The organism is Agrobacterium sp. SORGH_AS 787 (assembly GCF_030819035.1).
Lineage (GTDB): Bacteria > Pseudomonadota > Alphaproteobacteria > Rhizobiales > Rhizobiaceae > Agrobacterium > Agrobacterium larrymoorei_B.
Genome location: NZ_JAUTBG010000001.1, coordinates 403,700 through 461,370, shown reverse-complemented (window position 1 = coordinate 461,370; position 57,671 = coordinate 403,700). Strand labels below are relative to the sequence as shown.

Genomic DNA, 57,671 nt, shown 5'->3' with positions numbered 1-57,671 from the left:
GGCAGGTGATGGCCACCGATGAACGCTTACCAAAGCTGGTTATCGTCTTTGGAGCGTCAGCGGTCATCGATGAGGAAGATGTGATCCCTGCAGCGATCCGCCAGGCGGGTGGTGAGGTTTTGAGCGTGGGTATGCCCGTCGATCCCGGCAATCTCATTGTTCTTGGACGGATCGGCGAGACCTATGTCGTCGGGGCGCCTGGGTGCGCGCGGAGCCCCAAGGAGAATGGCTTCGATTGGGTTTTGGATCGCATTCTGGCTGGTGAGAGGCCGGATGCCCGCGATCTGACAGGCATGGGTGTCGGCGGACTGCTAACGGAAATCGAGACACGGCCACGACCGAGGGAGGGCCTCGAGGAACATGGTCGAGTGGCGACCGTTGCAGCGGCCATCCTGGCTACTGAAACATCCGGTCGAATGGGCACGGGCCGTTGGCCCGAATGATAAGCCTCATTCGACGGCGAGCCGCTGGCCCGCCGTGCGACCTTTGCCAAAAGCAGACTTGATTCAGCAGCCTCCGCTCTCGCCGCGGGGCATCCTGTCAGACAAAAAGCGGGACGCTGGAACGTCCCGCTTATCCGCTATGTGTTGCTTCTGCAAGGCCGTTTCAAAACTCGGACCAGTTTTCCTGCTTAACGGCAACTGCGCCGCCACCGAAAGCGGAAGCAACTTTACCCATCATGCGTCGGGCCGGTGAGGATACTGGCCGTGTATCTTTGGTGGGGATTGCCGGAGCGCTCACGCGGGCGAACTGCTCGGTCTCTGTGCCGCCCAACCGAAAACGGCTGATGATCTGCCGGAGGCGATCGGACTCACTGGCAAGCGAAGCGCTGGCTGCATTCGCTTCTTCCACCATGGCCGCATTCTGCTGAGTGACCTGATCCATCTGGTTGATCGCGATGTTCACCTGAGACAGTCCAGCAGACTGTTCCTGCGCAGAGGTCGCGATGGCGTCGAGCTGGGCGTTAATCGCCACAATATGGTGCTGGATGCCCTTCAGGGCCTCACCTGTGGCGCTCACAAGCTTCACGCCGTTATCGACCTCGTCAGCGGAGCTGCGAATGAGTTCTTTGATCTCCTTCGCGGCCTGTGCTGAACGTTGGGCCAGTTCGCGGACCTCCTGGGCAACAACTGCAAAGCCTTTACCCGCTTCTCCGGCACGGGCCGCTTCCACACCGGCGTTCAGAGCAAGAAGATTCGTTTGGAAGGCGATTTCGTCGATCACTCCGATGATGTTCGATATCTGGTTTGACGATGCCTCGATCCGCTGCATTGCATTGACTGCATTCGAAACAACCTCGGCGGATGCTGCAGCCGATCTGTTCGCCTCGATCGCCACGCCGCGAGCTTCTTCAGTCCGTGTGGTGGAATTCGAAACATTGCTTGTGATCTGGTCCAGCGCAGCAGCAGTCTCTTCGAGCGAAGCCGCCTGCTGTTCAGTCCGGCGAGAAAGATCGTCGGCGCTGCCGCTCATTTCACGTGAGCCGTTATCGATGGCGTGGGTTGCCTGCGAAACGGCATTGAGCGAATTGCGAAGGTTACTGACGGTGTCGTTGAAGTCGGCGCGCAATCCTTCGAAATCGGAAGCAAACTGTTTATCGAGGCGAACGGTCAAGTCACCGGAAGAGAGCTGGCGAAGGCCGGCGGCCAAGCTTTCGGTGGCCTCAGCCATTTCGTCAGCCCGACGGCGATCCGTAGCCGCTACGCGCTCGCGCTCGGCTTCGGTTGCCCTCCGTGTCTCGGCAGCTTCTGCCTCCAGTCCGCGGCTCTTCAGACCATTGTCCTTGAAAACCTGCACTGCTCTCGCCATGCTGCCCACTTCGTCACGACGGTCGATTCCGTGAACGTCAACACTAAGATTTCCTTCCGCCAGCGTGGACATGGTGCGGGAGAGGACGCCAACCGGGAGGACGATCCACTTCCTGACCAAAAAGAACCCAAGACCGGCGATGATCAAGAACCCGATAATGACACCCGCGACAGTTGTCGTTGCGCTCCGACCGCTAAGGGTCGTCAGCGAGTCACTTTCCTTGTCGTTTTTATCGGCGATCTCATTTGCGATCGCCTTCAATTGGCTGCCGATCTGAGCGAAGATCGGCTGGCACTCTGTTCCAAAAGCCCTCTGAGATGCAAGCGCCTCATCGACATTCGATGATGTGCGACCTAAATGCCATGCATTCTGGCAGGTCTTATCATAAAGCGCCAGCCCTTCCTGCTTTAACGAAGTCAGACGTTTGTCTTCCGGCATCAATTGAATGGCTTCATCCATGAGCTTGGAAAATTCTTCGCGCGTCGCCTTGGTTTCGACCTCGGCCGCCGAGTTTCCTTCTTCCGTGAAGGCAATCATCATGTCAGCCAACGCGGCACGCCCGTTCATAAGCGCACTGCTGGCGCGGGCGAGATTTAGACTGGCTTGGCTATCGCTTGAGATAAGGTCGCTGTAGCGCGTGTCTATCTTCATAATCTGCGTCGCAGAGTAGGCAGCGATACCAAGCGCAAAGATGCCAAATAAGGCGAAGACGACCAGGAATTTTCCGGCAATAGGTATATTTTTCATGGAAGCTCTCAATATCTAGAAGCCAAATGTTCAAAGATCCTTGCTTCATAGATAACCAGAGAATTTTATTTTTGATTAAAAATTTTCTTTTTATAATAGTTTCGTCAACCAATGATTTAATTTAAATTACTCTAATGAAGTCTAGCAGTCGAACCTTTGGTTGATCAAAGACACGAGAATCGTCGTCATCTGCGCGGCGTTCGCGGCTGTGAATATGGTGGGAGCGGACACTTAGGCAGGAGCATCGCCAAGATGATCGCTCTATGGTCAATGTGTTCGAGTTCGCTCGGCCCTACCAGCCTTCTGCCGGCTTGTTCGGCCCTTCCTGCATACTATCTCTGTTGTAGGCTTGGAGCTGGAGCGTCACCACGGATCGAGGCGCGGCCGCCATACTGCCGCAGGTCTATATTGAAATTTCCGACCGACCGTGGAGAGATGTTGGCTTCGGATGCAAGGATCTCCATTTGTTTCTAGAACTGGGATCGGCATCGAGCCTCAATGAGGGTGGCTGTGGTATCTGCTGTACAGAATGTCTGGAACCATGAACGGCGTCGGTGAACCAATGTCCACCGTTTCGGCGACGTTCGAAGACGCGCTTGGCAGATTGCCGGACGGGTATGTTGACGGAAGTTTTCGCGGTCGACCATGGGGCGTGACAGTCAAGCGATCGGAGGATGGCAAAAGAGTCTGGCTTTACGGCGAGGCGCTTTGTGGAACGGAGATCGTCAGCTTCAATCTCTATCGTTTGACCGGGTCGGGTGCGATCCTGAAGCCATGCGAAATGTCCTCCACAAAGGTTGTTCAATTCGTCCTTGGTTTCGAACCATTTTTCCGCGCGCGTGTCGATTTCCAGGCGTTGATAAAAGAGTGAGCACTTAGCTCATATTGCATTGCAATAAATGCATGGCTGCGCTGCAATCTGTACGCTGGCGATCAAGCCAGCTTCTGCTATTTTCAGATCATCGAAGCGATGCACCTCCTCCCGCAAAGCTTCGTGTTATCAGGCGACCCACTCCTCCTCCCAAGGGAAGCCTGAGAGAACAGCGGCACTCCTCCTCCCAGCCGTTGTTCATCGTTTCGAAAAGCCTGCCGCACCTCCTCCCGCGGCAGGCTTTTTCGTTTTTAGGTCGTTTGTACCCTGGTACCGAGCTGTTCCGCGGTATCACGCGGCTCTTATGCCGAGGATGCGTCACGCAGGCAGCTGAAGGGGTTGTGCGAAGTCGGAATTTCCAGGGATCTGCGGCTTTAAAGCATGTCGCGCAAAATTGTGCAGCGGTTTTGCGATAACGACATGCGATAAAACAAGGATCTGAAGCGTGGTGAGCTAGTCTGAAAGATTGCGAGACGCTTTGGGCCGTGGTCAAAGGTTCAAATGGGTTCAGAAGCCGACGCGCCGACTACACCAGATGAACGTCTGAAATTTTCACTATATCGCGATTGGCTCCACGGCGGTTGCACGTCAATTCTTTCGTGAAATGAACTCATGATCAGCTTCCCTGAGCAGTTTTGAGCAAACCACCCTCGACATTACTCGCGGATCGCGATGCCGTGCTCGTCGAATAGATGAACGGCCTCAAGCCTGGGGACGACCCGTATGATAGATCCGGCAAGTGCCGAAACACGCTCGCGAAACACACACGTGATATTCTGCTTTCCGAGCTTCGCCAGAACCATGGTCTCCGATCCAGTCGGTTCGATCACGACGACTTCGAGCGGTATTCCGTCTTCGGCTAGCTGAAGGTCTTCGGGCCTTATACCGTAGACCGTTGCGGACGTCGGCCGTCGGTCCGGCGATGGAAGGGCGATGCCATCATCTGTCGTGAAACCGGCGGCGTCCATTTTGCCCTTTATGAAGTTCATTGAAGGCGAACCAATGAAACCTGCGACAAACATGTTTTTAGGGTGATCGTACAGCTCGAGTGGCGTGCCGACTTGTTCGATCGATCCGTCGCGCATGACAACGATCTTGTCAGCCATCGTCATCGCTTCGACCTGATCGTGTGTGACGTAGATCGTCGTGGTCTTCAAGCGCTGATGGAGTTCCTTGATCTCGGCGCGCATCTGAACGCGGAGTTTAGCGTCGAGGTTCGACAGTGGCTCGTCAAACAGAAAGACTTGAGGATCGCGCACGATGGCGCGTCCCATGGCAACACGCTGGCGCTGACCGCCCGATAGCTGTTTCGGGTATCGGTCTAGAAGATTGGTCAGGCTCAGGATTTCGGCCGCACGTGTCACCTTGGCGTTGATTTCCGCCACGGGCACCTTCTTCAGACGGAGCGCGAACCCCATATTTTCGGCGACCGTCTTATGCGGATAAAGCGCATAGCTTTGGAACACCATGGCAATGTCCCGATCTTTCGGAGGAAGGTTGTTGACGACACGGCCGCCAATATCGATTTCTCCAGATGAGATTTCCTCGAGGCCTGCGATCATGCGCAGCAACGTCGACTTTCCACAGCCGGATGGTCCAACAAGCACCACGAACTGGCCGTCCTCGATATCGACCGAGACACCCTTAAGGACCTCGAGCGCTGCATAACGCTTGCCGGCCTGTCTGATCTGTACGCGCGACATGCGCTTCTCCTGTGAATGGTTCGGTAATTCAGTTGCGGGCGAGACACGTAAACGTCGTTTGATCCTGCCCAAGGGAAACCCGATCGTCTCAAAAAAAGGGTGCGGTATTTTTAGCCTTTGACAGCGCCCATGGTCATGACATTGGTGATCTGTTTGTGCAGCATGAGGACGAGAAGAAGGGGCGGCGCAAGATAGGCAGTCGCCATGGCCATAATGCCGCCCCAGGCGACACCATCCTCGTTGCTCATCGCAATCGCGATGATCACCGGTGCAGTTCTGGCATCATTCGATGTGAACACCAGCGGGAACAGATATTCGTTCCACGAACCGATGGCGACGACCAGCGACACCGCAGCGATTGCAGGCGTCAGCAGAGGCAAGGTGATGCGGGTGAAGGCGCCGACGCGAGAACACCCGTCAATCATTGCGGCCTCCTCGAGATCGACCGGGATGTCATCGACGAATGTTTTGATGAGCAGGGTTGCCATGCTGACCGCAAAGGCGGCGCCGCATAACACCAGGGGTGTGACAGTATCGAGCCAGCCTAGTTCGTTGAACACGGGATAGAGTGGAATGACAACCACGATACCCGGAAACATTCTGACGAAAACCATCAAAAATGCCGGGACTTTCAACCAGGGTTGACGAAGCCGCGAGAAAACGAAGGCGGATGATATTGCCATGGTGAGCGTCAAGGCAGTGGTGAGAACCGTGACGATGACGCTGTTGAAAAAACTCTTCCAGAAACGTGGAAACAGCGTGGCGATATTCTCATAATTCGCGATCGTCGGATCTGCGATCAATCTCGGTGGATAGGACCATATGAGGTTGCCCGGTTTAAACGAGCTGCTGATCATGAACAGGATCGGGAAAAATGCCCACACGACTGCGATGCAAAGCAGTGCGAAGACCAGAATGCGTCCAGTTGGATTTCCGCTCATTGTTCAAGCCTTGTTTTTGGGAAACATGTCGCGATAGGCGCGCCAGATGATCAGTGCCGCCATCAGCATCGTAAGGGCGAGCATCACCCAGCCGACCGCTGCGCCCATACCGAACCGGAATGTGCCGAAGGCCGTCCGATAGAGGTAGTGCGACAGGAGCGAGGTGGAGGTGCCGGGCCCACCCCCTGTCATGGTTTGGATCGTATCAAACTCACGGACGGCAAAAATTGTCTCGAACAATGCCATGATGGACAGTGCCGGCATGATGAATGGCAGCTTCACATGCCAGAAGATCTGGAACGAGGTTGCGCCGTCTATTCTGGCCGCTTCCTTGACTTCCGTCGGAATGCCACGCAGCGCCGCGAATAAAATGATCGCGATGAAAGGAAATCCGCGCCAGACTGCAACGATCACGACGGCGATCATCGAGGTTAGAGGCGTCGACATCCATGGCACCGTCGGCAAGCCCAATGACGAAATGACATAGTTGACGAGGCCGTAGGATGGATCGAGAAGGTTCTTCCATATGACCACGCCGACCACGGGGCTGATCGCGAAGGGTGCGATCAGCAAAGCCATCCAGATTCTGCGATACGGAAGCTCGTTATCGAGGATGAGAGCGATGCCAAGCGCTACGAGCAGTTGGAGGCTTACGACCCCAATGACGTAGGCAATGTTCCGTAGAAGGATGGAATAGAAGACCGAACTGTTGAACAGGGTGGTGAAGTTCTTCAAACCCACAAATTCGGGTTCGATGCCCGGCGAGTAATCGGTAAAGGCAGTTGCCAGCAGCGCGATAGCCGGAATGCCGATGAACAAGAGCAACAGCAGGATCGGTGGCGCTACGGCTGTCGCGGCCAGAATGTTTTCCGAGTGCCTGTTTCTTTTGTTCTGACGCGGAATAGGGGCAGCAGGAGAGCCGTTCGTAGCCATGCTGGTCTTCCAGTTTAAGGGATTGACGATGGAGGGCGTGCGCCCTCAACCGGTTTGTCATTTGGGATTGAGAACGGCTTCGGCGAGAAGACTACGAAACCCAAGCGGCTTAGCGGGCACCTAGGGACGCTGATCCCTAGGCTGGCTTTCGTTGAGCGGTGTCCGAGTTTTTCGACCCAAGCCTTTGTCTTGCAGAGACTTACTCGTAGATACCCTTGAGATCATCGGACAAAGTGTCGAGGGTCTGCTTGGCGTCGGCGCCGTTGACGACGATGTTCTGGACAGCCACCGCAATCGCGTCGCTTGCTTCGCCAATCCGCGGATTGCCGGGCAGAGGGGGGCGTGAGATAGCCAGAGTATCGATGCCGACCTTGTTTGCAGCTACCGTTTCACCAAGCTTGGCGAGGGGGGCTGCGCGGCAGGGCTGGTTACCATTGGACATCATCATGGCCTCCGGCTGAGGACCAGCGAGATATTTGAGCAGAGCGTAGGCTTGCTCTTTGTTCTGGGATCCCTTCAGGATGCCGGCACCCCAATAGAAAGACTGGCTCCCGGCATAGTTGATGCCATTCTTGCGCAGAGATTCCTCCAGCGGGACATGGAAGGCAACGGTTCCGCCCTTGCCCAGCGCTTCCTGAGACTCGAAACGGGAGGTGAAGTTGTCATTGCTGACGACCATTGAAAGCCGGCCCTGGGTGAACATCTGGTCGGCGTCGATACTTGTCCAGTTGGGCGGCATGATGCCTTCCGCGAAAAGCTTGCGCATATATTCCGCGGCTTTGATCATGGCGGGGCTGTTGACGACCACTTCGCCATTTTCATTGATAATCGAGCCGCCAAACATCGCGCCGATCGTGGCGAACCCGGATGGAACCTGGTCGCTGATACCGCGAACGGCGAAACCATAGACCTTCTCGCCGTTTGGCTTGGTGAAGGTTGCCTTCTTTGCCGCGTCGTAAAGCTGCTCAGGTGTCGTGGGAGTATCTGCGACACCCTGATCTGCGAGGTATTTTTTGTTGCCCCAGAAGATCCAGACACCGCAGCGCAGCGGAACAAGATAATGCCTGTCCTTGATTGTTCCAGATGCAACCGGAGCCTTGACCCAGTCCTGCGGGAAGCCTGAAATCGGATCGGAGTCCATATATTTGTCGAGAGGCTCCAGGAACGCCGCGATACGCGGATTGGCCATAAGCTGTGACACCATGATGATGTCTTCGGCGGATTTGTTCAGGGTTCCAAGGCGAGGAAGCGCTTCGAGGATACCGGGGCCGGTCTCAACATTCACCGCGACTTTGGTGCCGGTCTGCTTTTCAAATTCGGCAATGGCGTCGACGCCCGTCTTAAGGCCAGTGCCGCGCATGGAAGAATCATGAATATTGACTCCCACCAGCGTAAGCTTCTTTTCCTGAGCGAGTGCTGTTGATGACAGCGCCGTCAGCATGGCGACGGCAAGTATTTGGAACTTACGCTTCATTGTATCCTCCCAAAGTCCAGACCTGGATCCGCTAAAAAATCCGGCAGCCAGAGCTCCTCACCCTTAGACGGCCAGAAGTGGCGATCAAATGAATTTCGACCGATCCAACTGATCGAGAACCTCTTAGATCGGTCTAATTTTGTCAACTTATTTATTTATGCGCCTGGTAATTGACAGTTGGAACGGTCTAAAATACGTCGAAAGGAATATCGGAGGAGGCCCGAAAAATGGAATCTAGTACAGCTGGCTTAACGCTGGGAGCGGGTCGTCAACTTCTATTCGACGATTACCTCATCGAGTCTTCGCAACTCGTGCGCAGTTTCCATAAGCCGAAGGTCCATCCTGCGACACCCGTCCTGAAGCCGGAGACGCCGCTAGAGATGAACGCCGGCTATTGTCCGGTTGCCTGCACCTTTCAGGATGGTGTTTTCTTTGATCCTGCAGATAAGCTTTTCAAGATGGTCTATCACGCAGGGTGGTTTGCCGCGACCGCGCTTGCAACAAGCCGGGATGGGATCCACTGGGATCGCCCGGTGCTTCCTGTTGATGGTGTCACGAACAGGATCCTGCCGATCGGCTACCCGCGCATGCGCGATGGTGCCGGTTTCTGGCTCGACACATTCGCCAAGGATCCCGCAGAACGCTTCAAGATGATGGTCTATTACCGGCGTGGCTCGCATCCGAGCATGCCCTATGTGGATTACGATTTCGAGGGTGTGAAAGAGCAGTATGCAGAGGTCTACACCTCGCCCGACGCGATCAACTGGACAGCGCGTGGACGGACCGGTTTGTGCGGGGATAATAGCAACTTCTATTATAATCCATTCGATAAAAAATGGTACTACTCGCTTCGCGTCCACGCGGAGATGGGCCGTCAGCGCAGCTATATCGCCCATGATGATTTTGTCGAAGGTCGCAACTGGACTGAAGAAGAGCGGAAACCGCTCGTTGTTCCCGATGCGATAGACCATGCAAGCCCGCTGGGCGTCGTTCCATCGGAAATCTATAATTTTGACGCCGTAGCCTATGAGAGCGTGATGCTCGGGGTCTATGGCATGTTCCGCGGTCCGCAGAACCCCGAGAGCTTCTATGAAGGCCTGCCGAAAATCACGGATCTGGAGATTGGCTTCAGCCGCGACGGTCTGGATTGGATCCGTCCCAATCGCACAGAGCCGTTCCTTGCCCCGTCACAGATCCCAGGGCAGTGGGACAGGGGCTACCTCCATGCGACCGGTGGCGTCTGCCTGGTGGTAGGCGACGAACTTTATTTCTACGTATCCGGGTTCTCTGGTATTTCTCCAAATCTGGGCACGCATTGTTATGCTGGTGGATCGGTCGCACTGGTGACGTTGCGACGTGATGGGTTCGTTTCGCTGCATGCGAACGAAACGGCTGAGATGGTGACAAAACCTTTGATCTTCTCGGGCCGCCACTTCTTCATCAACGCCGATTGCAGCGCTGGCCGCATGAGGGTCGCTGTCCTTGACGAGGAAGGGCGGGCTCTTCCGGGTTATGACCTCGATGATTGTAAAGCGATCACAATCGACAAGGTGACATGTCCGGTCGAGTGGAAGGGGGGCGACATTGGCGCCTTCGCAGGTAAAGCCGTCCGCTTCCGCTTCGTGCTCGAGAATTCCCATCTGTATTCGTTCTGGGTGAGCCAATCCGAGGATGGTCGAAGCGGAGGCTATCTTGCAGCAGGCGGGCCGGGTTATTCAGGCGTTATCGATGAATAAATCCCATGATCGGACCAAGGAGTTGCGCAAGTGATTGACGACACCGAACGCCGAATGACCATTGATGACGTTGCGAAAGTTGCGGGGGTCTCGCGTTCCACGGTATCTTTGGTGCTCAGAAATAGCGACCTCGTGGCAGAGCGTACAAATATCATCGTGCGGGAAGCTGCAGACCGGATCGGCTATGTCTACAACCGCACTGCGGCAATTCGTGCAAAGCTCAGTAATCTTGTCGGCATCATCATTCCGGATTTGACCAACCCGTTCTTCGCCGACCTGACCGCTGGTGTCGATCAGGTCCTCAATGAAGCTGGCTGGATTTCGCTCCTCGGAAACTCCTGGGAATCTGCCGCCAGCCAGGAAAAGATATTGCGGAGAATGCACGAACACAATGTGGATGCGGTGATCGTTTGTCCGACCAATGACTCCGATAACGCCACCACTGAAAGCCTTTCGCGGTCTGGCTTGCGTGTTCTTCAGGTGCTCAGGCGCATGGACGATGAAACAAGCTATCTGGGGATTGATTATGCCGACGGCGTTTCTCTGGCCGTAAGCCATCTCCATGAGCTCGGTCATAAGGACATCGTCTTTCTCGGAGGCGAGCTCATCCATTCCGCGGCCAAGGAGCGTTTTCGCGGCTATCGGTCCTCCATGCTGGAGCGGGGGCTTGAACCAAAGCATGTGCCGTGTGTTTTGCGTCGCGCAGGTGCTGCGGAGGCAGTAGCCGAGTTGCACCGAAGCGCTGCACTGCCGACCGCCTTTATATGCTTCAACGATGTCGTCGCCATGGGGGCGATGAACGGATTGGAGCGTCTTGGCCTCAAGGTCGGCCATGACGTTTCGGTTGTCGGCTTCGACAATGTCGCCGATGCCGCCTTTTCGATGCCGCCCTTGACGACGGTTGATACGCAAGCCCGTCAATTGGGTGAGAAAGCGGCAAGGCTCGTGCTCGGAAGTATTCAAGAGGGCCACGCCATCAGCCAGACGACGATCACCAAGACATCCCTGATCGTGCGTGGTTCGACCGGACGTGTTGCAGAACCCAAGAAGCCCGAGAGCCTGAGATGAATGTTCCATCGGCCGGAAGACGAATGAGCCAGTGGTGGCTCGACAATTGTACTCATATGGAATTGGTCAGGATATGAAACCGCATATACTGCTCATCGAGCCTCTGATGACCTCAATCGAAGAAGAGCTGGAAGCAAAATATACAGTCGATCGCGCATATCTGCCCGCTGAGATCGATACCGTCGAACGGGCTTTGCCAGATGTTCGTGCGGTGGTGACGGGAGGTGGCAGTGGCCTGTCGCCGGAATGGATGCAGAAGCTCCCGGCTCTTGAAGTTATCGCCATAAACGGTGTTGGCACCGATAAGGTGGATTTGAAATTCACGCGTGATCGGGGAATTCACGTCACCACGACGCCAGGTGTCCTGACAGACGATGTCGCGGATCTCGGCATTGCGCTGACACTTGCGGTACTGCGCCGCGTGCCGGAGGGGGATCGCTTCGTCAGAGAGGGACATTGGTCTAACCAAGGATTTCCTCTTGGTCGCAGTCCGAAGGGAAAACGGCTCGGTATCCTTGGTCTGGGACAGATTGGAAAGGCCCTCGGTGAGCGTGCCGAGGCATTTGGCATGGTGGTTCAGTACTGGAACCGTTCAGATGTCGCTGGCACCCATTGGAGAAACTTTGCATCTCCAACCGAACTCGCTGGAGAAAGCGATATCCTGGCCGTCTGCGTTGCGGCCACGCCTTCCACCCAGAACATCGTTAACGCCGAGGTGTTAAAAGCTCTTGGCGAGAAGGGGGTGCTCATTAATGTCGCCCGAGGAAATGTCGTTGATGAAGATGCACTATTGGCGGCGCTCAACAGTGGGACTATTGCGGCAGCCGGTCTCGATGTGTTCGTGAACGAGCCCAACATTCGAAGAGAATTCTTCACCGCGCCGAACACAGTTCTTATGCCGCATCAAGGCAGCGCTACATACGAGACCCGGATTTCTATGGGCAATCTCGTACTCAAAAACCTTGCTGCGCATTTCGACGGTCTTCTCCCCCCGAACGTCGTGAACCTTTAGTTCGGGAGGCGTTAGGTTCCCGTTCGCGCGAGCGGGTCATTCGACAGGCAAGTTCATTGAGAGTTTCACCTCTACCGCCGTATGATAATGGCATTCGGTAAAACAAGGACCTAAAGCGTATGAGCGAATCTGAAAGATCGCGACACTCTTCAAGTGTGGAATAGCAAAAGAAAGGCGTGAGCCTGAGTGCGAGATTATCTCATGGGCATGATTTGTCCGGGCACCCGCCCGACGACCTATCTTTGATCTCGTTTCCCCAGGGACACTGACATCGTTCCGTCAAAGCTGGAAGAAAACCTGACACCTTCCGCTTCCAAGCAGGACCGAATCCGGCAAAGCGATACGGATCGGATGTTTTCAGTCGAAACTTCCATCCTCCGTACCGTCGAGAAAGACACGCCTGAGTTGCGACTTAGCTGCGAGGCCGACCAACCGAGCATGGCGCGCGCCGCACGTATTTGTTCGGCTTGGATATCCAGTGTACCGCTTCTGGTTTCGACATTCTCCGCAAAGGAGGCGCACCCAATCCATTCAACGAGAGAACCTTCCTCTGACATCAGTGGAACCGCGACATTCTTCAGTCTTACATAATTCCCTTCGACCGTTTTAACGCGAATGCAAGCCTCGAACTTCATCCGTGTTTCAATCGCAAGAGACCAAGCCTCGCGGAAGAGATTTCTATCGTCAGGATGGATTGAAGACAGGTTATCCCAGTTTCTGGCTTGGCTGGGGCTTTCACCCGTGAGCTTTGACCACCCTGTCGTTTCGATCAACCTCCCATCCGAGGGGAGACATCACTCGATGTTCTGTGAAGACGATTATTCCAGCAGCTAACCACTAAGGTTGCACGCGTGTTCAATGGAAATGCCGCCATAGAGCGCTCGATTTCCGCCGGAGGGATCAGCTATTAAGACAGTGCTTGACTGACGTTCTCCCAAGCGATGCCGTGCCAAGTGGCGCTGATCAGCCCTAAGCATATGCCACCCGGGCGGCATACGTATTACCTACGATCTTTGGGTGTGAACCGCGCCGGTCTGCCGGAGGGGTCGGATTGTGAGTCACGCTGTCACATCGATGTTATATGCGGCAGCATAATATTTCTCTTCGGCCCTGGCAGACTGCGGTATCTCTATGAAGTGTGGCATTGATCCCAACAGGTGAGACAGGACGTTACCCTAATGATGAGCACCTGTGGGTGGTCTCATTTTCGAAACACTCGCGCAAAATCAGTTTAGTTAAGTTTGTAGTGACGAGACGCGATGATTGTTAATTCGACCATCGTAAGGATACCATCAATATGCCTAACGTCGATACGACACTTTAAAGTTGATAGCCCTTTGCAGTGACTGAGAGCAGAAATGGTCTGTTGTCTGAACCAAACGTCATTTGTTCATCCTCATCGCGACTTACGCGGCGTTCCTATCAGGCAGCGAAAAAATTGAGTTTCTGTACGTCTTAACGCTTCCGGGCGGTCCGATTGAAGCCTCGACGCGCAGGCGAATAATCCGTCTCTCGGCAGGAGGCGTCGTATATGCGGGACAATTGTCTAGAGGTGAGGAGGCTATTAATTTCAGCAGGTACTTGAATGACTGAGCTTGCTTTGCGCGACGCGACCCTGACGGATCAACTATTCGCCGTTAGAAAAACCGTCGCAATATCTATTCCGGTTAATATGTTGCTCGGATTGGCGTCTTTGCTGGTCGCGATCCACTCTGACAAGACGATCACAGCGCTCGTCTGGTTTGCTATCTCATCGATTATCAATCTCTCGCGCCTGCTCCTCTGCCGGCTTCCAGTCCGACAGCGCAGCGCGCACGCGAATTCGGCCGTCCTAGGATTGTCATACCCTGGCGTCTCCAGCCATCTTCAGATCCACACCTTCCTCGCTCTTTCATCTGGTTTGGTATGGGGCTTCGTGCCCATCTTGTGTGACTGGTATACGTCATCCGATACACTTTTTTACCTGACCGTGGTCTGTGGCATCACCGCGGGCGCTGTCACGCACGGTTTCGCTTACGCTCCCATTCCAATGTGCTTCATCACTCCAGCTTTGCTGTCTGTCATCGTGTGCCTCGTCATAGCCGGTGGGTTTGATCGATACGTGCTAGCGGCAACCGTACTTCTCTATTTAGCGGCGCAGATTCGTAGCACTCGAGTGGGTGAGGCGCTTATCATCAACGACAGTAAGCTAAAAAACCAAGCGACTGCGTTGTCACGATCCCTTGAGATCGCCAATCAGCAGAAAACTCTGTTTGCTGAGGACATGCAACGAATGGCGGCTCAGGATCCGCTAACGGGTCTGTTCAATCGCCGAGGATTGCGGGATGCTTTCAGGCAATCGAGCGGTACGGATCAACTCGGTTGCCTGATGCTTGTCGACTTGGATGGTTTTAAATCAGTCAATGACGCGTATGGGCACGAATCCGGCGATCAGATTTTGCTCGAGGTGGCCCGACGGCTTAAGGATGTTGTAACACCGGGAGCGATACTGGCGCGAATAGGTGGCGACGAATTTGCAATCCTGTTCAGGCATCAAACCTCAAAGGAAGATGCTGAGATCATTGCCAATCAACTCGTCACGGTTATTTCAGCCCCGTTCCCGAAGATGGATCCGGGACGTGTGGGTGCAAGCTTAGGCGCTTACATCGGCCCCTTGAACCGGATCGACGAAGCTATGTCCTACGCGGACGCCGCTCTCTACGCCGCCAAGAAGCAAGGCCGTAATCGCTGGCGTTTATTTGATGATGAACTTCAGAAGCAGGCGGAACTTTACCGCGACATTGAAAGGGACCTCGCCAAGGCGCTGGCCCACAAAACACTCGAAATCCACTATCAACCCATCGTTGCAGATGGCGGCGAACGGGCGGATACATTCGAAGCACTTTTGCGCTGGCATCACGCGCAACATGGCTGGGTGGCTCCGCCCATTATCGTCGACATAGCTTCAAGGACAGGGCTTTCTGAGCCGCTGCTTCGCTTCATCATCCATGAAGCGTGCCAAATGGCGCTGCTGGTGAAAGAGGTCAATGCCGGTGCCGTGCGGATTGCTGTCAACGTTTCTCCCCGCGAGCTTGCGCAACTCGCCGTAGATGAATTGATCCTCTCGGCGTTCAAGGAAATGGCTTTAGATCCTGCGGTACTTGAATTAGAGATTACCGAGGACGTTGCTATTGATCTGAAAATTGTTCAGCGAAAACTCGAGCGCCTTTCGAAGGCTGGTGTCCGTATCGCGATCGATGACTTCGGTACGGGTTACTCATCGCTAGGGTCTTTGCATCAAATCCGTGCTGATCGCGTAAAGATCGATAAGATGTTGGTCACAGGGACGACGCTTGCGTCGGCCCACCGATCTCTTATCGATGCGGTCTTGCGGGTTTCCGAAGCTTACGGTTTCGATGTTGTCGCTGAGGGTGTGGAAACGGAAGACGATCTCCAGACAATGCGGGCTCTGGGGTGCCCCCTCATGCAGGGTCACCTTTTTGCACCTGCTATGGCCAAGGATGACGCTATCCAATGGCTCTGCCAAATGAGGAGCTAGTACTTGTTTAAGTGGAGCTCATCGCCAGGGAGGCAGTTTGCCTACGCGGCCAAACCGCCAGCTGCCGCAGCCAAACCGGCTTGCAAATCCAAATGCTTATCCCCAGCACATCGGTCGTTTACCGCTTGCGCCGCAATTCTTCCGGCTGAACACCAAAATGATCGAGTATGATCTGAACATTGCGGCGATGTGATTTGAAATAGACGTCGAAAAGGTCGCCGAAAAGCGGCACGCTACCGACGACTGAATCCATGGCTACATTGCCAATCATCTTCGCAATTTTTTCCCGGGGAAGGCCAAGGCGACGCGCCTCGTTAACGATGTAAAGACCGACGAGCGCGCCGGCCCCATCACCAAGGATTGGAACAAGGCCAAGCACAGAATCTGCACCGAAGCGGAGGCGCGTACCCGGAATGCCGATAGCCGTATCCATGAGGCGGGATATACTCGACAGGCTGCGCATTTTCTGAAGACGCCGTTCCAAGTCAGATGCATCGTTCGAGGCGTCCGCACCAAAACCACCTGCATTCCAAGTTCTTGCTGCCATCGTAACCTCCACACCGGTAAAGCCGGCACCCAAGAAATGGGGAAGTGCGACTGGATTTCAAGTCGGAGCAAGTCTCTGCCTGACACGGGGGCACGCGCCTACCGCTGGATGACGAGAAGCAAGGAACCAGTCTGCCTTAGGCCTGTTCGGCTACATTATCCGCAAACGACCTCATATGGTCCGTTGGCGAACCGAAGAGGACGCCATGCAGATTAACGATTTTTTCTACCTGCTAGAAAAGAAAATCCTGATTATAGCCGGTCATGAAGGGGTCTGTGATGCCTCGAAGAGGCAGTTCACCCTATCAGGGGTCAGTATAATAGGGCCGGTTGCGAGTGTTAAAGATGTGTCTCGCGCCGTTTCGATCCATGAACCTGACGCTGTTATCATCGACATCAGAGCCGACGATTGTGACATCGTTGAAATCGCTGACAGGCTGGATAACCTGAAAATCCCGTTTGTTTTCGCAGCGATCTCCACGAACAAAAGGGATTTCGTTCGAGAGGGTTTCAATCTCAATGGAGACGTGGCCGAACTTCGCAAGATCACGCGGGCTTTGTTTTTAAACGCAGTCAGCGATGTGATTCCCTGACCTGGTTTCGGTCTTTAACCTGGAAGTGATCAAGAGCGACCTGGCGAATAACGGGAAGAAGCTCTCTCACAGGATCGCCGAGGTCGAGTTCGGGCCGGTCCATAATGATCAGCAACGTGCGCTCGATGATAAGTTTCCTCGCCGCATCGACCGGAGTAAACCGTTGAGCAATGTTGGTTACAACTTCGCGGATGGAATCGGCGCGGAAATAATTTTGGTCGACGTTTGTCACGTGTCACCTCCTGTTTGGCAGGCAAGAGCACGTATGAACCCCTAGCCATCGCCGCCTACGTCATAATCACAGTCTGGCGATGGTGGCTTGGATTGTACGCTGCTTGAGGCGAAACGCAAATTTTTGACCTGGACTGTACGCTGGCGGACAAGGGAAGTGTTGAGGGCAGGCTGTCCGAACAGCCCGTCAAGACCGACTGTGTTTACAAAAAATCCAGCCTGTTCGGTTCGTCATGGTCAACGGTATCCCTCTTCCCGTCTACTGAACTCCTTTCGAAATGGACGCTCGATTTCAGATCAAGCGACGGGCGGCCGTCGTTTCTCGAGGATCATAAGCCCGCAGATGCCGGCAAATGCCATGGCAACACCGAGCCAAGCCGTGCCCGAATAACCGAAGAGATGCGCTCCCAAAGCGAAGACGACCGCGGTTAATCCGTTTCCGAGGAAGGAATTGATGGGGTTGAACGAGGTCCCGAGACCTGGTCTTCCCGGGAAGAGATCCTGAAAATAGGTGAGCGGCATGGAGAGCAGGGCGGCGGCGCCTGCTGCTGCGGGGACGGTCAGGGCGTAGAGCTGCCACGGAGACGTAGCGAAAGTGAGCGCAGCCATGAAGGCGGCATAGAGCAACCCGCCGATCGCCAGAATGGCGAGAATGTCCAATCGTTTCAGCAGACCGGCCCAGATGAGCATGAAGGGTATCTCGAATAATGCGATCAGGCCTGCGACGATACCGACATCACCGGTTTTACCGCCAAGGTCGGCAATGAGGATCAATGGCCAGACGGTGCTCGCGAGCCTAATGGTGCCGGTTAGCAAGGCCATGGAAACGACGCGCGCCAGCATAAGCGGCGTTGCAAGCTCGCGAAGCGCAGAGAAAAACCCTGTCCGCGATGTTCCAGCAACGCGATCACGCGCGGGTCTCGCTGGCAGAAAAGCAGCGGAGACAGATATCAGAAGGGCACAAAGAGCCGCGATGCCCCAGGCGCCCATCATGCTTGCGGAACTGGCAAACGCAAAACCTACGGCTGCCGGCATCACGACCCAGGCGGCGGATACGAAAGCGCGGACAGTGGCGTTGATCGCAGCACTGTCCCGGCTTGGCAGGCCAGCCGTTTCAGCGCGAACACTCACAAAAATCAGCGAGCTCACCGACTGGAAAAACGGAATGACGACCGCAGTTGCCACAATGAATACAGGGATCGATGGAAAAAGAAAAATTGCGCCGTAGCCAATGACGCCCATCAACGCCATCGCCATGATGATCCTGCGCCTGTCGCCTATCAGATCGGAGAGAATCCAAAGCGAGACGCTGATGGTCACTGCAGCCAGCGATGTCACGAAGACCAGCACAGAATAGGCCTGGTCGCTCATCCCTAATTCTCGAATTGCGGTAATCGAGAGATAGGGCAATGTCGAGCCATAGGCGGACCCTTGAAGGAAAATCATCAGGGTGAGAAGCAGCAATTGCGGATGGGCGCGGATGTGGCGCAAGGAGTGGAGCACAGGATAATTCTCAAAGACCGCGCACTCGCCAATCAACGAAATCCACGGTGGGGAAGGACGTGTACGACGTTATCGACATTCCGGCGGCGATAACAAGCCAATTGAATTGATGGTCGAAATTCTGAAAATTAGTTGAGCGTCCGCATTTGGGTCAGAGGGTAGTGTCTTCGCCTCTATCGCTGCGATTTTTGTGCGGGATTTAGTCGCAGCAGTCGGTCCAGCATCGGGCCAGAGTGTCCGATCGGTGAATTGCGCGCGTCAGAAGATGCTCCCGTGTAACTCAACTCCCGATTAGCACCGCATCGATATCATTGTCCGGCCATCATCGCGGGCTCAGGGGTCTGCCAATGCTGGGACAGCGTGAGCATCACCCAGTCGATCTTGGCATCCCGAAGCGGCTTTGTTCCTTCTTCGGTGAAAGATATATTTAGGAACAGGCTCACCGCCATGTTGTTGGACCTTTGCAATAACAACGATGCTTGGAGGAAAGCAGGTGAAAAAGGTTCTGATTGGAACGGTCTTCGCCCTGAGTTTTGCTTCTTTAGCTATGGCGCAGGGTGCCGGTGGCGGATCTGGTGGAAATGGCGGCGCAGGGTCTGGGGGGGGGCTGGCGCTGGCTCGAGTTCTGACGGGGGTACAGGCATAGGTGCGGGAACTGGCGGCCCCACAGGTTCTAGTACGTCTGGCTCGGGAAGCACCGCAGCGCCCGGCACAACGACACCCGGTTCAGGTGGCACGGGCGGCACGAACTCTCAGAAGCCGAATGGTGATACCAACAACACCAACTGCCCGCCTGGCACCACTGGCGGCCAGGGTTCGATGAGCGGCAACACAAGTAGCACGAACTGCCCGGCCAACTAAAACCTCGATTGGCCAAGACGACCAGGGCGCGCGGGCTATGCCTGCGTTCCCATTTCCACGGCCTTATCTCGCATAGAGATACCGTGATTGTCGCCCCTGATGGCGCAGGACGGCCCAACATTGTGAACACACCTTGGTTAGCCGGCGTCTATGGGAGGCAGTTCGTCGATCCGTGAACTATGAACGTGCCTCTCGCAGGAAGATTTTCCAGCCATCGCTCAGCCGCGTTCCGCCTGTCTCATCGGCATTCGGTCTATGAGGTCGAACAGATCGACGTCCGGGACAACGGTTTCGCTACGCAACTTGATACCGCCGTCCTTTCCGACCAAGACGACCCGAAAGCTTCCTTGTTTGACGTCGGCCTCATTGCGCAGCGCTACCGCATCGGGCTCGGCTGCGTTTCCAAAAGCCGTGGTGGCTTCATCATCGACGACACGGATTACGACAAGGTCCCGCTCTTCCAGTTCCAAGCGTTGATAGGTAAGGGTCTCTATCTGTCGCTCTACTCTTGCGTCGCCTGCATCTCCGAAGACGATGACGACTCGCTTCTTCCAGGTCAATTCGGAGAGGCTGTTCATGGCGGATACCTGCGATGATATGAGGACGACTATGAGGGCAGCGAGCAATCTTGTCATTGCTGGGGCTCCATTGCTGTCTGCATAAACGTTACTGTTGTCAGATGGTTCGACAAGCCAGGTGATGTTCTGGCAGATGCGTGTCACCAATCGTAATTCCTGACTCTTGCTTCCAAGCAGCAAGATCAGATCGGTTTCGCATGGGAGAGCCTGGTCAACCCTCGTCGGCGGACGAGAAAGGTGGCATCATAAAGATGAAGCGCGTCTCTTCGCCGTTGGATGTCGCTGACAGTGTCCCTCCATGGGCCTTTGCAATTTGAGAAGCTATATGCAATCCCAGTCCCAATCCCTTGTCATTTCGAGTGTCTCCACGAACGAAGGGCTCGAACAATCGCTCCATCCGGTCCGGCGGGATTTCTTTTCCTCGATTTGTCACTGACAATGTGAAGGTTCCGTCATCGGCAAGGACCGCATCGACGAAGATCGGGTGCTGCGCATCACCGTGGCTGATGGCATTCCCGACGAGATTTGACACGAGTTGGCCAAGTCGCGCATGGTCGGCATTGACCGGACGCGGTATCGATAACGTCGAAAGGATTTCCCGTCCGGGAGCGCTTGATCGCAGCTCCTCAACCACGTGTTCTATGACGGGACCCAGGGGAGCGTTCGCGTCTCTCGTCAGGTGAATGCCGCCGCCGAGCCGGCCACGAGCAAAATCCAGCACGTTGTCGATCAGGCCTGACATGCGTGACACGCTGCCGGCCATCAGCTGAAGAACCTGTTTGCCGCGATCGCTCGTCACTTCTGCGGCCAGAACTCGTCCTGCCGCTGAGATGGAAGCCAGCGGGTTGCGAAGGTCGTGGCCGAGGACTGCGACGAATTGCTCGCGCAATTCTCCGGTCTCCTGTTCAGCAAGAAGAACGCGTTGCGCTTCGCGCTTTTTACCAACCGCTCGGCGGATGTTGGTGCGTAGCGACGCATTTATGTTGGCCAGCTCTTCCTTCGCGTTTTCAGCTGCCTGCCTGGCTTGCAGCAGGTCTCGTTCCAACTGGCGACGCTTCACTGAGCGAAAGACGGTCACGAGCGTAACGCCTGAATCATCGCCGCCGAGTCTGCCTCTGGCGCTCACCGTGACTGGAAGCCGCTTGCCACTCTTCGTCTTCAGATCGAATGCGATTTCCTCGCAAAACCCCTGTAGCCGAAGGGTTGGCTCAAAATTCGTCTCGTAAAAGACGTTGCCCGCAACGGTCAGCAAGACCGTCATTCGCTTGCCAAGTAGCTCTTCTTTCTCTTGGCCGATCCACTCCGCGAGCGTCTGGTTTATTCTCGCGATCACGCCTTTGGAGTTCAGCACGACATAGCCGCAGGGCGCTCTTTCGAACAGAGCGTCGGGAGAATCCATGGCTGGGGCGGGAGGCAGCGATGCGTCGATTACACAAAACCCTTTATAGCGGATATCACGGTCTGAGGCGCACTCAAGTTTGGACAATGCCCGGTCGCGTCAAGCATGACGAATTGCGCATGCGGGATCGCATCGGCAACATATCGCCCCACATTTTCCGAGGCGATGATGTCGTCACGGCATTGCAAGACAAGCACTCGCGCCGTCACCTTGGGTAAATCTGCCCGATTGTCGGACGTAAACGTCACGCGGGCAAAGGTTCGCGCAATTTCAGGGTCCATCCGGCAGAAGCTGTCGGCGAGTTCGCTGGCAAGCTCCGGACGGCCGCTGTTACCCATGATCGCCGGAGCCATGGCATTGGACCAGGCGATATGATTTTCGGCAAGCGATGCCAGGAGTTCGTCGATGTCTTCCTGCTCGAAACCACCAATGTAGGGGCCATCGTTGATATAGCGCGGCGAGGGGCCAACCATCACGACGTCCGAGAACATCTCCGGGGCTTTGATGGATGCCAGTGCTCCCATCATGGCGCTTACGGAATGGCCAACGATGATGGCGTCCGTGAGACCGAGTTCATGACCAATATCGACAATGTCGTCTGCATAGGCATCAAGGCTTGAATATCTCTGGCGATCATAGGACGACACGTCGGAGTTTCCTGCGCCGACGTGGTCGAACGTGACCACATTGAAATGATCCTCAAAAGCAGGCGCCACCATTCGCCACATATGCTGGTCGCACCCGTACCCGTGCGCAAAAACCATCGTGCGCTTGCCGCTGCCCGACTGCTTTACGTTATTCTTCAAAATAGCTGACAAACGCGGTCCTCGATTGCTGACCGCGGTCAGTCTGCAAGAGGCGACGATCCGTTGGGTGCACAGCACCATACGACGCCGGAAGAAGATTGTCGCTTAAATTCTCGACAACGGCGATAACTGCGTGTTTGCAGTAATGCAATATAGCCGATCCATAAGCTGCAGGATGGCGGGGGATGCATCTCGGGATTTAGTAGAAAATGAATTCAATCAAAAGCGCGACGTTTCTTGATCTCTTACTCACGAGCGCGCTTTAGATGTTTTAGAAGTTATTAAAATACGATGCCATTATGCTTGAATTTTACACGCTGCTTCTCGTCATCGCCATGCGCAACGACGAACAGAATGGTGATGGCGCGACGCTGGACACTTCTTGGGCGGAAGATCACTGCCGGGCGAGGTCTCACTCTCCGCGTGGATAGCGCTGGTTCTCCTCTAGCACGTTCAGGTCCATGTGGTTGCGCATGTAGCGCTCCGACGCCTTTTGCAGCGGCTGATAATCCCATGGATAATAGGCGCCATTGCGCAGCGCTTTGTAGACAACCCAGCGTCGCGCCTGGCTTTCGCGGACCGCCGCGTCGAAAGCGTCGAGGTCCCAGCGTTTTTCAACCTCTGCGGAAAGCGCTGACAGGACGTCGCTGAAGGCTGGATCGTCGGCAAGATTGGTGCGCTCTTCGGGATCTGCCTCAAGATCATAAAGCAGCGGGGGGTCGGCTTCGCAGACCGACAGCTTGTAGCGCCCGTCACGAAGAGCGACGAGCGGAGCGATCGAGCCCTCGGCCGCATATTCCATTGGCACCGGACCACGCGTGCCTGTTCCCGCGGCCAATGGGGAAAGGTCCTCGCCATCCGTCCAACGCTTCAAAGATGTAATGTCGAGCCCGGCCAATCCACAGAGCGTCGGCGTCACATCGAGCGTCGACACAGGTGCGTCGATAAGCGTCGGCGTCCAACCGGGCGCTGCGATCATCAGCGGAACACGCGCGGATCCCTCGAAGAAACACATCTTGAACCACAGTCCGCGCTCGCCCAACATATCGCCATGGTCGGACAAAAAGAGGATGATGGTGTCCTCCTCCATCCGGGTTGCCTTGAGGACTTCCAGGATCTCGCCAACCTTCTCGTCAATGTAGGAGATATTGGCGAAATAGCCGCGTCGCGCGCGCCGGATTTGCTCGGGGGTGATGTCGAAAGCCTTGTGATCACAGGCTTCCAAAAGCCGTTTCGAATGCGGGTCCTGATGCTCAAAGGCGAGCGGTTCAGACTGCGGATCGAGTGCTGGGCAGTCCTCATAGAGGTCCCAGAACTTCCTTCGCGCCACATAGGGATCATGCGGATGTGTGAAACTGACAGTCAGGCACCAGGGGCGTTCATCGAGGCGGCGTGACAGATCGTAGAGTTTGCGCGTGGCGTTGTAGGCGACCTCGTCGTCATATTCCATCTGGTTGGTGATCTCGGCGATACCCGCGCCTGTGACCGAACCGAGATTGTGATACCACCAGTCGATACGCTCGCCGGGCTTGGTATAATCTGGCGTCCAGCCGAAATCCGCCGGATAGATATCCGTCGTCAGGCGTTCCTCAAAGCCGTGCAGCTGGTCGGGACCGACGAAGTGCATTTTTCCTGAAAGACCCGTGTAGTAGCCCGCCGCCCGCAGATGATGCGCGTAGGTCGGGATGTCGGACGCAAACTCGGCGGCATTGTCATAGACCCTCGTTCGGCTGGGCAACTGGCCAGACATGAAGGAGGCACGGGCCGGTGCGCAAAGCGGACTTGCGGTGTAGGTGTTGGCAAAGCGAACGGACCGCTCTGCCAATGCTTTGAGATGGGGCGCGTGAAGAAAATCCGCAGGTCCATCGGGAAAAAACGTCCCGTTGAACTGGTCGGCCATCAGGATGAGAATATTGGGACGCGGCATTGACTATGTTCCGGGTTCACAGCCCAAGCTTGGTCTTGACGGCGTCTTCGCCGGGTTTGCCGTCCAAAGTCGTCACCCCTTGCAGCCATCCATCCAGTGATTTCGGGTTTGTCTTCAGCCAAGCCGTGGCAGCCGCTTTGGCGTCTTCCCCAGCAAGGATCGAGCCCATGAGACTGTTTTCCATGTCGATGTGAAATGTCAGGTTTCTGAACAGCTTCGCGGCATTCGGGCACTGTTGAGGCCAGCCGGTGCGCGCGAGTGTGTAGACTTCCGCACCACCGAAATTCGGACCGAAATAGGCGTCACCACCGGAAAGATAGGTGATGTCGATCTTCTTATTCATCGGATGTGGAGCCCATGCGAGGAAGACGACAGCCTTCTTGTCACGACCTGCCCGCTCTACCTGCGCCAGCATGGCCTGCTCACCGGATTCCACAAGCTGCCAGCCTTTGAGACCGAAATCGTTGGCATCGATGATCTTCTGGATATTCTGGTTCGCAGGCGCGCCCGGCTCGATGCCGTAAATCTTGCTGTCGAATTCGCTCGCATGCTTGGCGAGATCGGCGAAGTCTTTTACGCCTTTTTCCGCCATATAGGCTGGTACGGCCAGCGTGAACTTGGCGCCCTCAAGATTCTTCGTCATCACCTCGGCTGCCTTGGCGGTGTTCAGGTCATCGACGAAGGATTTCTGCGCTGGCATCCAGTTGCCGAGGAAGACGTCGATCTCGCCATTCTTCATCGCCTGGTAGCCGATGGGAACCGACAGGGTCTTCACGTCTGCCTCATAGCCAAGCGCATTAAGCAGAACGGAAGCGACGCCATTCGTCGCGGTAATGTCGGTCCAGCCCGGATCACTCAGCCGAACCGTCTTGCACGCCGCATCATCGGCCGCTTGCAGTGGAGTGGAGAAGGCTGCCACCGAGAAAAGCAAACCAGCGGCGATGCGACGTATACGAGAATCGATCTTCATTGCGGTTCCCCTTTTATTAGCCTCACTTATTGAACGCAGCATTGTTTTTGGCTGTGAAGCGGGTATTTTTCGATGGTTGGCATAAGGATTTTTAATGTCAGAGCGACCGCTTGATCTTGGCTGGATGCGGATCTTCACCGAGGTAGCCCGTCGTGGCAGCCTGACGGCGGCTGCGGCATTTCTCAGACTGACCCAGCCCGCTGTCAGCTACCAGATCCGCAGGCTGGAGGATGAGCTTGGTGTTGCCCTGATCCGCCGCAAACATCGAGGGATCGAACTGACAGCAGAAGGGCAGCGGTTGTTCGAGATTGCCTCGCGTAGTGTCGACGCCGTAGATCTTGTGACGCAACAGCTGCGTAGAACCGACGAGCGCCAGACCATCCGATTGCACACCGACTACGCCTTCTCGTCGCTGTGGCTGATCCCCCGCATGCATGGTTTTCGCGTGCTAAACCCCGACATGAACATCCAGATCGTTGCGACTCAGGATCCGCTGGGTCAAGGCAAGCACGATAGCGATGTGATGATCATATTCGGGACAAAGCAGGACGCAGGTGAGGGGGCTGTCTTGCTGCTTTCTGAAAAGGTAACGCCAGTCTGCTCGCCTGCCATGCTTGCGAATAAATCTGCGCCTGCGGGCCATTCAGAGTTTTCTCGACGAAAGCTCATCCATCTCGAAAACAATTCGCAGATGCATTGGTACGACTGGAACGACTATTTGACCCATTTCGGCGTCGAGCGAGGAGCTGAACACAGCGGCGGCGATATCAGTTTCAACAACTACGCGATGGTCGTACAGGCAAGCATCTGCGAACAGGGGTTCGCACTTGGCTGGGCCGGCCTGATCGATCCCCTGCTTGAGGCAGGGGTCTTGGCAACCGCGGGTCCGAGCCTCGATGCACCGGATCGCGGCTATTGGTTGATGCGCCCCAAGAGCAACGATGCAACGGTTGGTAAGTTGACGGGGTGGCTGATCGACGAGCGTAGTTAAGACTCGTCGTCGCAAAAAGACTCAATGCATCCCGCCACCGCCAGCCTTCGTATCGACGTTGCGAAGGATCAATGCCAGCGGCACTGCGAGTAGAGAAATGATCGCCAGGACAAAAAACACATCGATATAAGCAAGATAGCTGGCCTGCATTCCGACCTGCTGACCGATGAGGGCCATGGCCTGGTTTTGGGCGTCCACCACGGAAGAGCCGCGCTCGGCGAAGAAGCCCTGCAGGTTCTGCATCGTTTGATGAAAGGCCGGGTCGGTGGGGTTGACGTGCTCGACCAACCTGCTCTGGTGCCATTGTTCGCGATGGGCCAGCACGTTGGAGGCAATTGAGACGCCGATTGAGCCGCCGGTGTTGCGAGCTGCGTTGATGAGGGCGGATGCCTGATCGGTCTGATCGGGTCTTAGACCGTCGTAAGAGGCGGCGGTGATTGGGATGAAGATCAGCGGCAGGCCAAGACCGAGAATGCAGCGGGACCAGACGAAGAAGCTGAAATCGGCGTCAGGGCTGAGGCGCGTCAGGTCGTACATGGACAGGGCGACCATAGTTGCGCCCACGGCGATCAGATATTTCGGTTGGATGCGGGACGTCAATTGGCCTGCCATGAACATCATGAACATGGTCACCAGACCGCCTGGAGAAAGCGCAAGACCCGCCCAGGTGGCTGTATAGCCATAATTCTCCTGCAGCACCTGTGGCACGAATTGGGTGGTGGCGATCAGGATGGCGCCGATCGCCAGCATCACGATCATGCACGACCCGAACTGCCGCGTTGCAATGAGACGCATATCGAGCACCGGATTTTTCGCCGTCAGTAACCAGGGGATCGAGGCCGCCAGCGCCGCGAAGCAGATCGTGGCTGTGACGATGATAAAGGTCGAGTCGAACCAGTCCTCGATCTGGCCGCGGTCGAGCGTAAGTTCCAGCGACCCCAGGAACGTCGCGACCAGCACGAAGCCGATAATATCGAAACGAATGCCGCGCTTTCGCATCTCCTCGCGCTTTTTCTTTTGTTCTTCGGAGTCATTGACCAGGAAATAAACGAGCATGAAGGCGAAGACGCCGACAGGGCCGTTGATCAGGAAACACCAATGCCAGGAGAGATTGTCGGAAAGCCAGCCGCCGAGCGTCGGTCCGACGACAGGCGCCACCACCACCGCGATGCCGAAGATGGCAAACGCCTGGCCGCGTTTTGCCGGAGGAAAGGCATCGGTAAGAATGGATTGCGACACCGGCACCATGCCGCCGCCGGCAAAGCCCTGGATCATGCGAAAGACGAGGAGAGAGGGCAGGTCCCAAGCCAGCCCGCACAGGACGGACGCAACCGTGAACATGGCAAGGCAAATGAGATAGAACCGCTTGCGACCGTAACGCTGGGCAATGAAGCTCGAGGCGATCAGTGCGATGGCATTGGAAACGAGATAGGTGGTGACGACCCATGAGGCTTCGTCGGAACTGACGGCCAGCCCCCCGGAAATGTAGCGCAGCGCGACGTTGGCGATGGTGGTGTCGAGAACCTCCATGAACACGGCAAGCGCCACCACAACCGCGACCAGCCAGGGATTGGTGCTGCGGCCACTCGCCATTTCGCCGGTTCCGCCTGTCGCTGCCGCGGTTGCCATATCCGGTCCTCGATCCTGATGTCTGGATTAGCCTCTAGGGCGAACGGTTACGGTTGGCACGACCGACATGCCTGGACCGATGGAGACATCTTTCGGCCAGTTATCGACGGTGATCTTCACCGGCACGCGCTGGGTTACCTTCACATAGTTGCCGGTGGCGTTTTCCGCTGGCAGCAGGGAGAAGGCAGTGCCGGAACCGGGCTGAACGGAGTCGACCTTGCCGTGCAGAAGGTGATCCGGATAGGCGTCGATCGTTAGCTCCACCGGCTGGCCTGGTCGCATATCGGCGAGTTGCGTTTCCTTGAAGTTAGCCGTGACCCAAATCTCATCCGGCACGAACATCGCGATAGCTTGGCCCGCCTGGACAAATTGCCCCTTCGCGCCACTGATCTTTACGACGCGGCCCGGTTGTGCGGCGGTCAGCGTCGTATAGTCGAGGTTCTGGTCGGCGCTTTCCTTCTGGGCCTCAGCCTGCTTCAGGCTGGCTTCAGCGCTGGTGCGCTGTGATTCGGCGGCGACCTTGTTCTTCATGGCCGAACTGATGTTGGCCTGTGCTTCCGTATAAGCCGCCTGAGCCTGGCGCAGGTTCGATTCTGCCTGCTGTGACGTCTGCAAGCTGCCAGCCCCGCCCTGCTGCAATTGGCGCTGTCGGTTGGCCTCGTCCTTCGCAAACTGCAGAGCGGCGCTTGATGAAGCCTCGCGTGCCTTTGCTTCCTCGATCGCAGCGGATGCAACGTCTATTTGTGCCGTCGCATTGATAATCGACGCCCTGGCCGCTTCCACCTGGGCCTCAGCCTGATCCACGGCGATCTGATAATCGCGCGGTGCAATTCTGGCGATCACCGCACCGGCTTCAACATGGGCGTTGTCGGTGACGGCGACGTCTTCCAGATAGCCGGAGACCTTCGTCGCAAGAGCGAAACTGCGCGCATCGACGAAGGCGTCATCCGTGCTCTCATAAGGATAGAAATAGACAAGCCAGACGAAGTAGGTAGCAATCCCGAGCCCAATCAAACCAACAATAATGAACGCCGCCCAATAGGGATGCCGGCGGATCACCGATGGCTTCTTGTCGTCATGCTTTGGTTGTTGACCGTCGGTTGCTGTCTGAAGCTCGCGATCCTGCGGATCGCCGTTCTGCTTCGCTTCGTTCTCGGAAACGGCGCTCTGAGCTTGAACCACGATATGCCTCTGAAAATAATCTGAATATTCAGCGACAACGCAAGACGTCGTTAAAAGTTCCGGGCGAAGTTGCGCTGCAAAAAAATCTTTATAGCCTTTCGTATTATGTGGATGCGATGTCCTCCAATTTAGGTTTACGCACTCAGCTACAGAGCGAGATTTTAAGGGTTAGCGGTGTCTTTGCCGACATTGTGGAACTTGTTCTCGCGGCGCTTTCCGAAGAGCCGCAATGTTTCAAGATGCTCGCGTTGTGCGATGTAGAAGGCATTTAGAAACTCCAGTTCTTTGCCTGGCGTCACACCTTCGCGGTAACCGATCTTCTTGATGATCGCCTGGGCGATCTCGATGATCTGCTTGTCGCGCAGACGCGTGGTGGGATCGCGGAGCAGGTCTTCCAGGGTCTGCAACTCATAGCTTCCATAAACATCCAGATGTTCCGGACTGAACTCGAAGCCCGCCTGGCTCGCCTTGATGGCGGATGGAGCGGCAGCAAGATCGGGCAGGAGCACTGAGCGGGGATTTTCAATGACGAGGGTCCCGGCCATGAGATCGCCGAGCCGTTGCCGCCGATTGCTGGATAAGATGACAGCCACGACGGTGACGAGCCAGAAGAGGGTTACCCAGGTCAGCCAGACAGGCGGTTCAGAAAAGATCAGGCCCACAGGCGTGAATATCTCCACCTCTTTCATGAGGTTTCGCGTGGCGATCTGATGCGGCGTCAGACGGCGGCCTTCTACGTTTACGACGCGAATGCCAGCGATCCGTTTTCCGAGTGTGCGGCCATTCCAGATCAGTTCAGACAGGATGTAATAGGGCGTTCGCAACAGGAATCCCAAGAGCGTAATCGCCGTCGCCCTGGCGCTCTCCTCCAATACGCCACTCAAGGAGAGCACAATGATGCAGATAAGGGCGATGATGAAGGTCATCACGAAGTCGATGAACTGCGCGCCGAGCCGCGATGCGAGAGAGGCGATGTTCAGGTGGAGCGCAACGCCTTCCGGCGGCACCAATTCTTCTACACGCTTACCATCGCGAAAGATCAGACTCATCGTTCAGTCTCTTTCGATCCCAACTTGTCACGCCCCGACAAGGTCAGCCAGGCCACCCACAGAACACCCACACCCCAGCCGATCGCAATCCGCCACAATGGCTCTTGGATGGACTGGCGCAAAAAACCTTCGAGGAAAGCTGCGGCAATCAGCATGATGGCCGCAAGGAGGGCGAGTTTAACGGCATCGTGGGCCTGTTGCCGCAAGGCGTCTCTACGGCGTAACGCGCCGGGCAGCAACACGGCGAGCCCGAGACGCGCCCCACCCGCGCAAGCAATGGCGATGGCCGCGAGTTCGGTAACTCCATGGATGGAGAGCCAGGCGAAGACATCGTAGCCAAGGCTGTGTTGGGAGAACATGGCGAAAAATACGCCCAGTATCATGCCATTGTAGAAGGTCAGTCCGAAGCTCGGAATGGCTGCGAAGATGCCAAGAGTGAAAATCAACACGGCAATCGTCGTGTTGTGGGAAAACAGGTAGGCCATGAAGGCGGCCAACTCGTCGGTCGCGTGACCCTCATTTCCATAGATCGTGGAGCGGAGCAGGTCTGCCGAGGCGGCAGGCGTGCGGTCGCCCGCCAGATCGGCCGGGACGAGCGCATAGAACCAACTGTGATCGTCGAGATAGAGTTTGTATCCGACGGCGACACCGAGGATCAGTGCGAAAAAGCCGATGAACAAGGGCAGGTAGGACCGTCGCACAGCCTGCGGAATACCACGGATCAGCAGCCGGCTTATCAGGCCGCTCACGCTTTCCTGAGGTGCATAGACCACGAGATAGGCGCGTGCGCACAGGCTCTCGAGATAGGAGATCAGCGCCTTGTCCAGCGAGATATCACCGGCGACACTGAGCGAGTTCATGGCTTGCCTGTAGCCGGAGGTGAGCGTGCGAACCTCATCATAGTTCAGTGTCGCCACGCCGCGCTTTTCGACTCGTGTCACAAGTTGGTCGAGCACCCGCCATTGGGCCTCCCGCTCGGCTCGAAACCGCGCAGAACGCAGCATGTCCGCTGGCGCTGGTGCCTGCGTCGGCACGTTGGGGATCGCGACATTCAGATTGATATTTGCCTCAGTCATACCATCTCGCGGGATTTGATTTCGATATAGCGCCCAATCAGATCGGATGTGAGCGCATCAGGCGTGCTGTCGAGGCACATCACGCCAAGACGCGAAAGCGTTTCCAGGACCGCTCGACGCTCCTGCGAAATCTGCCGCGCGGCAACCGATCGTGCGACGCTGTCCAGCGTCAAGACATCGGGTTCGATCAGAGTTTTGATACTGGAGTCGCTGAGCGCGATGTAGACGATGAAATGCTGCTTCGCCAAGGTGCGGATCGTTTCCACCATCAGTTCGGCCGTCGTACTATCCACGAAGTCGGAAAAGATGACGATGAGCGAGCGCCGTTTCAATTGACCGGCGAGGTAGGTGAGGCCGAACGTGTGGTTGGTTTCGTGCGCCTCATAGCGCAATGTTGCGCAGGCCGTTTGCACCCTCGTAAAAGCGGCACGCCCAGGCGTGGCGGGGAGGAAAAGGCGAGGCTGGCTATCGAAATTGTAGAAGCCGACCAGATCACCCGCCTGTCCGGCTGCCCAACACATTGCCAATGCTGCGTTGATGGCGCGGTCGAGCTTTGCGATGCCTGCAATTTTCTCGGCCATCAGGCGCCCGGAATCGACGCAAAGAATGATCTGCTGATTGCGCTCAGCCGTCAGTTCGCGCACCACCAGGCTGCGCATGCGGGCCGAACGCTTCCAATCGATGCTGCGCGTATCCATGCCCACTGCAAATTCGCGCAGCTGGTGAAATTCCGATCCTTGTCCGCTGAGCCTCATGTCTTTGCTGCCTGCTTCAAGTGGCAGGATCTGAGTGTTGATCGCTCCGGACAGTACGGGCGAAATGTCAGGCGCGACGGTGATCTTGCGGGCGATCGGTGCGCGAACGACGACCTCAAGCAGCCTTAGCCGTGAAATCCATTTCAGCCAGATCGTCTCGACCTTGAACACGCCGCGGCGCGTCAGGCGGATCTCCATGGATGACGTGTTGGCGGCATTTCGGCTCGCTTGGTGCTCGAAGAGAGTGACGTGCTGGGTAACAAGTTCTGGTGCGAGATCAAGCCGAGCCTCCATCTTAGGCGGTAAGGTACCGCGATGGGGCGAAAGCTCTACAGACAGTTGCACACTGTGTCCGACGAAGCCTCGGCTCGGAAGATCAAAGGCGATCTCGATCCGCTTCGACCAGACCGACAGGGCGATGTCGAGCAGGACGGCGATCCCCACGATCGCCCAAAGGCCCATGATCACGGTATCGGCGCCTGGCCACCACACGGCGGTCAGCACCGTCAGTGCTGTCATGGCCAAAACGAGAGCGATGAGGGACGAAGAGGGACGCATCTATCGCGGTGCATCCATACGGTTCAAAATAGTGCGAAGCACGTCTCCCGTCGTTCGACCGTCAATTTCCGCAGCTGGGGAGAGAATGATGCGATGGCGCAAGGCCGGGACCACCAGCGCCTGGACATCGTCGGGTAGCCCGTACTGGCGCCCTGCGAACGCTGCCCGCACGCGCACCGCCGCCGATAGCGCATCGGCTGCGCGTGTCGATGCGCCTTGCAGGATTTCCGGATCGGAGCGCGTGGCTCGGACGAGATCGACGATATAGGTCAGGATGCTGTCATCCAGATGAATGCTGTCGATCAGCGCGCGGCCCTCGGCAAGAATAGAGCTGGTGACGAGCGGCCGAATGCCCACTTCGTTCAGTTTCGTCTGGATCGGTTGACCCGCGTGGCGTTTCAGGATTGCGATTTCCGTCTCGCGGTTGGGAAAATCGATGACGAGCTTGAAGAGAAAGCGATCGAGCTGCGCTTCGGGTAGAGGGTAGGTGCCGTGCTGCTCGATGGGATTTTGGGTGGCGAGCACGAAGAAGTCCAGACCCAGGGGATAGTCGGTGCCGTCGATCGTCACCATGCGCTCGTTCATCGCCTGTAAAAGAGCGGATTGGGTCTTCGGAGGCGCTCGGTTGATTTCATCGGCAAGCAGGATGTTGGTGAAGACCGGACCCTTGGTCAGATGAAACTGGCTGGTCTGAAAGTTGAAGAGGTTCACCCCCAGCACATCGCTCGGCATCAGGTCGGGTGTGAACTGAATTCGCCGATATTGGAGGTCCATCACGGCCGAAACCGAGCGCGCAAGCAATGTCTTGGCGGTACCGGGAGGTCCTTCGAGAAGGCAGTGTCCACGCGCAAAGATGGAGGTCAGGATCATATCGATGAGGGCATCCTGTCCCTGCACCGTCTTGGCGATTTCGCCGCGGATCGCGACAACCAGATTGCGAAACTCATCTAGATTCAAGCTTAATGCTCCCTAGTCGTTTTTTAAATGTCTCAAGATGCCGGTGCAGATCAGGCTGGGTCATGGATTTGCCGCGGTTCATAAGCTCTTTGGAAATGGCTTCAAAGGCCTCGGCATTGGAACGGTCGCGTAAGGCAAGATGGCGAAACATCCGTTCAATACCGGCATCGTTGGCTGCGTGTGGTCCAAACAAGAGGCCCGCTTTGTCGGTAAGAAGGGTGTGCACGAATTGCGCGGTCATGCGTCCATCATTGCCGGAAAGGCGCAGAAGCCGGGCCGTGGCTTCGGTGGCCGCTGCTTTTGAAAGATCGGTTGTGGCCTCGTTCGTCAGTGGCTTGCCGAAACGGACCGCACCCCGCCAGAAGCAGACCGCAGCCACGAGGATGATGGCACCCCAGATGAACCACAGGTGGAAGGTGAGGAAACGGTCGGCATCGCGGGCCGACGCGATAGGCATGCCGGTTGCTGCTAGATAAATGGGACCCCTGAAGTATGGACCGCGCAACTCATTGATCATGGAGACAGCGAAAGCTGCATTTTCGCCAAGAGCAAGGCCGTGGTTGTTTAAAAGGTCGGGATCGGAAAGGACATAGAACACAAATTCTGAAGTACATTTCAGAAGCAGCGGGCCGGCCTGCAGCCCGGCCATTTGTACGCAGTGTGACGGGATCTGGTCGCGAACGAAGACTTGTGCTCGGAAAAGCCTGATCTTTTCGACGTGGCTCGGCAGAATAGATTGTTGCGCCTGTCTGAACCGCGGTCCCGTACTTTTGGTATGAAGATTAGAGAGACCAATCCTCGCTAGGATTTGGTCGACATCGGATGAGCGCACCAGACCGGCTTCATCCGCAATACCATCTTTTAAACGATCGGCACGCCATTTCGGTAGGACGATTAGCGTCGGAGTGGTTTTCGGTTTGTCGCCAAAGATACGCCGACTTTATATCGTCGTTGTCTCCGCTATCGCCTATCATCTGCCCAGCCTCCGGCCAGGATAGTGGAACGATCCGCAAGGAGACACGTGAGGCCGGTGAAGCCGTCGATGAATTTTCGCGGGTGACCTCGATTCCCCAGGACTGCAGCCAGACTTCCAAACCTTTATAGCCGACAGGGGAACGATCGAGGTCTGCATTGTCCTCAGCCAATCCTGCCGTCGCATGCGCCAGCATACCGAAAAGGACTGCGGCGAGTAAAATGAAGCGTGACTTAAACATGAGCCGAGCCTCCGCTGGAAAGCAGAGGTTGCGCTTTCGTCAAAAGGTCTAAGAAGTCGCTTTCTGCCGGAACCTGTCCACCATAATGAGCGAGCTCAGTCTGTAAAAGAAGACGCCGCAGTTCATCGCGATGTTCCATTTTCTTTGGCAGTCTGACAAATACGGTCCGTTCGGTATCCGAGCGTAAGACACGCGTTCCCGTCCGCTTCGCCGATTGCAGCAGGCATTGCCGCAGCAATTGCACAAGCGCCTCCCTTCGATCCGGCATGGCGGCGATGTGTGCCAGGAAATCGCGCGGCTTTTCGTTGGCGTCACGTGTGGTGCTTTGCCAGTTTTCCGGTTTCTCGCTTCGGTTCGGCTGCGTCGCCATCGGTGCGCGCGACAACAAGACACCGCCGCTGCCGAAAAACATCCACAGGACGATGATAGCAACGAGGACGATGAGGACGATAAGCACACCCAGAAAGCCGCCGAGGGCGGGCGGGCTCGACACCGCCGGTGACACCTCGGAAGGCCTAGGGGCCTCCGGCTTTGCCTGGGTCGGCCCCTCGGGATAGGTCAGTGTGCAGCGCACTCCATTTTGGAGGCACTGTGCCTTGTAATTTTCAGCGCTCCCCAATGGCTCTTGAGCCACCGCTCCCACCGGAGCGGTCGCAACCGACCATAAGACAGCCAGCCATAACAATGGCTTCAACTGGCGTTTCAGGCGAACACCTCTGCAGAGGACTGCGGGTTCAGAGGGTCTAGGCCAAACTTGTTGGGACCTTTTGTTCCGGGAAGGATAACGAGTATAAGTATTGCAAGACCTACAATAGGGCTGATGGGGGGGATCATGCTCGCAACTATTAAGCCCAGATACCACCAGCCGGAAAGATTCCTGTCATGGAACCGGCGAACGGTAACGGATATCTGCGGCAGAAACATTCCGAGGAACAGTAGCCCCGATACGATCATCATTACGATGACGGAGGATGGAATACCTTCTTCTTTATTGTGGCCCAGTGAAAGCAATCCCATGATCACCAAGCAGAAGAACCCCACGAGATAGTAGAAAAGCTGAAACCACCAAAATTCAGATCGGCTGGCTCTGCCAGAGAAGGTCGCATATTTCTCCTTAAGAACCGTCCGAACCGCTTCTTTAAAACCCATTTTACACCCCCGTTCTGCCCCATGCTGACTATCTGTGATCTTTCAAAAGTTCAGTTTTTGACGCTTCTGTACCGTGCCGAAGCCTCTAACTCAGTTTGCGCTTTTCCTTATCGAGTGCAGCAAAGCACATGCAAGGCACAAGCTTGATCTACTTCTCCAAACCTCTTGACGAACGAAACCAACCTCTGCTCCGATCTTGCAAGCCTACACTTCAAGACACGTTCAGATTGTATTGAAGACGCTTCGATCATTCTACACTACGGTTTACTGCCAAGAGGGTTTGCCTGCCCGGCGTGTCTTCAATCATTAGTGCAAAATCGTGATACTTCAACAGGAAGATGCTTTATTTTCCAACGAAAACACAGGATTAGCTGCGCGAAATATAAGTGTAATCTCACGATATTTCTGCGTAATAGCCCTCATCGCTGAAGAATAAAATCATCAAAGATTATCAATTTCGGGTTGATCTCACTAAAGATCGAAATCGGGGAATTGAATTGCTTGCATGTGTTTCCATGCACCAACTTTTTTACATCATTTGTATTTGCTTCTCCAGGGTTTGAGGGGAAGTTGCATGGTTCGCTGAGCCTTCATTTATCGTAACGTCTGCGCGCCCTGCCACGACCTTCTATTGGTTCGAAAGGGTACGAAAGCGCCTGATAGCGAATATCATGGTTGATGAAGTGGAACCGACGTCCTCTCGGTCCATTGTAGCCTTTAGCTTGGCTCCGCCAACGCCTCTGCAGCGGGGACGCTTGCAGTTCTTCCAATCTTCAAACCACAAAGGATTTGGCTATGACCGAGCGTAAGCAAGGGGACCATTCGCCGAGCACCGAGAATTCTCTACATGAGCTTAAGCCCGGCTCCGGCCAGGCCAGCTTTGAAGAGCAGCGTGGCAAAGGCGACGAATTGCAGCAGACGATCACGGCGGATGGTGCGGACGGCGGGGCTTATCTTACTGACAATTTCGGCCATCGTATTTCCGATAACCAGAACAGCCTTAAGGCAGGTAGCCGAGGTCCGACGCTGCTGGAGGATTTTGTCCTTCGCGAGAAGATTTTTCATTTCGACCATGAGCGTATCCCTGAGCGGATCGTGCATGCCCGAGGATCTGGCGCGCATGGCGTGTTCGAATGCACGAAAGCCATTCCACAGCTGACCAAGGCTTCTATCTTCCAGGAAGAAGGAAAGAGCTGTCCCGTCTTCGTCCGTTTTTCGACCGTTGCCGGTGGCGCTGGCTCCGTCGACACGCCGCGCGATGTCAGAGGCTTTGCGGTGAAGTTTTACACCGAGAGCGGCAACTGGGATTTGGTGGGCAACAATATCCCGGTCTTCTTTATCCAGGACGCCATCAAGTTTCCGGATCTTATCCACAGCGTCAAAATGGAGGCCGACCGCGGTTATCCTCAAGCCGCTTCGGCCCATGATACATTTTGGGATTTCGTCAGCTTGATGCCGGAATCCATGCACATGATCATGTGGGCAATGTCGGATCGCACGATCCCGCGGTCCTTCCGCCATATCGAGGGCTTCGGCGTTCACACTTTCCGTCTGGTGAACGCTGAAGGCGAGAGCAAGTTCGTCAAATTCCACTGGAAGCCCAATCTTGGATTGGCGTCCACCACCTGGGACGAAGCCGTGAAGATCGCCGGTGCCGACCCGGATTTCCAGCGCCGCGACCTTTTTGAATCCATCGATCAGGGCGACTTCCCGTCATGGGATCTTGGCGTGCAGGTGTTTGATGAGGACTGGGCCGCGAAGCAGCCCTACGACGTTCTCGACGCCACCAAACTCATTCCGGAAGAGGATATTCCCGTCGAGATCATCGGTCGTATGACGCTCAACAGGAACGTCGACAACTTCTTTGCCGAGACCGAGCAGGTTGCATTCCTGCCAAGCAATATCATTCCGGGTATCGACTTCAGCAACGATCCTCTGCTGCAGGGCCGACTGTTCTCCTACCTCGACACGCAGAAGTCCCGGCTCGGTACAACCAACTTCCATCAAATCCCGGTCAATGCACCGAAGTGCCCTTTCCATAACTTCCAGCGCGACGGCATGATGCAGACACTGGTTCCCAAGGGGAGAGCCAATTACGAGCCGAATAGCCTGAGCCAGGCCGGTGAAGACAGCGGTCCACGTGCGTCCGTCGCCAGCGGCTTTTCGACGTTCAAGACCAATGATGAGCGAAACGATCCGGCACAGAAACTTCGCCAGCGCGACGAACTTTTTGCCGATCATTACAGCCAGGCTCGCATGTTCTATCTGTCGCAGACAGAGACCGAGAGAACGCACATCGTCTCGGCGATCGTTTTCGAACTTTCCAAAGTGCAGCTCGCCCATGTTCGGCAAAATGTCGTGTCCAATCTCCGTAGCATCGAGGAGGATTTGGCGCAGAGGGTTGCTGATGGGCTAGGCATCGATCTTCCTGAAAAGTCCACGCCGAAGAAGCAGCCGATCGACATGCCGGTCTCAGACGCTCTGTCGATCCAGAAGAACGCTCTGGACACATTGAAAGGCCGAAAGATCGGGGTGCTGGTCGATGACGGATCCAATAAGAGCGCGGTCGACAAACTCCTGGACGAGATCAAGCAGCAAGGGGGAACCCCGTTTGTTGTTGCCAGGAAGGTCGGAGGCGTCAAACTTAATGGTGGTACGATGCCGGCCGATGGCCAACTTGCAGGATCGCCTTCCTTCCTGTTCGACGCGGTTGTATCGATCCTTGCTCCAGAAGCGGCGCAGAGGCTGACAAAAGAGGCGGCGGCAATCCAGTGGTTCATGGATGCCTATAGTCACTGCAAGACGATCGGCTACTGTCCTGCCACCAAGGCACTGCTCGACAAGGCAAATGTCGAACTGGATGAGGGTGTCGTACCAGTTGACGATTTTCTCAAGGTCGGCGCCAAGCGTCATTGGGATCGTGAGCCACTGGTTCGCGATCTTCCTTGATAACCATGAGAGAGGTGAGGTGGCGTAGCTTCACGCCACCTCACACGTTGATCTTTCCTCTTCGATCTATTGTGCAATCCGCCTATACGGCGAAACTTAAAGAGCGGCTCGCACAGAGGCGCGCTCGACGATCTCGGTTTTCAGGACGACCTTGCGGGCACTGTCTGTCACCCCATTCAAGCGCTTGACGAGAAGTTCGGCTGCCGTCGCGCCAAGATCATAGACAGGCTGGCGCACCACGGTCACAGGGGGCGACGTTACCGATGTCCAGTCGGCGTCGTGGAAGGACACAAGCGACACGTCGTCCGGAATGCTGAGACCCAGTTGGCGGTGCACCTTGAATGCCTCCAGCGCGATCATGCTGTCCGATGCGATGATGGCTGTGGGACGTTGCGGCGATTCAAGCATGTCGGTGACAATTCGCCGGGTCTGATCAGGCGTCACGGCGCCAACACGGACAAACTGCCCCATGCCGTCTAGCCCTGCCTCTTCGCAAACGCTGAGATACCCTTCTATTCGCCGCCGAACTGACGCGGTGCTGATATCCTGAATATTGCGGAACGTATGGTCCGGCGTGTCACAGGCGGTAATATAGGCAATGCGTCGGTGACCAAGTGAAACCAACTGCCGCGTGATGTTTTCTGCAGCATGCCGGTCGTCGGCGATGACGGTATCGACATCAAGAGCGTCGCTGCCGCGGTCAAGCAGGACCACCGGTAGCCCGGACCGAACGGCTTCATGCAGGTGCTCGACGTCGTCATCCTTCGCCGGAGAGACGATGAGGCCATCGACCCGTTTGGACAGCAAAGTGCGGATGGCTGCCTTCTCCGCGTCGATGTCCTCGCCGGAATTGCTCAGAATGACTGTGAAGCCAGCCTGCCGGGCAATATCGGTGATACCGCGAACGGCGAGGCTGAAGAAAGGGTTTTCGATATCGCCGACGACAACACCGATGGAGCCGGAGCGACCCGTGGTCATGCTGCGGGCAAGTTCGTTCGTTCGATAATCGAGGACGCGAGCTGCGGCGGTCACCACTTCACGCACCCTGTCACTGACGGTCCCGTAGCCACCCAGAACGCGCGCAGCCGTCGCCTTCGAGACGCCGGCTTTACGCGCGACATCGGCGACGGTGACGGAAGAGGTTTTGGGCGGGGTTTTGTCCATAATTGACAGCCTTACAAGAGAACTTGACGACTGGCAAATGCGAAGATAACAATTGCCAATAATGAAAGAGACCGGTCTCATTTAAAAAGAGACCGGTATCAATTTATAAAAAGACTTCCAGCATGCGAAACTGCATGGGCCGGAACGGATGACTTACGTCGCCTTTCGGATGGGACCCTTGCGCCTTGAAGACATCGCAAACAACAACCCCAGAGGACACGACGCCAATGCGACTGACTGAAGCCTTTACATCCCCATTGACCAAGATACGCGCCACTGCCATCGCCCTCACGCTTGGCATGATCGCCGGTGCTGCCACGCCAGCACTCGCCGACAATCCGCTCGGCCTTATCGACGCGAATACGATCAGCGTCGGGACCATGGGCGACGCCAAGCCCTATGCTTTCACCACGGCGGACGGCAATTTTACTGGTTTCGACATAGAGCTGTTTCTCAATATTGCCGAGCGCATGGGCTTCAAAAAGGACCAGGTAATCTTCACGGGGCAGGAATTCTCGGCGTTGATGCCGTCAGTGGCCAACGGTCGCTTCGATGTTGCTGCCGCCGCGATTGGCACGACTGACAAGCGTAAGGAGACCGTTGATTTCTCCGACGGTTATCTTGCAGGCTTCCTCAGTATCCTGACCCCCGAGGATATCAAGGATGCCGCGGGTCTCAAAGGCAAGCGCCTCGGCGTCGTGCAGGGTACGCTTCAGGAAATCTATGCCGAAAAGAACTTCGCTGGCACGGATCTCGTAAAATTCCCGGATAACAACTCCGCCGTGTCGGCACTCAACAACGGCACTGTCGACGCGCATTTCCTCGATTTCGAGGCTGCAAAGGATTACGCAACCCGTTATCCGGCCCTGAAGATCGCGGTCAATATTCCAAGCTTCGATGCGCCAGCAGGCTTCGTCATCCGCAAGGGCAATGACGCTCTGCGCGAGGCGATCAACAAGGCGCTGAAAGAGGCGATGCAGGACGGAACCTGGAAAAAGCTCCATGAAAAGTGGTTCCCAGGAACGCCCATGCCTGCGGCATATCTTCCCAAGCAGTAATGCCACCTTCCGGTTCGGCCTTCGCCGGTCGAACCGGCCTTTCTCTCTAAAGCGGGTCGCGATCATCTCACTTTGCTCCGCACGCTTTAGGTCCTTCTTCTGTCGCATGTCGTTACCGCAAAACCGGTGGCCACTTTTAGGCGACATGCTCTAGGGATTTCTGATGAACTGGCTTGAAAACCTGCGCCGCAGCTTCCTCGATTGGAACGCCATGGCCGAAGTGCTGCCGACCATGATCACCGTCGGTTTGAAAAACACGCTGATCCTGGCTGCAACCTCAACGGTGCTGGGCGTGATTATTGGCATGGTGCTTGCCATCATGGGCATTTCCCGCTCGCCGTGGCTGCGCATACCCGCTAGGCTCTATACCGACATTTTCCGCGGCTTGCCGGCTATCGGTTACCATCCTGTTGATCGGGCAGGGTTTTGCCCGTATCGGCCGGGAACTTTTCGGTCCATCGCCTTATCCGCTCGGCATCCTTGCTCTCAGCCTGATCGCTGGCGCGTATATCGGCGAAATTTTTCGCTCCGGTATCCAGAGCGTCGATCGTGGCCAGATGGAAGCGTGCCGGGCCTTGTCGATGAGCTACGGGCAGGGCATGCGGCTTATCGTCGTGCCGCAGGGTGTGCGGCGCGTTCTGCCGGCCCTGGTCAACCAGTTCATCGGCAACGTCAAGGATTCGAGCCTTGTCTACTTTCTCGGTCTTCTCGCCTCTGAGCGCGAAATCTTCCGTGTCGGACAGGATCAGGCGGTGGTGACAGGCAATCTTTCTCCGTTGCTGCTGGCCGGCGTCTTCTACCTCATCGTGACCGTACCGCTGACCCATGTGGTCAACGCGATCGATAATCGCCTGCGTCTCGGCAAGCAGCGTCCTTCCACCATTACCAGCGGGCTGGAGGAGGTGAGCGAACTCGACAGCGCGTCCCGCGCCACTGGCACTGCCTTCAAGGGCGGTAGCCTCGACGTGCGCAATCTTGGGATGGCCTATGGCGATCTCGATGTGCTGAAGGGCGTCGATCTTTCGGTGAAGCCGGGCAGCGTCACTTGCATTATCGGTCCCTCTGGCTCTGGCAAATCCACCCTGCTGCGCGGGATCAACCGTCTTGTCGAGCCCAAGAGCGGCGATATTCTCCTCGATGGCGAAAGCATTCTCGGCATGAAGCCGGAAACGTTGCGCCGCCGTGTCGGTATGGTCTTCCAGCACTTCAATCTCTTTCCCGATCACACGGCGCTGGAAAACGTCATGTTGTCGCTGACGAAGATCAAAGGTCTACCCGCAGCGGAAGCAGAGCGTATCGCCAAGGCGAGGCTCGCCGATGTTGGTCTCGCAAGCCGTCAGCACCACCGCCCGGGCGGTCTTTCCGGCGGACAGCAACAACGGGTTGCCATCGCGCGTGCGCTGGCCATGGAGCCTGAAGTCATTCTTTTCGATGAGGTGACGAGCGCGCTCGATCCCGAACTGGTCAAGGGCGTCCTCAATCTGATGGCGGATCTAGGCACGCGAGGCATGACCATGGTTGTCGTGACGCACGAAATGGGATTTGCCCGACGCGTGGCTGATCAGGTTGTCTTCATGGATGAGGGACGTGTGGTAGAGGCTGGGACGCCGGAGGCAATTTTCGACAACCCCCAGAGCCCGCGCCTTCAGCGCTTCCTTGCAGAAGTGCTCTAAGTATCAGGAGAAGAAAAGATGACACGAACAATAAGATGGGGCGTACTCGGCTGCGCAGGTATCGCTGCCAAGGCTGTCATCCCTGCCATTCAATCCAGTCGTCTGGGCCGGGTTGCTGGCATTGCTTCGCGCGACGCCGAAAAGGCCAGCGCGATGGCGGCTCGCTTCGGTATTGGCAAATCGTATGGCAGCTACAAAGACCTGCTCGCCGATCCCGAGATTGATGCGATCTACAACCCGCTGCCCAATCATCTCCACGTCCCGATGACGATCAAGGCTTTGGAGCATGGCAAGCCGGTGCTGTGCGAGAAGCCGATCGCACTCAACGCAGCGCAAGCGATGGAATTGGCGGACGCGCAAAAGAAAGCCAACCTGCCGGTCGCAGAAGCCTTCATGGTTCGTCATCATCCCCAATGGAAGAAGGCGAAGGCAATGGTCGCGGAGGGGCGCCTTGGCGATGTCCGGGCAATCCAGACGATCTTTTCCTATTATCTCGATGACCCCAAGAATGTCCGCAACCAGGCCGATATTGGCGGCGGTGGCCTGTTCGACGTCGGCTGCTACGCCGTAAACACGGCGCGCTTCCTCTTCGACGCCGAGCCGCTCCGGGCCATTGCGCTGATGGAGAACGACCCAATTTTTGGCACGGATCGGTTGACCAGCGGATTGCTGGCGTTTCCGGAAGGGCGGCAGCTTACCTTCACCTGTTCCACACAATTGTCGCTCACGCAGAAGGTAACGATCCTTGGCACACGTGGTCGTCTGGAAATCCCCGTTCCTTTCAACGCACCGGCGGATCAACAGACCATGCTGATCTTTGACGACGGGCGGGATCTCGCAGGCGGTGGTCGCCAGGAGATCGTGATCGGGCCTGTCGATCAGTACCGAGAACAGGCCGATGCTTTTGCCGAAGCGGTGCTCTCCCGCACGCCACTCGAGACAGGGCTCGACGACGCGATCGCCAACATGAAGGCGATCGATGCGCTCTTCCGCTCCGCGACCAGCGGCCGTTGGGAAGACGCTTGACGCGGTTCTCCATCCAAAATCACAATCGAATGAAAGCCTATCCCATGAATGACAACATCATCTCGACAGCCGTCATTATCGGCGCCGGTATCTTTGGTGTTTCCACCGCTGTCCAGCTTGCGCGGCGCGGCATCAATGTGACGATCCTCAATGACGGGCCAGCTGCAAACGGCGCCTCCGGCCGGTCGCTTTCCTGGCTGAATTCGGCGCGCATGCGCTCAGAGCCGTATCACCGGTTGCGCATGGCGGGCATCGATCGCTATCGCACGCTTGCTGCAAAGAATCCCGGCGTAGACTGGCTCCGCTTCGACGGTGGACTGACCTGGGATGCCGATGATGCGCGAAACGAAATCGAGGCCGCCTATCGCCACGAGCTTTCACTTGCCTATGACGCGCAACGGCTTTCAGCGGAGGAGGTTTCCCGCGTCGTGCCCGGTCTCGACACCAGTGCGATTACCCCGCAAGGCGCTATCTTCAACCCCGGTGAAGGCTGGGTCGATCTTCCGACGCTGATCGGTTTGCTCTTGAAGGAGTTTTCAGAGCTTGGCGGCGTTTTGGTAACGGATCAGGGTGCTGCCAAGGTGGTAATCGAAGGTGGGCGCGCAGTCGGGGCGCAAACCGCAAGGGGTGATCTCTATCTGGCGGATGCGGTCGTCCTGGCAACGGGTCCGGCGGTACCGAAAATGGCGGCGGAAAGCGGACAAACCATTGGCGACGATACGCCCATTGCGCTTCTTGTTCAGACTAAGCCGTTGGCACATCCTCTGCGGGCGGTCCTCAACACGCCTCGCGTCGCGGTCCGTCCAGCACCAGGAGGCACCTTTTCGCTCGATGCAGACTGGGCGGCCGATGAGGGTGTGACCGTCGACGCAGACGGCGGCTATCAGATCAATGAGGCTGTGGTTGCCGCATTACTGGCAGAGGCCGCGAAAGTGATGGAGGGAAATCCGCAGCTCGAAGTCGCCTCCATCGGGGTTGGCGGAAAGCCGATCCCGGGCGATGGCGAACCTGTGATCGGAGCGATGAAAGACATTCCCGGCTACTATGTCGCGTTCAGCCACAGCGGCGCGACCCTTGGTCTCATCGTCGGTGAGATGCTGGCCTATGAGGTCGCAAGCGGTGCCGAACATCCGATGTTAGCGACCTTCCGGCCTGAGCGGTTCAAGCCCGTCTGAGCCTTGACAACGTCCTTAAGATAATCAGCCTGCTGCGGTGGCGGTGGGCTTTTTTCTTTGTCTTTCCTATCCGGAACACTCGCACGAAGACCGGGCCGTTGTGAAACGCTGGCAGTGTTTCACTTGAAATGCAGAACGACCGGCGTGCTGTCGATCGTTTCGACGCGCATGTCGAAGCCGTATATTTCGCTGAGCGTCGACGGGTTGATGATATCACCCGGGGCGCCATCGGCCAACACGCAGCCGTTCTTCATGGCGATGATCCTGTCTGCATGGGCTGCCGCCTGGTTGATGTCATGCAGAACGATGACGATGCTCTTGTTGTCTTCATCCGCGAGCGTACGCAAATGCAGCATTAGTTCGCGCGCGAAATACATATCCAGATTGTTCAGCGGCTCATCGAGTAGAATGTAATCCGTCTCCTGCGCGAACGTCATGGCAACCAGCGCGCGTTGCCGTTGCCCGCCCGAGAGCGTGTCGATGAAGCGGTCTGTAAGATCGTCGAGCGCAAAACGGGCGAGGGACTTCGCGACAATGTCCCGATCTCTGTCCGTTAACCGGCCGCGGCTATGGGGGAAACGTCCGAAGCTGACGAGCTCCTTTACCCGTAACCTGCTCGTGACGACTGAATCTTGTCGCAGAATGGCGAGGATTTTTGCCAATTCCCGATCGTTGGTTTCACCCAATCGGTGGCCATCGATAGCGATCTGCCCTGATTGAAGCGGCTGCAGGCGTGCGATCAAAGACAAAAGGGTCGATTTTCCCGCGCCATTCGGACCGATCAGCGCGGTCACGCCGTGTTTGGGGATCGTCAACGAGACATTCTTGAGAATCTCCGCTCCCGAATGGCTGACCGACACGTTTTCGATAGTGATCATTTGCGACTTCCTGCGATGAGAAGCAGAAGAAACACGATGCCGCCGACAAATTCGATCACCACGCTCAATGTCGAACTGTTGCCGAGGCTGTGCTGTAGCAAGGTTTGTCCGCCAACAAGAACGATGACAGCGACGAGGGCGGCGGCAGGCAGCAGTGTCGCGTGCCGCCTGGTGTTGACGAAGCGCTCGGCAAGGGCGACGACCAGCAGGCCGAAAAATGCCACAGGCCCCACCAGAGCCGTGGAGACTGCCACGAGCGCTGCGACCAGAACCAGCAGGGCCGCTGTGGTTTTCGTCCACGAAATACCGAGACCTGTAGCGCTGTCCGGGCCGAGAGCGACGACGTCGAGCACATGTCTCGATCGCCATGCGATGAGAAGAGCGACGACCGTCAAAATCGTTGCTACAGCCAGCAGATCGGTGCGCACGCCGTTGAAATTCGCAAAGCCAGCGGTCTGAGCCACTGCGAATTCATTCGGATCTATCAGCCGGGCAAGCAGCGATTGGAGGCTTCGAAACAGAATGCCTATGACGATCCCGACGAGCAGCATCAAACTCATATCGATCCTGCGCAAGAGCATTGGCAGAAGAATGGCGCTGGCGAAGGCCATCAACAGAATGACCTCTCCGCCGAACTTCAGGTGAGGGGATAGCGACGCGTAGCCGACGCCGCCGAAGACGAAGACGAGCAGCATCTGGCCAAACCCGTAAAGCGCATCGAGCCCCATGATCGACGGGGTTAGTATCCGATTGTTGGTCACGGTCTGGAAGATTACGGTGGAAACGGCGATCGCGACGCTCACCTCGATGAGAGCGATGAGCTTGGTGGCGCGCAGCCCGATGACGAAGCCAATGTTTCCTTTGAGGCCAATCGTCAGATAGGCCATCATGGTGGCCGTGGCGAGTAGAGCCAGGAACAGCAGCTTTCGATCACGCATGTTTCGGCCGATGAATGAGAAGATAGAGAAAGATGAGGGCGCCGACGCATCCCAGCACGGTTCCCACGGGAACTTCATAGGGGAAATTGAGGGTTCTTCCGAGGATGTCGCAGCCTAAAACCAAGGTGGAGCCGAGCATCGCAACAAGTGGCATGGTGCCGCGGAGGTTGTCCCCGACCAGGCGTGAGACGATATTCGGCACGACGAGGCCGACGAAGGGAATGCCGCCGATGATGACGGTACAGAGTGCCGAAATCACGGCAACAATCAATAGCCCCAGCTGGAGCATTCGGGCATAATCGATCCCGAGGCCCACACTCGTGTCTCGACCGAGAGCCATGATCGTCAACCGATCTGCGACAAGCCAGGCGATGACCAGCATGGCGCCGCTGATCCATAACAGCTCGTACCGGCCACGCAGCACGCCGGAGAATTCACCATTGGTCCAGATTGCGAGATACTGAAGAAGGTCTGCCTGCCACGCGACGAATGTCACCGCTGCGCCAATCACGCCACCATAGACGATGCCGAATAGTGGCACGAGGAAGGGTTGCGTCGGCGGCAGGCGATGGGCCGTCATGAGAAACACCGCAGTTCCGGCAAGAGCCGTGGCGGTCGCGACAATGCTCTTCAACAGCAGGCTTGCCGATGGCCATAACAGCGTCACGGCAAGCACGCCAAGCTCGGCACTTTGTGACGTTCCTATCGTGGAAGGTTCGACATAGTTGTTGCGGGCGAGTGTCTGCATGACCAAGCCGGCGAGAGCCAGGCTCGCGCCGACAAGAATGGCCGCCAGCGTTCTCGGCAACCTGCTGACCATCAGAAGTTCAACCGTCCCACTGTCTGAGACGCCGATAAACAGGCTGGTTACCGCTAAGGCGAGGAGAGCGCCTCCACAGATAAGCGTTGTTCGCCACAAAGCCTTTTGGCCCGTATCGATCATTTTGCGGCGTTGAAGGCGTCGGTGATCACCTGAAGAACCTTACCCGTCGACTGAACGCCTCCCGCTGCAATGTAGAATTCGGGAGCGGGGAGATAGATCACCTGTCCCTTTTTCCAGGCCGTCGTCTGAGCAACAAGCTCATTGTCGAGTGTTGCCTTGGCTCCCTGTTCGCCCGATCCGATGGCCGAGGCGCGATCCAGCACCAGGAGCCAATCCGGGTTGGCCTTGTTGATGAACTCAAAAGAGACCGCCTCGCCATGATTGGCTGCCTTGATGTCCGGCACGGCTGCCTCGAGATTCAATGTAGCGTGTACCCAACCGAACCGCGAGCCCGGCCCATAGGCCGTCACCTTCGGTCCGTTGGTCATGACGATCAGAGCTTTTCCCTTGCCTTTGACCGCCTTTTGGGCAGCACGGACACGTTCATCGAGATCTGCCGAAACCTTCTGCGCCTCCTCCTTTTTGCCAAACAGGGCGCCATAGGTCGCCAGACGCTCCTTGGCTTGAGCGACGAGGTCATCTCCCAGCATGGTCATGTCGATTGTCGGCGCGATTGCTGCTGTTTGATCGACCTTGGTTGACGACCGTCCACCGAGAATGATGAGGTCTGGACCAAGAGAACTGAGGGCCTCGAGATCGGGTTCGAAAATGTTTCCGACGATCTCGGCACCCTGCTTCAAAGGCTCAAGCGTTTCGAGGTAAAGTTTTTCCGGGACACCGGCCGGTTTCACGCCGATACTCGCGAGCGTATCGAGCGCAGCCATGTCGAACACGGCCACTCGCTCAGGGCTCTCGGCAATCGACACCATGCCTCTTGCGGTTTGGACCTCCGTTGCTTGCGCGTATGAGACGGAGGAGGTGATGGCCAAGAGAGCCGAGAGTAAGAGCAATTTCATGTGGTTACCTCAAAGACGAGCTGCATGTAGCCGTTATCGGAGAGCAAAGACGAGCGATCAAAAATCGAATGACGCCGAAACCATGAAGGTGCGAGCAGCACCCGCTGCAAGCCATCCACGCGCGGATGAGGCCCAGTAGTTTTCGTTGAGGACGTTTTCAACATTGGCCCGCAGTTCAACAGCTTTGCCGTTCTCGCGCTCAAACTTATATCGCGCGCCAAGATCAACACGTGTCCAGTCATCGACCTTTTGGGTGTTAGCCTGGTTGTAGTAGGTGCTGCCACTGTAGACGAACCGACCGGTTGCGGTCAGTCCTTCGACCCACGGCAAATCATACTCGCCATAGAGACTTATCGATATTTCGGGAACCCCTGGTGCTCTCTTGCCATTGAACGTACCCCCATTGGTGCGCGCTAGTTCCGCGTCCAAAAAGGTCACGCCTCCGAGCAGTCGTACGCCATCTGATGGCTCGCCGTACGCTGTCAACTCGAGACCACGATTGATCTGAAGACCATTCACCCCGAAGACACCGTTGGTCGTGAAGCCGCTTGCTTGTCTAATCTCGAAAAGAGCAGCTGTGAGCATTGTAGAACCGGTGTCGTACTTTAACCCGATCTCTTTTTGCTTGTTTACGAAAGGAGGGAATATTTGACCAGCGTTGCTGGCGGTGGCAGGTGCGATTGCTCCTTCCGTCAAAGCTTCAACGTAGTTTGCGTAGAGAGAAACATTGTCCTGAAGCTTGTACGTGGCAGCAAGGGCGGGACTGAATCTAGCTTCTTGATAAAGATAGTTGCGGAACCCGGCCGGTCCTGCTGCGGGACGTGTGTTGAAGCCTTCTGAGCGCACGTCTTGATAACGTCCTCCGATCGTCAACTCCAATCTGTCGTCGAAGAGCGATGCCGTGTCAGACAGTGACAAGCTTGTGGCCAGCAACTCCGCGAACCTTCCAAGGTTGTTAGAGCGGGAAAGGCCCGATGTATTCACGGAGCCACTCGGGAGGTAGGTCGGGTCATAGATGTTTGTTGTGTAGGTCGGAAAGCCCAGGGCCGATGGGTTAAAATAGCCGCGATTATTTTGATTGAGTGATACGGACAAAGACGCGTTGAGTTTGTGCTCAATCTCTCCCGTTTCGAACTCCGAGCGGATGCCAGTTTCGCCAGAGTATCCGATGATCTCTTGGGGGTTGTAGCCAAATGCAACGCTCGCATCCCCATTAGAATTTAAGATCGTGTAAGACGATGTCAGAAAGTCTTCCCTGTACCTGCTAGCGCCCGCCGCAGCATAGATCGTCGTGTTGTCCAAGACATCATATTCAAGGCGCCCGGCAACCATATTGTAGGAACTGTCGAGATATTCGAACGGGTTTGCCGTGTTGACCCTGCCGTTTGGTGCCCGAGGGATGGCGCTCAATCCAGCTGAAGCGCTGTTGAACAGAGACGTCGGCGAGTCCAGCTTCTGGGTCGAGTGACTGAAATCAAGCGAGGCGCGGACGTCTTCGCCGCGATAATCTATCCCGAGAGATGCCACAGCGATCCGCGTATCATTATGATCGAGCGTGGTCTCACCGCCACGGAAAGAGCCATTGGCACGGATGCCCCACTCATCGCCTTCACCGAAACGGCGGCCGACATCAGCATGGGTCCAGAGTTGTGAATCGCTGCGATATCCCGTCGTCAGCCGCGTCAAAGGCTCATCTCCCGCGCGCTTTGGAATGAGATTGATGGTCCCGCCGACACGGCCGATGCCGCCGTTGACGAAATTGCTCGGTCCTTTCAGCACCTGAACCTGTTCAATCCCCTCGAGGAAATGTCGGCGCGGGTTGGCGATATAGGGAAGCCCGTCATAGAAAATGTCCAGATTGACGACGGGGAAGCCGCGGATCAGGAATGAGTCACGCTCACTGAAGGGAGGCGCATCCGCCCGAACGGAAGGATCATTCAGAGCGATATCTGCAACGGTCCGTGCCTGTTGATCGCGGATCAGTTTGGCCGTGTAAGCCGTAATGCTGAAAGGCGTGTCCTTGACAGGGCGGTTGCCGAGTGCACCGAGCCGCGCTTCGGTCGATACCTGACCACCGCTGAAGGCAGCCGCTGGCTGACCGACTGTCGCCGTTGCCGGCTTGTTGTCACGCGCGCCTCGAATGACGATCGGCTTCAGCACCGTTGGCGTCGACGACGCACTTGTGGAAGGCCTCACGTCTTGTGCCTGGGCCAATGCTGGCTGCAACGCCATAACGGATACGCTGGCGAGTATAGCGAAGCCGTAGCTGTTCACCCCAAAACTATCTTTAAGAACCGACATGTTTCCCCTAGTCCCCTCATCAAAATCTTTATCTACTTGTCGCTGACGCCGCCGACGTCAGGCGAGCGGTCGCCACTCAAACGCGAGCGACTCCTTGAACGCGAAGCGCTCGATGTGACGCTGGACAACATCTTGGAGAACCGAGAGATCTTCGCTTTTGTGCGCGACGACCTCTATGATGAGCGAGGTGTCATTCGCGCTCAGCTGCGCATCACCGAGCGGCAAAGCGATTTTCGATGAAAGGGGCGTGAATTCGGTCTCGAATTTGTGTGCCCAATGCTTCGCTAATTGCTGCAGATAACGGCTCGCGTGCTGGGTCGTGACTTCAACTCTACTTGTAGACAAGATGCGTACTCCTTGAGAGCGCCGTGCCGCACTGTCCCGAAGAGCAACAACGAACGCATGTCCGCAATCTCAAAGATGAGTAATAGAGTCAACTCTTAATGTGTACTACAGGTCGAATATCCCCCACGGGATAATGACTCCCGCAATGGATTAAAATCTATGGTGGTAATGGGGGATGCAATGCGTATTCACTCACCCACTTCAGCATGATTTGTGCTTGATCGCGGCAGGGCACATTTGAACACTGCCGTCGATTGAAAAGGTCTCTGGCGATGAAACGCGAGTGGCGAGCTCCGCTCATATAGGACCAGGCCCTATGACATTGCGACGTCCTGCGTTCAGATCTGCTGCAGGCTGGCAAACAGGTCGGCGTTTTGGGAGCCCTTGCGATAGAAAACAGGTGGTTGGCCCAGTGGTGCGTCGACCGTCACCTCCTGACCGCCGTCATACCTCGAGCCGGTCCAGATATGCAGCCACTCGGTATTGCGTGGCAGGTAGACCGTGCGCTCGCTCTGCCCCGCTTGCCAGACGGGCGCGACGAGAAGGTCTTCTCCATAGAGATAGGCGTCTTGAATGTCGTAGGTTTTGCGGTCGTCCTCATGGTGCAGAAAAAGCGGACGTTGGACGGGCAGGCCGGTTTCGGCCGCTTGCCTGGAAAGACTCTTCAGGTAGGGGGCGAGGCGTACATAGATGGCCGTCATGCGGGCAAAGTGAGCGAGCACCGTTTCGTCCTGGTCGATCTGTAGATTGTCGCGCGGGCGGTTGCCTTCGTGGGTGCGCATGACCGGGGTGAAGGCGGCCATCTCGGCCCAGCGCATCAATAGTTCTGGCGTGCGGACGTTGCCGAAGAGGCTGGTATAGCCGCCGATATCGGAGTGGTGATAGGCATTGCCGAGCAGGCCGGAGGAAAGCGCGCCGCACATGACCGTAACGAGGCCGTCATGCCTGGTGAAATCCACCGACTGGTCTCCGCCCCACAGCAACGGGCAATGCGCCTGGACCCCGGTGAAACCTGCGCGCATGAAGAACAATGCATCGCCCGTCTTGCCGCGACTTGCGACAGCCTTTGCGTTGACCTCTGCCCAGATCGTCGGCCAGGCATTGTGCATCAGCTTGGCATCGACGCCGTTGGAAAGATGAATGTCGATTGGCAGGTATTCGCCGAAATCCGCCATCCAGCCGGAGAGGCCGTAATCAAGCATGTTCTGGCCGATGATGGTTTCCGCAAACCAGTCCATCGCCTCCCGGTTGGTAAAATCCACCACACCACAATCGAATTCGCCGAAATCGACAAGTGCGGTTTCGCCGGCGTCGTTCTTGGCAAAATAACCCTTCGCCTCCGCTTCTGGAAAGAATGAGCCATCAACGCAGAGATAGGGGTTCACATACCCTAAGAAACGGATGTCGTTATCGGCAAGCTCAGCAATTTTCTGTCGAAGTGCCGGATAGCGTTCCTCGTTCGCCTTCCAGTCCCAAAAGAGCCGCGCGCCGAAAGAGGTGTGGCGCAGGCCCACCCAGTCTTCGCACCACAGCCCGGAGACCTTCACGCCGGCCGCGTGGATTTTCTCGAGCCTGTCAAAAGACTGCTCGCCATCCTTCAGACCGATGATCGCGCCATTATAGATCCAGTTCGGTAGTTCCGGCTGACGACCGAAGCGAAGCGAAAGTTGTCCTACGAGTGCTTTGAAACTATCCGCTGCAAAGAATTCCAGACGGTCCGGCACCGCCCAGGCCTCGATCTCGTGATAGCCCTCCCGGCGGAAGTCAAAGACGGAATAGGCAGTCGTTTCCACATGCAGCGCGTAGCGACGCGAGGAGACATAGGTCGGCTGTGGGTAGTTGGTGTGATAGTAGTCGCCGCCCGCCTTGCTCGTCACATCGGCCTTGAAAGTCAGTTCCGTCGTCTTGTCGCGGCCGACACCCGGTTCCGATGTCCAGAGCGGAAACTTGCGCCCGCGCATGTTGAAGTAGGACATCTGCTCGCCGCCGCCCCAGACGCATTCATCCTTTTCGGCGACCACGCGCAGCCAGAAGCGGTTAAGCGACGGGTCGAGCGCTTCGATCCCGACGCTGTCGTTTACGATGCTTAACCGAAGCCTCGGCGGCTGGCCGCTCGCAGTGGACAACGCGATGCGATCTCCTTCGAACTCTACGTGAGTGAGCGCTACGCGCTCCACCACGTAATCTTCGATATCGAAATTGCCGCGATACATATCCATGCGCTCTTCGCCCTTGCCGACGAAGACGCATGGAGCGTCCACCGAGTGGCGGAGAACTGTGGTTGCGTTGATGGCCAGTTCGAAGCCGTCGGCTGTCTTTTGGAAATGCATGCTAACTCTCTCTTCGTGAAGCGCCGATCTGCTTGAAACGTCCATCGCGGGTGGTGGCGATCGCTGTGCGCGCTGAATCTTGGCTCACTATCGCAACCGGCTGACATATCGAGCAATGGTATGGTCGTACCATGTGTGCGATACCTCGGCCTTTTGTCCGTCATGGGAGTGGCTGATGCGCAGCACGTGGGGGAGGGGATCACCGGCGGCGGGGCGAAAAGCGGCTGGTTTCCAGTCCGGAACATGGCCGAGGTCGATATAGTCTTCTGCCTTGGCGATCCATAGATTCAGTTGCGTGCGGTAGTAGAGGTAGAGCGACTCGGACAAGTCTTCCGCCACGATCGAATCGACGTAAGAGCCATCGAGCCATATCTCTTCGATGGCGGCGACCTTGCCCCCGATCCGACGCAGGCGGCGAATGCGGTGACCCTCGGGGGAGGTGCCAAAGGAGGGGAGGGTCGGATCTTTCGTCTCACGATGGACGCTCAAAACCTCCGCCGTTGGCAGGCCGCCACCTTCGATTAGCTCCAACCGGAACAGAGCGTAGACACTCTGCGGATCGTTGATGGCGCGGATATAGTTGCCCGATCCCTGAATGCGCTCCAGCAGCCCACGGCTTTCCAGTTCAGCCAGCGTTTTGCGCAGCGTACCGACAGCAATGCCGAGATCTTTTGCCATGTCTCTCTCGGGAGGCAGTTTCTCGCCATCGATCAAGCGGCCCGCCGCAACATCGCGCACTACTGTCTCCACGATCTGCAGATACACGGGCAGACTTCCCTTGGAGCTTCTCATTTTTAGCGCCATTCCTCCGCCGCATAAAATTGATACACTATTGATTTACATTATCGCGGCTGGTAGTCAAATAGGCATAGGATGCTTTGGGAGGATTTTCATGACCGTTGTGCCTGTAACCTCAGCTGACCTTGATGCTGCCGAGGTGTCCTGGTTTTCGGCTCTCTGCTCCGATGACTATGCGTTTCTCGGCGTGCCGGATGGCAGCCTGCGCTCCAGCTGGGATCATTGCTCCTCCATCGTCAAAAAGGCTGAAGAGCTTGGCTTTCGCAACATTCTTTGCCCCTCCTCCTATCAGGTCGGCCAGGATACGCTGAGTTTCGTTGCCGGATGCGCGCCGATAACCCAGGATATCAACTTCCTTGCTGCCATCCGCTGCGGCGAGATGCAGCCCATCATGCTGGCGCGTACCGTCGCGACGCTTGATCATATGCTGAAAGGCCGCTTGACGCTGAACGTCATCAGTTCGGATTTTCCAGGTGAGGTCGCTGACAGTGCCTATCGTTACAAGCGCAGCCACGAGGTGGTGGACATCCTGCGTCAGGCCTGGACGCGTGATGAAATCAATCATGACGGCGAAATCTACCAGTTCAAGAATGTCACGACCGAACCCGCGCGCCCCTATCAGCGGAATGGTGGGCCGTTGCTCTATTTCGGCGGCTATTCGCCGGATGCGCTGGAGCTCTGTGGTGCCCAATGCGACGTTTATCTGATGTGGCCCGAGGTCAAGGAGCAACTGGCCGAGCGCATGCGCGCGGTGCATGCGCGTGCCGAAGCCCGTGGCCGCACACTCGATTACGGTCTGCGCGTGCATATGATCGTCCGCGACACGGAAGCCGAAGCGCATGAATATGCCGACCACCTGGTCTCGAAGCTCGATGACGACTATGGACGTGAGATTCGTGCCCGAGCACATGATAGCATCTCGCTCGGCGTCGCCCATCAGGCAAAGGCCCGCGAACAGGCCGACCAGTTCGGCTATACCGAGCCGCATCTTTGGACCGGTGTCGGGCGTGCGCGTTCGGGCTGCGGTGCGGCGCTTGTGGGCTCCACCGATCAGGTCCTGACGAAGCTTGAGGACTATCAGAAGATGGGTATTCGCGCCTTCATCTTCTCCGGCTATCCGCATCTTGACGAGGCCGGGCACTTCGGCCGTAAGGTTTTGCCTGAGATGAAGACCTGCTCGCTGCCGCATGCGCATGGGCGGGTTCCGGCAGAAACCCCTGCAACACCTCTTGGCAATGGAGAGCGCCACTAATGCAACGCATCGATATCACATCCGGGCTTTCCTTCAGCCGCATCGTTTACGGCATGTGGCGGATCGGCGAAGACGCCGACACATCGCCGCGCCATGTGCAGGCGAAGATCGAGGCGTGCCTCGAACAGGACATCACCACCATAGACCAGGCCGATATTTATGGCGGCTACACGGCGGAATCCATCCTCGGCAATGCCCTTCGACAGGCGCCGTCGCTGCGCGACAGAATTGAGATCGTCACAAAATGCGGCATCGTTGCTCCCGTTGGTCGCCATTCGGCTGCCCGCGTCAAGCATTACGACACGAGCGCAAAGCATATCAACGCGTCCGTCGAAGCCTCGTTGCGTGACATGAATACGGACCGTATCGATCTCCTTCTTATCCACCGTCCCGACCCGATGCTGGATCCGGAAGAGACTGGCGAAACGCTGGATGCGTTAGTGGCATCCGGCAAGGTCAGAAGTGTCGGCGTATCGAATTTCCGTCCCTGGGATTTTTCACTGCTGCAATCCAACATGACGGAAGAGCTGTTGACCAACCAGATCGAAATCAGCCTTGCCGCAACCTCTGCCTTCACCAATGGCGATCTCGCCTATCTGCAGGAGCGCGCCCTTCCGGTGATGGCCTGGTCTCCGCTCGGCGGGGGATCACTAATGGGGAAGGAAGGCCCGCTTTCCGATGCACTGGAGCGGATCGCTAGGGAGAATGATGTCGATGCGGCAGCTGTTGCCGTCGCCTGGCTTCTGGCACACCCGGCGAAGATCCTGCCGGTGATGGGAACCAACAATCTGGCGCGTATCGCCACCATTTCCAGTGCCGAGACGGTCGAGATGGATCGGCAGACATGGTTTGAGCTTTACACGCTGGCAAATGGTCGTGAGGTGCCCTGATGACATCGACGAGCAGCGTGAACATGCAGAAGGAACATCGCTTCATTCCTGACGCGACGACATCGCGGAGCTTCCGCAATGCGCTCGGAAATTTTCCGACAGGCGTGACTGTTGTCACAGCAACCACGCCAAGCGGCCCCACAGGCATGACGGTCAACAGCTTCTCATCCGTCTCGCTTGACCCGCCGCTGGTGCTCTGGTCTCCAGCAAAGACCTCTACTCGCCATGACGTCTTCATCGGCGTTACAAATTTCGCTATCCATGTTCTGGACGCCGAACAGGACACGCTTTGCTCGCGCTTCACACGCGGCGGGCGTGGCTTTGAGGAACTGGACTGGGAGCGAAATGCGGAAGGCGTTCCGATCATTCCGGGGACGCTCAGCCGCTTCGAATGCGCACAAGCTTCGGTTCATGACGCAGGCGACCATTCGATCATTATCGGACGCGTCCTCCGCGCAGCCCACCGCGAAGGCGATCCTTTGTGCTTCGCCCGAGGCGCCTTTGGACGCTTCACTGTGAACGCGTGATGCAGTCAGCGCTTAGCCGTTAAACAGCGCCAAGACTGCCGAGATCACCGTCGCGCCGCCAATCGGCGCGACGAGCGCCAACACGGCGTTGAAGACCAACACCCAGATCAGCACCTTCTGCTCGCGCTCGGAAAGCTGCCGATACTCCGGCTTGCGTTGCGGCGGTTCGGGTTGCTGTCGATAGTAGCCTTGCAGATCACGATACATGCCGTTTTCCTCGCGTGGGTCCGGACAAGTATACTCTCAAGAGTGTCTTTTGGATCATGCAATTTGCAAAGCCCCCTATCACCACCGATCGATCATTCGATCTCCTGCGTGTCAGGGTGGGCAACGAGGAGCAGGCGACCCTATCTGCCCTTCTCGAAGAAATGCTGGCACTACAGGGAAGATCAACGTCTTAACCGCGACGATAAGCTTTCATTGCGGCGATTTTCCACAACCCGCTTGGCAAAGAGGGCGGAAGTCTCCATTCAAGAGGAACCTTGATAGATGGCCGTGTCGAGCGTGGGTCCAGCCATGGCGTTTCGGCCCTGATTGCTCGAGATGCACCGGTCGTTCAGAGTTGAAAAACCGACCAATACCGCCCAAGATAAGATGATGCGCAAGACCCGACTGACCAATCTTCCCGCGCCTTATCTCAAGCGTCTCTCGGTCAAGGATGACGCAACGCTGGGCGATCAGTATCCATTCAATCTGCCTTGGTTCGACAAGGACTTCGTCCT

At 56.5% G+C, this 57,671-nt stretch carries 49 protein-coding genes and 2 pseudogenes (2 of these 51 running past the window's edge); 17 read left to right on the top strand and 34 right to left on the bottom strand.

Annotated elements, in window-relative coordinates:
* A pseudogene (locus QE435_RS01975) lies at positions 1 to 350 on the top strand (molybdopterin-binding protein); its annotated part reaches 658 nt to the left of the window's first position; the annotation flags it as partial.
* Between the two features lie 256 nt (positions 351 to 606).
* Here QE435_RS01975 and QE435_RS01970 read toward each other — a convergent pair.
* Positions 607 to 2,556 carry a HAMP domain-containing methyl-accepting chemotaxis protein gene (locus QE435_RS01970; protein WP_349040043.1) on the bottom strand — a complete coding sequence of 650 codons (1,950 nt, stop codon included), beginning with the start codon at positions 2,554 to 2,556 and terminating at the stop codon, positions 607 to 609.
* Between the two features lie 562 nt (positions 2,557 to 3,118).
* On the opposite strand from QE435_RS01970, the gene QE435_RS01965 reads away from it, so the two are divergent.
* Positions 3,119 to 3,427 carry a hypothetical protein gene (locus tag QE435_RS01965; RefSeq protein ID WP_349040042.1) on the top strand — a complete coding sequence of 103 codons (309 nt, stop codon included), beginning with the start codon at positions 3,119 to 3,121 and terminating at the stop codon, positions 3,425 to 3,427.
* Between the two features lie 656 nt (positions 3,428 to 4,083).
* On the opposite strand, the gene ugpC is transcribed toward QE435_RS01965, so the two are convergent.
* The 4 genes from ugpC to QE435_RS01945 form a co-directional block, all read right to left on the bottom strand.
* Positions 4,084 to 5,130: a sn-glycerol-3-phosphate ABC transporter ATP-binding protein UgpC gene (ugpC, locus tag QE435_RS01960; protein ID WP_349040041.1), complete on the bottom strand. Its 1,047-nt coding sequence runs from the start codon at positions 5,128 to 5,130 to the stop codon at positions 4,084 to 4,086.
* 110 nt (positions 5,131 to 5,240) lie between these two features.
* Positions 5,241 to 6,071, bottom strand: a complete 831-nt coding sequence (locus QE435_RS01955; protein ID WP_349040040.1) for a carbohydrate ABC transporter permease — start codon at positions 6,069 to 6,071, stop codon at positions 5,241 to 5,243.
* Positions 6,072 to 6,074: 3 nt separating this feature from the next.
* Positions 6,075 to 7,004, bottom strand: a complete 930-nt coding sequence (locus QE435_RS01950) for a sugar ABC transporter permease (protein WP_349040039.1) — start codon at positions 7,002 to 7,004, stop codon at positions 6,075 to 6,077.
* Between the two features lie 199 nt (positions 7,005 to 7,203).
* A complete protein-coding gene (locus tag QE435_RS01945) occupies positions 7,204 to 8,478 on the bottom strand; it encodes an extracellular solute-binding protein (RefSeq protein ID WP_349040038.1) in 1,275 nt (424 codons plus the stop codon).
* A 227-nt stretch (positions 8,479 to 8,705) separates the two neighbouring features.
* On the opposite strand from QE435_RS01945, the gene QE435_RS01940 reads away from it, so the two are divergent.
* The 4 genes from QE435_RS01940 to QE435_RS01925 all read left to right on the top strand — a co-directional run bounded on the left by QE435_RS01940 (position 8,706) and on the right by QE435_RS01925 (position 15,832).
* Positions 8,706 to 10,214 carry a hypothetical protein gene (locus tag QE435_RS01940; RefSeq protein ID WP_349040037.1) on the top strand — a complete coding sequence of 503 codons (1,509 nt, stop codon included), beginning with the start codon at positions 8,706 to 8,708 and terminating at the stop codon, positions 10,212 to 10,214.
* Between the two features lie 30 nt (positions 10,215 to 10,244).
* Positions 10,245 to 11,282: a LacI family DNA-binding transcriptional regulator gene (locus QE435_RS01935; protein WP_349040036.1), complete on the top strand. Its 1,038-nt coding sequence runs from the start codon at positions 10,245 to 10,247 to the stop codon at positions 11,280 to 11,282.
* A 73-nt stretch (positions 11,283 to 11,355) separates the two neighbouring features.
* Complete coding sequence (locus tag QE435_RS01930; RefSeq protein WP_349040035.1) at positions 11,356 to 12,294, top strand: 2-hydroxyacid dehydrogenase; 939 nt, start codon at positions 11,356 to 11,358, stop codon at positions 12,292 to 12,294.
* A 1,585-nt stretch (positions 12,295 to 13,879) separates the two neighbouring features.
* On the top strand, positions 13,880 to 15,832 hold the full coding sequence (locus QE435_RS01925) for an EAL domain-containing protein (protein ID WP_349040034.1): 1,953 nt from the start codon (positions 13,880 to 13,882) through the stop codon (positions 15,830 to 15,832).
* A gap of 118 nt (positions 15,833 to 15,950) precedes the next feature.
* On the opposite strand, the gene QE435_RS01920 is transcribed toward QE435_RS01925, so the two are convergent.
* Entirely contained in the window at positions 15,951 to 16,379 is a 429-nt protein-coding gene (locus QE435_RS01920) for a DUF4112 domain-containing protein (protein WP_349040033.1), read from the bottom strand.
* Between the two features lie 205 nt (positions 16,380 to 16,584).
* On the opposite strand from QE435_RS01920, the gene QE435_RS01915 reads away from it, so the two are divergent.
* A complete protein-coding gene (locus tag QE435_RS01915) occupies positions 16,585 to 16,971 on the top strand; it encodes a hypothetical protein (protein WP_349040032.1) in 387 nt (128 codons plus the stop codon).
* Here the strand turns inward: QE435_RS01915 and QE435_RS01910 are convergent.
* The 8 genes from QE435_RS01910 to QE435_RS01875 all read right to left on the bottom strand — a co-directional run bounded on the left by QE435_RS01910 (position 16,952) and on the right by QE435_RS01875 (position 25,246).
* A complete protein-coding gene (locus tag QE435_RS01910) occupies positions 16,952 to 17,203 on the bottom strand; it encodes a hypothetical protein (protein WP_349040031.1) in 252 nt (83 codons plus the stop codon). The genes QE435_RS01915 and QE435_RS01910 overlap by 20 nt on opposite strands.
* 296 nt (positions 17,204 to 17,499) lie before the next feature.
* On the bottom strand, positions 17,500 to 18,705 hold the full coding sequence (locus QE435_RS01905; protein ID WP_349040030.1) for an MFS transporter: 1,206 nt from the start codon (positions 18,703 to 18,705) through the stop codon (positions 17,500 to 17,502).
* Between the two features lie 308 nt (positions 18,706 to 19,013).
* On the bottom strand, positions 19,014 to 19,154 hold the full coding sequence (locus tag QE435_RS01900) for a hypothetical protein (RefSeq protein ID WP_349040029.1): 141 nt from the start codon (positions 19,152 to 19,154) through the stop codon (positions 19,014 to 19,016).
* A 630-nt stretch (positions 19,155 to 19,784) separates the two neighbouring features.
* Complete coding sequence (locus QE435_RS01895; RefSeq protein ID WP_349040028.1) at positions 19,785 to 20,201, bottom strand: DUF4174 domain-containing protein; 417 nt, start codon at positions 20,199 to 20,201, stop codon at positions 19,785 to 19,787.
* Positions 20,202 to 20,355: 154 nt separating this feature from the next.
* Positions 20,356 to 21,543 carry a PAS domain-containing sensor histidine kinase gene (locus QE435_RS01890; RefSeq protein WP_349040027.1) on the bottom strand — a complete coding sequence of 396 codons (1,188 nt, stop codon included), beginning with the start codon at positions 21,541 to 21,543 and terminating at the stop codon, positions 20,356 to 20,358.
* 29 nt (positions 21,544 to 21,572) lie between these two features.
* Positions 21,573 to 22,361: an alpha/beta hydrolase gene (locus tag QE435_RS01885; RefSeq protein WP_349041110.1), complete on the bottom strand. Its 789-nt coding sequence runs from the start codon at positions 22,359 to 22,361 to the stop codon at positions 21,573 to 21,575.
* A 400-nt stretch (positions 22,362 to 22,761) separates the two neighbouring features.
* The gene (gene betC / locus QE435_RS01880) at positions 22,762 to 24,276 is read right to left on the bottom strand and encodes a choline-sulfatase (protein WP_349040026.1); all 1,515 of its coding nucleotides are present in this window, start codon (positions 24,274 to 24,276) and stop codon (positions 22,762 to 22,764) included.
* A gap of 16 nt (positions 24,277 to 24,292) precedes the next feature.
* A complete protein-coding gene (locus QE435_RS01875) occupies positions 24,293 to 25,246 on the bottom strand; it encodes a choline ABC transporter substrate-binding protein (RefSeq protein ID WP_349040025.1) in 954 nt (317 codons plus the stop codon).
* A gap of 94 nt (positions 25,247 to 25,340) precedes the next feature.
* Here QE435_RS01875 and QE435_RS01870 point away from each other — a divergent pair, with 94 nt between their 5' ends.
* Complete coding sequence (locus tag QE435_RS01870) at positions 25,341 to 26,237, top strand: LysR family transcriptional regulator (protein ID WP_349040024.1); 897 nt, start codon at positions 25,341 to 25,343, stop codon at positions 26,235 to 26,237.
* Positions 26,238 to 26,258: 21 nt separating this feature from the next.
* Here the strand turns inward: QE435_RS01870 and QE435_RS01865 are convergent, their stop codons facing one another.
* From QE435_RS01865 to QE435_RS01820, 10 genes are all read right to left on the bottom strand, one after another.
* On the bottom strand, positions 26,259 to 27,866 hold the full coding sequence (locus tag QE435_RS01865) for a DHA2 family efflux MFS transporter permease subunit (protein ID WP_349040023.1): 1,608 nt from the start codon (positions 27,864 to 27,866) through the stop codon (positions 26,259 to 26,261).
* Positions 27,867 to 27,893: 27 nt separating this feature from the next.
* Positions 27,894 to 29,048 (bottom strand): HlyD family secretion protein, encoded by a 1,155-nt coding sequence (locus QE435_RS01860; RefSeq protein ID WP_349040022.1) that lies wholly within the window; start codon positions 29,046 to 29,048, stop codon positions 27,894 to 27,896.
* A 161-nt stretch (positions 29,049 to 29,209) separates the two neighbouring features.
* The gene (locus QE435_RS01855; RefSeq protein ID WP_349040021.1) at positions 29,210 to 30,097 is read right to left on the bottom strand and encodes an RDD family protein; all 888 of its coding nucleotides are present in this window, start codon (positions 30,095 to 30,097) and stop codon (positions 29,210 to 29,212) included.
* Positions 30,094 to 31,101, bottom strand: a complete 1,008-nt coding sequence (locus QE435_RS01850) for a stage II sporulation protein M (RefSeq protein ID WP_349041109.1) — start codon at positions 31,099 to 31,101, stop codon at positions 30,094 to 30,096. The genes QE435_RS01855 and QE435_RS01850 overlap by 4 nt, the downstream gene beginning before the upstream one ends.
* Positions 31,102 to 31,169: 68 nt before the next feature.
* Complete coding sequence (locus QE435_RS01845; RefSeq protein ID WP_349040020.1) at positions 31,170 to 32,486, bottom strand: DUF58 domain-containing protein; 1,317 nt, start codon at positions 32,484 to 32,486, stop codon at positions 31,170 to 31,172.
* Positions 32,487 to 33,443 (bottom strand): MoxR family ATPase, encoded by a 957-nt coding sequence (locus QE435_RS01840; protein ID WP_349040019.1) that lies wholly within the window; start codon positions 33,441 to 33,443, stop codon positions 32,487 to 32,489.
* Positions 33,430 to 34,092, bottom strand: a complete 663-nt coding sequence (locus QE435_RS01835) for a hypothetical protein (RefSeq protein ID WP_349040018.1) — start codon at positions 34,090 to 34,092, stop codon at positions 33,430 to 33,432. The genes QE435_RS01840 and QE435_RS01835 overlap by 14 nt, the downstream gene beginning before the upstream one ends.
* A 193-nt stretch (positions 34,093 to 34,285) precedes the next feature.
* Positions 34,286 to 34,657, bottom strand: a complete 372-nt coding sequence (locus QE435_RS01830; RefSeq protein WP_349040017.1) for a hypothetical protein — start codon at positions 34,655 to 34,657, stop codon at positions 34,286 to 34,288.
* Positions 34,650 to 35,150, bottom strand: a complete 501-nt coding sequence (locus QE435_RS01825; protein WP_349040016.1) for a hypothetical protein — start codon at positions 35,148 to 35,150, stop codon at positions 34,650 to 34,652. Before QE435_RS01825 ends, QE435_RS01830 begins: the two co-directional genes overlap by 8 nt.
* 209 nt (positions 35,151 to 35,359) lie before the next feature.
* A complete protein-coding gene (locus QE435_RS01820) occupies positions 35,360 to 35,806 on the bottom strand; it encodes a DUF805 domain-containing protein (protein ID WP_349040015.1) in 447 nt (148 codons plus the stop codon).
* Between the two features lie 795 nt (positions 35,807 to 36,601).
* Here QE435_RS01820 and QE435_RS01815 point away from each other — a divergent pair.
* Positions 36,602 to 38,755, top strand: coding sequence for a catalase (locus tag QE435_RS01815; RefSeq protein WP_349040014.1), 2,154 nt, complete (start codon positions 36,602 to 36,604; stop codon positions 38,753 to 38,755).
* A gap of 96 nt (positions 38,756 to 38,851) precedes the next feature.
* Here QE435_RS01815 and QE435_RS01810 read toward each other — a convergent pair whose 3' ends face one another.
* Entirely contained in the window at positions 38,852 to 39,919 is a 1,068-nt protein-coding gene (locus QE435_RS01810; RefSeq protein ID WP_349040013.1) for a LacI family DNA-binding transcriptional regulator, read from the bottom strand.
* Positions 39,920 to 40,146: 227 nt separating this feature from the next.
* Between QE435_RS01810 and QE435_RS01805 the strand changes: the two genes are divergently transcribed.
* From QE435_RS01805 to QE435_RS01790, 4 genes and pseudogenes are all read left to right on the top strand, one after another.
* Entirely contained in the window at positions 40,147 to 40,977 is an 831-nt protein-coding gene (locus tag QE435_RS01805; protein ID WP_349040012.1) for an ABC transporter substrate-binding protein, read from the top strand.
* A 163-nt stretch (positions 40,978 to 41,140) separates the two neighbouring features.
* Positions 41,141 to 42,650 (top strand): annotated as a pseudogene (locus QE435_RS01800) (amino acid ABC transporter permease/ATP-binding protein).
* A gap of 18 nt (positions 42,651 to 42,668) precedes the next feature.
* Positions 42,669 to 43,676 carry a Gfo/Idh/MocA family oxidoreductase gene (locus QE435_RS01795; protein WP_349040011.1) on the top strand — a complete coding sequence of 336 codons (1,008 nt, stop codon included), beginning with the start codon at positions 42,669 to 42,671 and terminating at the stop codon, positions 43,674 to 43,676.
* 44 nt (positions 43,677 to 43,720) lie between these two features.
* A complete protein-coding gene (locus QE435_RS01790) occupies positions 43,721 to 44,851 on the top strand; it encodes an FAD-binding oxidoreductase (RefSeq protein ID WP_349040010.1) in 1,131 nt (376 codons plus the stop codon).
* 119 nt (positions 44,852 to 44,970) lie between these two features.
* Here QE435_RS01790 and QE435_RS01785 read toward each other — a convergent pair whose 3' ends face one another.
* From QE435_RS01785 to QE435_RS01750, 8 genes are all read right to left on the bottom strand, one after another.
* A complete protein-coding gene (locus QE435_RS01785; RefSeq protein WP_349040009.1) occupies positions 44,971 to 45,729 on the bottom strand; it encodes an ATP-binding cassette domain-containing protein in 759 nt (252 codons plus the stop codon).
* Complete coding sequence (locus QE435_RS01780) at positions 45,726 to 46,667, bottom strand: iron chelate uptake ABC transporter family permease subunit (protein ID WP_349040008.1); 942 nt, start codon at positions 46,665 to 46,667, stop codon at positions 45,726 to 45,728. Before QE435_RS01780 ends, QE435_RS01785 begins: the two co-directional genes overlap by 4 nt.
* Entirely contained in the window at positions 46,660 to 47,610 is a 951-nt protein-coding gene (locus tag QE435_RS01775) for an iron chelate uptake ABC transporter family permease subunit (RefSeq protein WP_349040007.1), read from the bottom strand. The genes QE435_RS01780 and QE435_RS01775 overlap by 8 nt, the downstream gene beginning before the upstream one ends.
* The gene (locus QE435_RS01770) at positions 47,607 to 48,506 is read right to left on the bottom strand and encodes a siderophore ABC transporter substrate-binding protein (protein ID WP_349040006.1); all 900 of its coding nucleotides are present in this window, start codon (positions 48,504 to 48,506) and stop codon (positions 47,607 to 47,609) included. Before QE435_RS01770 ends, QE435_RS01775 begins: the two co-directional genes overlap by 4 nt.
* 57 nt (positions 48,507 to 48,563) lie before the next feature.
* Complete coding sequence (locus QE435_RS01765; protein WP_349040005.1) at positions 48,564 to 50,807, bottom strand: TonB-dependent siderophore receptor; 2,244 nt, start codon at positions 50,805 to 50,807, stop codon at positions 48,564 to 48,566.
* A gap of 57 nt (positions 50,808 to 50,864) precedes the next feature.
* Entirely contained in the window at positions 50,865 to 51,152 is a 288-nt protein-coding gene (locus QE435_RS01760) for a DUF2218 domain-containing protein (RefSeq protein WP_349040004.1), read from the bottom strand.
* 338 nt (positions 51,153 to 51,490) lie between these two features.
* Positions 51,491 to 53,527 (bottom strand): alpha-glucosidase, encoded by a 2,037-nt coding sequence (locus QE435_RS01755; protein ID WP_349040003.1) that lies wholly within the window; start codon positions 53,525 to 53,527, stop codon positions 51,491 to 51,493.
* Between the two features lie 42 nt (positions 53,528 to 53,569).
* Positions 53,570 to 54,274, bottom strand: coding sequence for a GntR family transcriptional regulator (locus QE435_RS01750; RefSeq protein ID WP_349040002.1), 705 nt, complete (start codon positions 54,272 to 54,274; stop codon positions 53,570 to 53,572).
* Between the two features lie 100 nt (positions 54,275 to 54,374).
* Between QE435_RS01750 and QE435_RS01745 the strand changes: the two genes are divergently transcribed.
* From QE435_RS01745 to QE435_RS01735, 3 genes are read left to right on the top strand one after another with little or no spacing between them, the layout of a single operon-like run.
* On the top strand, positions 54,375 to 55,532 hold the full coding sequence (locus QE435_RS01745) for an LLM class flavin-dependent oxidoreductase (RefSeq protein WP_349040001.1): 1,158 nt from the start codon (positions 54,375 to 54,377) through the stop codon (positions 55,530 to 55,532).
* A complete protein-coding gene (locus QE435_RS01740; protein WP_349040000.1) occupies positions 55,532 to 56,422 on the top strand; it encodes an aldo/keto reductase in 891 nt (296 codons plus the stop codon). The genes QE435_RS01745 and QE435_RS01740 overlap by 1 nt, the downstream gene beginning before the upstream one ends.
* Positions 56,422 to 56,949 (top strand): flavin reductase family protein, encoded by a 528-nt coding sequence (locus QE435_RS01735; RefSeq protein ID WP_349039999.1) that lies wholly within the window; start codon positions 56,422 to 56,424, stop codon positions 56,947 to 56,949. The genes QE435_RS01740 and QE435_RS01735 overlap by 1 nt, the downstream gene beginning before the upstream one ends.
* Positions 56,950 to 56,961: 12 nt before the next feature.
* Here QE435_RS01735 and QE435_RS01730 read toward each other — a convergent pair whose 3' ends face one another.
* Positions 56,962 to 57,156 carry a hypothetical protein gene (locus QE435_RS01730; protein ID WP_349039998.1) on the bottom strand — a complete coding sequence of 65 codons (195 nt, stop codon included), beginning with the start codon at positions 57,154 to 57,156 and terminating at the stop codon, positions 56,962 to 56,964.
* A 387-nt stretch (positions 57,157 to 57,543) separates the two neighbouring features.
* On the opposite strand from QE435_RS01730, the gene QE435_RS01725 reads away from it, so the two are divergent.
* Positions 57,544 to 57,671 carry the start of an AAA family ATPase gene (locus QE435_RS01725; RefSeq protein WP_349039997.1) on the top strand. Its footprint extends 640 nt past the window's final position, so the window shows 128 of its 768 coding nt (coding positions 1–128); the start codon lies at positions 57,544 to 57,546; the stop codon falls past the right edge of the window.

Bases quoted from the DNA above. Each gene is read 5' to 3' on its own strand.
- QE435_RS01970 (WP_349040043.1), bottom strand. From the start codon at position 2,556: ATGAAAAATATACCTATTGCCGGAAAATTCCTGGTCGTCTTCGCCTTA.
- QE435_RS01965 (WP_349040042.1), top strand. From the start codon at position 3,119: ATGTCCACCGTTTCGGCGACGTTCGAAGACGCGCTTGGCAGATTGCCG.
- ugpC (WP_349040041.1), bottom strand. From the start codon at position 5,130: ATGTCGCGCGTACAGATCAGACAGGCCGGCAAGCGTTATGCAGCGCTC.
- QE435_RS01955 (WP_349040040.1), bottom strand. From the start codon at position 6,071: ATGAGCGGAAATCCAACTGGACGCATTCTGGTCTTCGCACTGCTTTGC.
- QE435_RS01950 (WP_349040039.1), bottom strand. From the start codon at position 7,004: ATGGCTACGAACGGCTCTCCTGCTGCCCCTATTCCGCGTCAGAACAAA.
- QE435_RS01945 (WP_349040038.1), bottom strand. From the start codon at position 8,478: ATGAAGCGTAAGTTCCAAATACTTGCCGTCGCCATGCTGACGGCGCTG.
- QE435_RS01940 (WP_349040037.1), top strand. From the start codon at position 8,706: ATGGAATCTAGTACAGCTGGCTTAACGCTGGGAGCGGGTCGTCAACTT.
- QE435_RS01930 (WP_349040035.1), top strand. From the start codon at position 11,356: ATGAAACCGCATATACTGCTCATCGAGCCTCTGATGACCTCAATCGAA.
- QE435_RS01925 (WP_349040034.1), top strand. From the start codon at position 13,880: ATGACTGAGCTTGCTTTGCGCGACGCGACCCTGACGGATCAACTATTC.
- QE435_RS01920 (WP_349040033.1), bottom strand. From the start codon at position 16,379: ATGGCAGCAAGAACTTGGAATGCAGGTGGTTTTGGTGCGGACGCCTCG.
- QE435_RS01915 (WP_349040032.1), top strand. From the start codon at position 16,585: ATGCAGATTAACGATTTTTTCTACCTGCTAGAAAAGAAAATCCTGATT.
- QE435_RS01900 (WP_349040029.1), bottom strand. From the start codon at position 19,154: ATGGCGGTGAGCCTGTTCCTAAATATATCTTTCACCGAAGAAGGAACA.
- QE435_RS01895 (WP_349040028.1), bottom strand. From the start codon at position 20,201: ATGACAAGATTGCTCGCTGCCCTCATAGTCGTCCTCATATCATCGCAG.
- QE435_RS01890 (WP_349040027.1), bottom strand. From the start codon at position 21,543: ATGGATTCTCCCGACGCTCTGTTCGAAAGAGCGCCCTGCGGCTATGTC.
- betC (WP_349040026.1), bottom strand. From the start codon at position 24,276: ATGCCGCGTCCCAATATTCTCATCCTGATGGCCGACCAGTTCAACGGG.
- QE435_RS01875 (WP_349040025.1), bottom strand. From the start codon at position 25,246: ATGAAGATCGATTCTCGTATACGTCGCATCGCCGCTGGTTTGCTTTTC.
- QE435_RS01870 (WP_349040024.1), top strand. From the start codon at position 25,341: ATGTCAGAGCGACCGCTTGATCTTGGCTGGATGCGGATCTTCACCGAG.
- QE435_RS01865 (WP_349040023.1), bottom strand. From the start codon at position 27,866: ATGGCAACCGCGGCAGCGACAGGCGGAACCGGCGAAATGGCGAGTGGC.
- QE435_RS01855 (WP_349040021.1), bottom strand. From the start codon at position 30,097: ATGAGTCTGATCTTTCGCGATGGTAAGCGTGTAGAAGAATTGGTGCCG.
- QE435_RS01850 (WP_349041109.1), bottom strand. From the start codon at position 31,101: ATGCTGCGTTCTGCGCGGTTTCGAGCCGAGCGGGAGGCCCAATGGCGG.
- QE435_RS01845 (WP_349040020.1), bottom strand. From the start codon at position 32,486: ATGCGTCCCTCTTCGTCCCTCATCGCTCTCGTTTTGGCCATGACAGCA.
- QE435_RS01835 (WP_349040018.1), bottom strand. From the start codon at position 34,092: ATGGCCGGGCTGCAGGCCGGCCCGCTGCTTCTGAAATGTACTTCAGAA.
- QE435_RS01830 (WP_349040017.1), bottom strand. From the start codon at position 34,657: ATGTTTAAGTCACGCTTCATTTTACTCGCCGCAGTCCTTTTCGGTATG.
- QE435_RS01820 (WP_349040015.1), bottom strand. From the start codon at position 35,806: ATGGGTTTTAAAGAAGCGGTTCGGACGGTTCTTAAGGAGAAATATGCG.
- QE435_RS01815 (WP_349040014.1), top strand. From the start codon at position 36,602: ATGACCGAGCGTAAGCAAGGGGACCATTCGCCGAGCACCGAGAATTCT.
- QE435_RS01810 (WP_349040013.1), bottom strand. From the start codon at position 39,919: ATGGACAAAACCCCGCCCAAAACCTCTTCCGTCACCGTCGCCGATGTC.
- QE435_RS01805 (WP_349040012.1), top strand. From the start codon at position 40,147: ATGCGACTGACTGAAGCCTTTACATCCCCATTGACCAAGATACGCGCC.
- QE435_RS01795 (WP_349040011.1), top strand. From the start codon at position 42,669: ATGACACGAACAATAAGATGGGGCGTACTCGGCTGCGCAGGTATCGCT.
- QE435_RS01790 (WP_349040010.1), top strand. From the start codon at position 43,721: ATGAATGACAACATCATCTCGACAGCCGTCATTATCGGCGCCGGTATC.
- QE435_RS01785 (WP_349040009.1), bottom strand. From the start codon at position 45,729: ATGATCACTATCGAAAACGTGTCGGTCAGCCATTCGGGAGCGGAGATT.
- QE435_RS01780 (WP_349040008.1), bottom strand. From the start codon at position 46,667: ATGCGTGATCGAAAGCTGCTGTTCCTGGCTCTACTCGCCACGGCCACC.
- QE435_RS01775 (WP_349040007.1), bottom strand. From the start codon at position 47,610: ATGATCGATACGGGCCAAAAGGCTTTGTGGCGAACAACGCTTATCTGT.
- QE435_RS01770 (WP_349040006.1), bottom strand. From the start codon at position 48,506: ATGAAATTGCTCTTACTCTCGGCTCTCTTGGCCATCACCTCCTCCGTC.
- QE435_RS01765 (WP_349040005.1), bottom strand. From the start codon at position 50,807: ATGTCGGTTCTTAAAGATAGTTTTGGGGTGAACAGCTACGGCTTCGCT.
- QE435_RS01755 (WP_349040003.1), bottom strand. From the start codon at position 53,527: ATGGACGTTTCAAGCAGATCGGCGCTTCACGAAGAGAGAGTTAGCATG.
- QE435_RS01750 (WP_349040002.1), bottom strand. From the start codon at position 54,274: ATGAGAAGCTCCAAGGGAAGTCTGCCCGTGTATCTGCAGATCGTGGAG.
- QE435_RS01745 (WP_349040001.1), top strand. From the start codon at position 54,375: ATGACCGTTGTGCCTGTAACCTCAGCTGACCTTGATGCTGCCGAGGTG.
- QE435_RS01740 (WP_349040000.1), top strand. From the start codon at position 55,532: ATGCAACGCATCGATATCACATCCGGGCTTTCCTTCAGCCGCATCGTT.
- QE435_RS01735 (WP_349039999.1), top strand. From the start codon at position 56,422: ATGACATCGACGAGCAGCGTGAACATGCAGAAGGAACATCGCTTCATT.
- QE435_RS01730 (WP_349039998.1), bottom strand. From the start codon at position 57,156: ATGTATCGTGATCTGCAAGGCTACTATCGACAGCAACCCGAACCGCCG.